The 43,577-nt window shown below is 72.6% G+C and carries 44 protein-coding genes; 21 read left to right on the top strand and 23 right to left on the bottom strand.

Going from position 1 to position 43,577, the window contains the following annotated elements:
• The 7 genes from merA to RB146_10525 form a co-directional block, all read right to left on the bottom strand.
• Positions 1 to 1,434 (bottom strand): mercury(II) reductase (merA, locus tag RB146_10555; GenBank protein ID MDQ7829416.1); only part of this gene is annotated, 1,434 nt, incomplete at its 3' end.
• On the bottom strand, positions 1,320 to 1,898 hold the full coding sequence (locus RB146_10550) for a heavy metal-responsive transcriptional regulator (GenBank protein MDQ7829415.1): 579 nt from the start codon (positions 1,896 to 1,898) through the stop codon (positions 1,320 to 1,322). The genes merA and RB146_10550, both read right to left, overlap by 115 nt.
• 9 nt (positions 1,899 to 1,907) lie before the next feature.
• Positions 1,908 to 2,570 carry an organomercurial lyase gene (gene merB / locus RB146_10545; protein ID MDQ7829414.1) on the bottom strand — a complete coding sequence of 221 codons (663 nt, stop codon included), beginning with the start codon at positions 2,568 to 2,570 and terminating at the stop codon, positions 1,908 to 1,910.
• A 760-nt stretch (positions 2,571 to 3,330) separates the two neighbouring features.
• On the bottom strand, positions 3,331 to 3,696 hold the full coding sequence (locus RB146_10540; GenBank protein MDQ7829413.1) for a VOC family protein: 366 nt from the start codon (positions 3,694 to 3,696) through the stop codon (positions 3,331 to 3,333).
• Positions 3,697 to 3,811: 115 nt separating this feature from the next.
• Positions 3,812 to 5,563, bottom strand: coding sequence for a signal peptide peptidase SppA (gene sppA, locus RB146_10535; protein ID MDQ7829412.1), 1,752 nt, complete (start codon positions 5,561 to 5,563; stop codon positions 3,812 to 3,814).
• A gap of 169 nt (positions 5,564 to 5,732) precedes the next feature.
• Positions 5,733 to 6,683, bottom strand: a complete 951-nt coding sequence (locus tag RB146_10530; GenBank protein MDQ7829411.1) for an alcohol dehydrogenase catalytic domain-containing protein — start codon at positions 6,681 to 6,683, stop codon at positions 5,733 to 5,735.
• 5 nt (positions 6,684 to 6,688) lie between these two features.
• Positions 6,689 to 6,925, bottom strand: coding sequence for a hypothetical protein (locus RB146_10525; GenBank protein ID MDQ7829410.1), 237 nt, complete (start codon positions 6,923 to 6,925; stop codon positions 6,689 to 6,691).
• A 123-nt stretch (positions 6,926 to 7,048) separates the two neighbouring features.
• Between RB146_10525 and RB146_10520 the strand changes: the two genes are divergently transcribed.
• The 6 genes from RB146_10520 (at position 7,049) to RB146_10495 (ending at position 11,451) form a co-directional block, all read left to right on the top strand.
• The gene (locus tag RB146_10520) at positions 7,049 to 8,029 is read left to right on the top strand and encodes a DinB family protein (GenBank protein ID MDQ7829409.1); all 981 of its coding nucleotides are present in this window, start codon (positions 7,049 to 7,051) and stop codon (positions 8,027 to 8,029) included.
• A gap of 286 nt (positions 8,030 to 8,315) precedes the next feature.
• A complete protein-coding gene (locus RB146_10515) occupies positions 8,316 to 8,654 on the top strand; it encodes a hypothetical protein (protein ID MDQ7829408.1) in 339 nt (112 codons plus the stop codon).
• 78 nt (positions 8,655 to 8,732) lie between these two features.
• Positions 8,733 to 9,818, top strand: a complete 1,086-nt coding sequence (locus RB146_10510) for a diguanylate cyclase (protein MDQ7829407.1) — start codon at positions 8,733 to 8,735, stop codon at positions 9,816 to 9,818.
• Positions 9,819 to 9,894: 76 nt separating this feature from the next.
• Positions 9,895 to 10,128, top strand: a complete 234-nt coding sequence (locus RB146_10505) for a DUF6496 domain-containing protein (GenBank protein MDQ7829406.1) — start codon at positions 9,895 to 9,897, stop codon at positions 10,126 to 10,128.
• A gap of 523 nt (positions 10,129 to 10,651) precedes the next feature.
• A complete protein-coding gene (locus RB146_10500) occupies positions 10,652 to 11,263 on the top strand; it encodes an ATP-binding cassette domain-containing protein (GenBank protein ID MDQ7829405.1) in 612 nt (203 codons plus the stop codon).
• Positions 11,260 to 11,451, top strand: a complete 192-nt coding sequence (locus RB146_10495) for a hypothetical protein (GenBank protein MDQ7829404.1) — start codon at positions 11,260 to 11,262, stop codon at positions 11,449 to 11,451. The genes RB146_10500 and RB146_10495 overlap by 4 nt, the downstream gene beginning before the upstream one ends.
• Before the next feature lie 46 nt (positions 11,452 to 11,497).
• Here the strand turns inward: RB146_10495 and RB146_10490 are convergent, their stop codons facing one another.
• Positions 11,498 to 11,860 (bottom strand): 4a-hydroxytetrahydrobiopterin dehydratase, encoded by a 363-nt coding sequence (locus tag RB146_10490; GenBank protein MDQ7829403.1) that lies wholly within the window; start codon positions 11,858 to 11,860, stop codon positions 11,498 to 11,500.
• Between the two features lie 151 nt (positions 11,861 to 12,011).
• Here RB146_10490 and RB146_10485 point away from each other — a divergent pair, with 151 nt between their 5' ends.
• The 8 genes from RB146_10485 (at position 12,012) to RB146_10450 (ending at position 19,352) form a co-directional block, all read left to right on the top strand.
• Positions 12,012 to 12,728, top strand: a complete 717-nt coding sequence (locus RB146_10485) for a type II toxin-antitoxin system prevent-host-death family antitoxin (protein MDQ7829402.1) — start codon at positions 12,012 to 12,014, stop codon at positions 12,726 to 12,728.
• 163 nt (positions 12,729 to 12,891) lie between these two features.
• On the top strand, positions 12,892 to 13,038 hold the full coding sequence (locus tag RB146_10480; GenBank protein ID MDQ7829401.1) for a hypothetical protein: 147 nt from the start codon (positions 12,892 to 12,894) through the stop codon (positions 13,036 to 13,038).
• A gap of 103 nt (positions 13,039 to 13,141) precedes the next feature.
• The gene (locus tag RB146_10475; GenBank protein MDQ7829400.1) at positions 13,142 to 14,479 is read left to right on the top strand and encodes a tetratricopeptide repeat protein; all 1,338 of its coding nucleotides are present in this window, start codon (positions 13,142 to 13,144) and stop codon (positions 14,477 to 14,479) included.
• A 121-nt stretch (positions 14,480 to 14,600) separates the two neighbouring features.
• The gene (locus RB146_10470) at positions 14,601 to 16,073 is read left to right on the top strand and encodes an aldehyde dehydrogenase family protein (GenBank protein MDQ7829399.1); all 1,473 of its coding nucleotides are present in this window, start codon (positions 14,601 to 14,603) and stop codon (positions 16,071 to 16,073) included.
• Positions 16,066 to 16,503, top strand: coding sequence for a cupin domain-containing protein (locus RB146_10465; GenBank protein MDQ7829398.1), 438 nt, complete (start codon positions 16,066 to 16,068; stop codon positions 16,501 to 16,503). Before RB146_10470 ends, RB146_10465 begins: the two co-directional genes overlap by 8 nt.
• A 368-nt stretch (positions 16,504 to 16,871) precedes the next feature.
• Positions 16,872 to 17,639 carry an ABC transporter ATP-binding protein gene (locus RB146_10460; protein MDQ7829397.1) on the top strand — a complete coding sequence of 256 codons (768 nt, stop codon included), beginning with the start codon at positions 16,872 to 16,874 and terminating at the stop codon, positions 17,637 to 17,639.
• Entirely contained in the window at positions 17,636 to 18,424 is a 789-nt protein-coding gene (locus tag RB146_10455; GenBank protein ID MDQ7829396.1) for an ABC transporter permease, read from the top strand. Before RB146_10460 ends, RB146_10455 begins: the two co-directional genes overlap by 4 nt.
• Positions 18,425 to 18,476: 52 nt before the next feature.
• Complete coding sequence (locus tag RB146_10450) at positions 18,477 to 19,352, top strand: alpha/beta hydrolase (protein MDQ7829395.1); 876 nt, start codon at positions 18,477 to 18,479, stop codon at positions 19,350 to 19,352.
• 39 nt (positions 19,353 to 19,391) lie between these two features.
• On the opposite strand, the gene RB146_10445 is transcribed toward RB146_10450, so the two are convergent.
• A complete protein-coding gene (locus RB146_10445; GenBank protein ID MDQ7829394.1) occupies positions 19,392 to 19,850 on the bottom strand; it encodes a hypothetical protein in 459 nt (152 codons plus the stop codon).
• Positions 19,851 to 20,031: 181 nt separating this feature from the next.
• On the opposite strand from RB146_10445, the gene RB146_10440 reads away from it, so the two are divergent.
• The gene (locus RB146_10440) at positions 20,032 to 20,748 is read left to right on the top strand and encodes a class I SAM-dependent methyltransferase (protein MDQ7829393.1); all 717 of its coding nucleotides are present in this window, start codon (positions 20,032 to 20,034) and stop codon (positions 20,746 to 20,748) included.
• A 20-nt stretch (positions 20,749 to 20,768) separates the two neighbouring features.
• Positions 20,769 to 22,208 (top strand): S41 family peptidase, encoded by a 1,440-nt coding sequence (locus RB146_10435; GenBank protein ID MDQ7829392.1) that lies wholly within the window; start codon positions 20,769 to 20,771, stop codon positions 22,206 to 22,208.
• Positions 22,209 to 22,222: 14 nt separating this feature from the next.
• On the opposite strand, the gene RB146_10430 is transcribed toward RB146_10435, so the two are convergent.
• Positions 22,223 to 22,807 (bottom strand): DUF3105 domain-containing protein, encoded by a 585-nt coding sequence (locus tag RB146_10430; protein MDQ7829391.1) that lies wholly within the window; start codon positions 22,805 to 22,807, stop codon positions 22,223 to 22,225.
• A 25-nt stretch (positions 22,808 to 22,832) separates the two neighbouring features.
• Here RB146_10430 and fdrA point away from each other — a divergent pair, with 25 nt between their 5' ends.
• The 5 genes from fdrA (at position 22,833) to RB146_10405 (ending at position 31,289) form a co-directional block, all read left to right on the top strand.
• Complete coding sequence (gene fdrA / locus RB146_10425; protein MDQ7829390.1) at positions 22,833 to 24,629, top strand: acyl-CoA synthetase FdrA; 1,797 nt, start codon at positions 22,833 to 22,835, stop codon at positions 24,627 to 24,629.
• 113 nt (positions 24,630 to 24,742) lie between these two features.
• A complete protein-coding gene (locus RB146_10420; GenBank protein MDQ7829389.1) occupies positions 24,743 to 26,353 on the top strand; it encodes an ABC transporter substrate-binding protein in 1,611 nt (536 codons plus the stop codon).
• 57 nt (positions 26,354 to 26,410) lie between these two features.
• Positions 26,411 to 27,364 carry an ABC transporter permease gene (locus RB146_10415; GenBank protein ID MDQ7829388.1) on the top strand — a complete coding sequence of 318 codons (954 nt, stop codon included), beginning with the start codon at positions 26,411 to 26,413 and terminating at the stop codon, positions 27,362 to 27,364.
• Between the two features lie 4 nt (positions 27,365 to 27,368).
• Positions 27,369 to 28,265 carry an ABC transporter permease gene (locus RB146_10410; GenBank protein ID MDQ7829387.1) on the top strand — a complete coding sequence of 299 codons (897 nt, stop codon included), beginning with the start codon at positions 27,369 to 27,371 and terminating at the stop codon, positions 28,263 to 28,265.
• Between the two features lie 123 nt (positions 28,266 to 28,388).
• Positions 28,389 to 31,289: a tetratricopeptide repeat protein gene (locus RB146_10405; protein ID MDQ7829386.1), complete on the top strand. Its 2,901-nt coding sequence runs from the start codon at positions 28,389 to 28,391 to the stop codon at positions 31,287 to 31,289.
• Positions 31,290 to 31,319: 30 nt separating this feature from the next.
• Here RB146_10405 and RB146_10400 read toward each other — a convergent pair whose 3' ends face one another.
• The 13 genes from RB146_10400 to RB146_10340 all read right to left on the bottom strand — a co-directional run bounded on the left by RB146_10400 (position 31,320) and on the right by RB146_10340 (position 43,410).
• A complete protein-coding gene (locus RB146_10400) occupies positions 31,320 to 32,216 on the bottom strand; it encodes a PrsW family glutamic-type intramembrane protease (GenBank protein ID MDQ7829385.1) in 897 nt (298 codons plus the stop codon).
• A gap of 40 nt (positions 32,217 to 32,256) precedes the next feature.
• Positions 32,257 to 33,111 (bottom strand): hypothetical protein, encoded by an 855-nt coding sequence (locus RB146_10395; protein ID MDQ7829384.1) that lies wholly within the window; start codon positions 33,109 to 33,111, stop codon positions 32,257 to 32,259.
• 24 nt (positions 33,112 to 33,135) lie between these two features.
• Positions 33,136 to 33,429, bottom strand: a complete 294-nt coding sequence (locus RB146_10390; protein MDQ7829383.1) for a DUF350 domain-containing protein — start codon at positions 33,427 to 33,429, stop codon at positions 33,136 to 33,138.
• A 128-nt stretch (positions 33,430 to 33,557) separates the two neighbouring features.
• Positions 33,558 to 34,124, bottom strand: a complete 567-nt coding sequence (locus RB146_10385; protein ID MDQ7829382.1) for a hypothetical protein — start codon at positions 34,122 to 34,124, stop codon at positions 33,558 to 33,560.
• 118 nt (positions 34,125 to 34,242) lie between these two features.
• The gene (locus tag RB146_10380) at positions 34,243 to 34,449 is read right to left on the bottom strand and encodes a hypothetical protein (protein MDQ7829381.1); all 207 of its coding nucleotides are present in this window, start codon (positions 34,447 to 34,449) and stop codon (positions 34,243 to 34,245) included.
• Positions 34,450 to 34,621: 172 nt separating this feature from the next.
• Entirely contained in the window at positions 34,622 to 36,199 is a 1,578-nt protein-coding gene (locus RB146_10375) for a hypothetical protein (GenBank protein MDQ7829380.1), read from the bottom strand.
• 630 nt (positions 36,200 to 36,829) lie between these two features.
• Positions 36,830 to 37,732 (bottom strand): hypothetical protein, encoded by a 903-nt coding sequence (locus tag RB146_10370; GenBank protein ID MDQ7829379.1) that lies wholly within the window; start codon positions 37,730 to 37,732, stop codon positions 36,830 to 36,832.
• A gap of 35 nt (positions 37,733 to 37,767) precedes the next feature.
• Entirely contained in the window at positions 37,768 to 40,974 is a 3,207-nt protein-coding gene (locus RB146_10365) for a VWA domain-containing protein (GenBank protein ID MDQ7829378.1), read from the bottom strand.
• Between the two features lie 356 nt (positions 40,975 to 41,330).
• Positions 41,331 to 41,804, bottom strand: a complete 474-nt coding sequence (locus tag RB146_10360; GenBank protein MDQ7829377.1) for a hypothetical protein — start codon at positions 41,802 to 41,804, stop codon at positions 41,331 to 41,333.
• Between the two features lie 20 nt (positions 41,805 to 41,824).
• The gene (locus RB146_10355) at positions 41,825 to 42,184 is read right to left on the bottom strand and encodes a DUF4870 domain-containing protein (GenBank protein ID MDQ7829376.1); all 360 of its coding nucleotides are present in this window, start codon (positions 42,182 to 42,184) and stop codon (positions 41,825 to 41,827) included.
• A gap of 53 nt (positions 42,185 to 42,237) precedes the next feature.
• The gene (locus RB146_10350) at positions 42,238 to 42,468 is read right to left on the bottom strand and encodes an Os1348 family NHLP clan protein (GenBank protein ID MDQ7829375.1); all 231 of its coding nucleotides are present in this window, start codon (positions 42,466 to 42,468) and stop codon (positions 42,238 to 42,240) included.
• Between the two features lie 10 nt (positions 42,469 to 42,478).
• Positions 42,479 to 43,141, bottom strand: a complete 663-nt coding sequence (locus tag RB146_10345; GenBank protein ID MDQ7829374.1) for an RDD family protein — start codon at positions 43,139 to 43,141, stop codon at positions 42,479 to 42,481.
• Positions 43,142 to 43,278: 137 nt separating this feature from the next.
• Complete coding sequence (locus tag RB146_10340; protein MDQ7829373.1) at positions 43,279 to 43,410, bottom strand: hypothetical protein; 132 nt, start codon at positions 43,408 to 43,410, stop codon at positions 43,279 to 43,281.
• Positions 43,411 to 43,577 lie beyond the last annotated feature (167 nt).

The raw sequence follows: 43,577 nt of genomic DNA, 5'->3' as shown, positions 1-43,577 counted from the left end.
TGAGAGTTTCTCGACGTCCTTAAAGCAGGAGAGGGCGGCGATCTTAAGTGCTTCCGCCATCGTCGGGTAGACGTGGATCATGTCAATAAAGTCGTAGACCGTTGCCCTGAACCGTAAGGCCATCGCCGCCTCATGGATCACCTCACCCGCATCCCGGCCGACGATAGAGACTCCCAGTACCTGCTTCGTGTCCCAGTCGAGGACCATCTTGATCAGACCGCGGGTGTCGCGGATCGCGCCGGCACGGGGGACGACCCGCATGGGCACGGTCCCGCAGTTGCATCGGTGGCCGCGCCGGTTAGCTTCCTCGTCCGTCAGCCCGACCGTCGCGACCTGGGGGTCGGTGAAGATCGTCCGCGGGATGACCGTGTGGTCCACTCTGTGCCTTTCCCCATTGAGCGCGTTCACGGCAGCGATGACACCGTCGTGGGCGCCGACCGGCGTGGCGAGCTGGCTGCCGGTGTGCGGGCCGATCACGTCGCCGGCGGCCCAGATATTCGGGACGTTTGTCCGGAGGTATTCGTCGACGAGGATGAAGCCGTGCTCGTCCGCCTTCACCCCGACGTGCTCAAGCCCGATCGCGTCCGTGTTCGGCTGCCGGCCAGTCGCCACAAGCAGGCGGTCCGCCTCGTACCTGGCCTGTGTTCCGGCGGTCTCACCGATCGCCGCGATACGGCTCCCGACGCGTTCGACCCGGCCCACCGTAAGGTTCGTCACGATGTTGACGCCTTCGGCCCGCAAGATCTCCGTCAGAGCAACTGAGACCTCCGGCTCATACGCAGGCAGGATCCGAGGACTGCGTTCGAGGACGGTGACTGCGCTCCCCAGCCGCTGAAAGAGCTGGCCGAGTTCCAGGGCGATATATCCCCCGCCGATGATGAGCAGGGAGCGAGGCAGTTCCCAGAGCTCCACCGCTTCATCCGCAGCAAGCAGGTCAGAGGTCAGGTAGGGCACCTGGTCGAGCCCGGCGATGGCCGGGATGATCGGCCGGGATCCGGTGGCAATGAGGTAGTGGTGACCGCGGAGTTTCCGGCCGTCGACTTCGACGGTGCCGTCCGGAGCGAAGCCCGCCTGTCCCGTGTGGACCGCAATCCGACCCGCGTCGGCGACGACGGACTGGTACTTCTTGTCGCGAAAGTCATCGATGATCTCGTCCTTCTGGCGGATGAGTGCCGGGAAGTCGATGTCCATGCCTCGCGACAGCAGGCCAGGGAAACGCGGCCGGGTCGCCTCCCAGTAGACCCGCGCCGCCTCAATGAGGTTCTTGCTGGGAAGGCATCCCCGGTTGACGCACGTTCCGCCCAGAACGCGTGACTCCGTCATGACCGCGGTCTTCCCCAGTTCGGCCGCCCGGATGGCCGCGGCGAAGGCCGTCGTTCCGGAGCCGAGGATGACGAGGTCGTAGGTCTCTTCGGCTGCGCTGTCTCTACCCATCCCGATATCCCCCGGACTCTCGTCCGTCCACTGTTTAGTGAGCGGACGGGTTTCTGGAAGCTCTGAATGATCGCGAAGCAGGGGCACTCCTCGACCGTCCGGACGCCTGGTGATACCTCCGCTTTCAGCAGGCGCCGCAGCCGCCGGAGGTCTCCCCGGATCCGCTCGAGCTGGGCAATTTGACCCTCTACCTTGGTGAGGTTGTCAGTCACCAGGGCGAGCACGTGCTCGCAGGGGGCCGCGCCCTCGTCCCGAACGGCCAGGATGCGGCGGATGTCTGCGAGGGACATGCCGAGGGCCTTGGCCCGGCGGATGAAGTGCAGACGATTGACGGTGTCCTCTTCATACATCCGGTAGCCGGCAGCGGTGCGCCCACTCGGGCGGACGAGCCCGACCCGGTCGTAGTACCGGAGGGTCTTGGCCTCGAGGCCGGCGAGATTTCCCAAACGTCCGATCGTGAGCATGGGATCCTCCTAGCGACGGTCCCCCAAACCGAGGGCGTGGCCGAAATTCCGCGCATTCGTGACCTGCCCGAGTGTGAATGCTTCGTCCAGAGAAAGCAGAAAAGTTCCGGGATGGCGCGAGAGCCAGGCCTCTGCAGCCTCGGTGTCGCGGAAGAAATAGACAAAGTGGCAGAAGTTCACAATGACGTTCCGGTCGAAGGTCCGGTCGGGCGCGAGGAAGGAAACGACGACGGTGGGCGGCGCGACGTTCCGGATGCCCTCCGGACCGACCTCCAAGGAGATCCGCGCTTTCGTCACGGGGCAGACCGATTCCACGGCCGCCGTCTTACCCAGGATGCCGGGGATGAACAGGCTATCCCAGGCACACCAGGTGTAGAGCGTTCTTCCGTCAATCGTAAAGTGGTGGGGTGGCATCTCGGCCACCGTGAGGCCGCCGAAGCCGATGACCGCGCCGTGGTCGTCCCGGAAGAGGGGCCACTTCGGGATGGTAGCCTCTACTGTGGCTTCGGGCAGGCTGACGGCATCCGCGACGCGCTTGAGGGGAACCGGGGTCCCTTTGCTCAGCAACCGGTATAGGGCGACCGCCACCTCCTGGCCCCTGGCGTCAAACCGGGGGACGGTCCCGACGATCTTGTCCGCCAGGTCCGCGGTTTTGGATGTCGTTTGGTGCATTTCATGAACCCCCTACGGGGCTGCCATGATGCGCTCAGCTAGCCCATTCTAAACCTTAAACCCAGGTTCAAGGTCAACAAACTCTTAGCACTCGTGTGGCGCCGTTAGATCAGCACCCGTTTTCTGATGCGGTCGCCCCAGCTCTGGAGAAGGAGTTCGAGTCCAGACTCGAAGACATCCGGATCGCAGTCAGCCGAAAGACCGATCGCAACCCCTCGTGGCAGGGGGCAGCCGAGGACGTGCGCGGGGTCGGAGTTTCGGCCGCGACAGGTTGATCTGCTCCATGCTTCACTGATGAAGTGGACATCGACGTAGGGTGGCGGGTAGCAGACGGTGGGCCACTTACGCCGCGCCTGATTCTTCGGCTGGAGCGGTCATGACAAATGCGGTGGTGGGTCAATTTGACCCACTGCCCGGAGGCGCCCATGCGGGTTTCTCGGTTGGTCGCGGGCACACGTTCGGGGGGCAGGGCATCAAGCCACCCTCCCCGTCCGGATGAAGTCAGCCACAATATAAGACGCCCTCCCGGCACCACGAACTCCCCTGTTATCGGCTGTTCACTTCCTCGGTTTGGCGTGTGCCACCTCCCCCCGTGGGAGGCCCCCTCGGTCATAACGACGCGCACCTCGCGGTCCTGCAGTTGCTGCACCTCGCGGCGGAAGCCGCACCGGACCAGCGCCATCCACACCACCCCCGGGCATGATGCTGCAGCCTGTGCGCCCGGCCCGGGCAAGAATACCCAAGCTGTGGCGCGGTGGGCTCAACCTTCCGGCTCCAGCAGTTCCAGCCGGTTGCCGAAAGGGTCCGCCGTGTACAGACGCCGGAAACCGGGCAGGGGCGCGTCCTCGACCACCGCGGCACCATGCTCCTGCAGGCGTCGGCGCCACGCCTCGAGGTCGGTCACCTCGAGGGCCACGTGCGCCTTGCGTGCCGGGCGGAAGTCCTGCTCCATCCCGATGTGGAGCTCCAGCCCCCCGCAACGGAACCAGACGCCTCCGCGAGCCGCGAGGTGAGGCGGCTTGGGAATCTCCTCCAACCCCAGCAGGTCACCGTAGAAGCGGCGGGCGGCCTCCTCGCACTTCGGCGGGGCCGCGATCTGGACGTGGTGGATGGCGCGCGCCCGCATGCCCCTCCCCCAAGTCGGTTTCACGGACACTGACTGGACGTCGACCCGTCCATCACCCTTCGCTACATCCCTCCTGACTGCTCGCGGCGCGCGCCGGGCAGTCGCCTCAACCACCTCATCCGTCCACCCCCCGGAACGTGCCTTGGGTGGGCATGAGCAGCCATGCCGGCTCCGCCAGCAGCCGCCCTACCGCCGCCAACGCCTCACCCCACGCCTCCGGGCCGACGGGCAGGCCGACAGTGCGGGGGGGAAGGACCGTCACCACCGGGACGTCGACCTCGGGCGGGATCCCGGCCAGCTCGCGCGCCGTGCGCACCGCCGCCTCGAAGTCGCCCAGCTCGTCCACCAGGCCGTGGCTCAGCGCCTGCGCGCCCGTCCACATCCGCCCGCGGGCCACCGCCTCCATCGCCTCGGGCGTCAAGCGCCGCCCCGCCGCCACCCGGGCCTTGAAGCGCGCGTAGACCTCGTCCATCCACCGGCGCAGGGCCGCCCACTCCCGGTCGGTGTACGGCACGGTTGCCGACGGCATGGTGGCCGTCGCGCCCAGCGCGATCACCTCGGGGCGCACGCCCGCCTTCGCCGCCAGCTCCCGCACGCTGAACTTCCCGGCGACGACGCCGATCGACCCGGTGAGCGTGGTGCGCGCGGCGACGATCCGGCGCGCTGCGCAGCTGACGTAGTACCCGCCCGATCCGGCAACGCTGCCCATGTGCACCACCACGGGCTTGCGCCGGTTCACCCGCTCCACCTCGCGCCAGATGAGGTCGCTGGCCACCGCCGACCCACCCGGCGAGTCCACGTGGAAGACGACCGCTGCCACCCGGTCCATGCGCTCGGCCGCCCGGAAGGCCCGGGCCACCGTCTCGTGTCCCGCCAGGCGTCGGCCGAGCAGCGGCAGGGGGATGGGGAGCTCGCGGCTCTCCCCCGGCACGATCGCCCCGACCAGCTGGACGACCGCGATGGCGCGCCCCTGGCGGTCCCGCCGGCGCACCGGCACGGGGAGGCGTCGGGCGACCTGCTCCCACGGTTGCAGGCGCGCCGAGCGGCCGTTCCGGCCGAGCAGGCGGGGGAGGTCGTCCTCGAAGGCGACGAGGTCGACCAGGCCGCGCGAGCGCGCCGCCTCCGCCGACAGCAGGCCCTCGTCCACGGCCTCGCGCACCCGCTCCGGCGCGAGGCCCCGCGAGCTGGCCACTGCCGTGACGATGTGGTCGAAGACGTCGGTGAGGAGGGCAGTGAGCATCTCGCGCTGCGGCGCCGGCATCTCCGGGTAGAGCCAGCGGTTGGCGGCGGTCTTGTACTCGGCGATGTGGTGGAACTGCGGCAGCACCCCCAGCCGGTCGAGGGCGGCGCGCAGGAAGGGCACCTCGGTGCGCGGGCCGAGGAGGGCGAGTTCAGCGCTCTCCGGCACGACCAGCCGGTGGGCGGCGCTGGCGACGTAGTACGCGGGGAGGTCGGCCATGGGCAGGTAGGCCGCGAGGTGCTTCTCTGAGGCGCGGAAGGCTTCGAGGGCCGCACGCAGGGCCTCCAGGGCGCCGAAGCCGGCCTGCAGGTCGTGCACCTTCAGCACGACGCCGTCCACCCGCGGGTCCGCGGCCACCCGGCGCAGGCGCGCCCGCACCTCCTCCAGGCTGAGCGCCGGTTTGCGGCCCAGCCACCGGTGGAGCCGGGGCACGCGCTCGTGGCGCTCGGGCAACGGCCCGCTCACGTCCAGGACGACGAAGTCCGGGGCGGGCAGCAGGCCGACCAGCAGGTTCCGCACCGCCTGCAGCGCCTGACCCGCGGCCTGGGCGAGGATACCGGCCAGGGAGGGGACGTGCGCTCGTCGACGTCCGGCTCGTCCAGGCTCTGGCGTGTGACGATCAGCCACCGACCGGCCTCCCTCGGGTCACAGGCGCCACATGCCCCGCTGCCTGCAGTCATCCTCCTCCCTTCCGTGAGTCTTGCCCGGCCTCCTGCGCAGGACCGTTGCGACACTGCCGAGCTCGTGCTGCGTCAGGATTCCGCACGCCGGGGGCGGCGGCCGCCGCCTGCGGCACTCACGGCACCAGGACGAGACGGCCCAGCACCCTGCCCTGACGGACGCGACGGAGCGCCTGGTTGGCCTCCGCCAGCGGCATCGGCTCTACGTGCCAGGTCACGGCCCCCCGCCGGGCCAGGTCGACGACCGTACGCAGCTCCTCCAGGGACCCCCAGACCGACGTCGTGGCGTGGACCTCGGGCGGGAGCGTGTCGAAGCCGACGGTGATGCGCCCGCCGCCTGCGCCCACCTGGACGATGATCCCGCCCGGCTGGACCGCTGCGGCCGCCAGGGCCAGGGTGCGGCGCGTCCCGACGAAGTCGAAGACCGCACGCGCCTGCGGCATCGAGGCCGCCTCATCGGGCCGCCGCGCCTCGTCGGCGCCCAGCTCCGCGGCCCGCCGGAGCTTGGCAGGGTCGCGGTCGACGGCCACGACCCGCACCCGCGCCATCACCCTCAGGTACTGCAGGGCGAACTGGCCGAGGCCGCCGATGCCGATCACCAGGGCCGTGTCGTGCTCGGTGAGCCAGGGCAGGGCGCGCCGTACGGCGCGGTAGGGGGTGAGGCCGGCGTCGGCCAGCGGTGCGGCGCGTACCGGGTCGAGGTTGCCCAGCGGAATCAGGTACCGTCGGGACGGCACCACCATCCACTCGGCGTAACCGCCGTCGGCGCCCCAGCCCGCCTCGACCGCGTCGGGGCACAGCTGCTCCTCGCCCCGCCGGCACCAGGCGCACGTGCCGCACCCCCAGGCGGCGTAGACCAGGACAGGGCCCATCTCCGGGGCCTCTCCGGCCACCTCGTGCCCCAGGACGAGGGGCAGCCGGATGCCGCCGAAGGCGCCATCGGCGATGTGCACGTCGCTGTGGCACACGCCGGTGGCGAGCACCCGGACCAGGACCTGCTCGCCCCGCGGGACCGGCCGGCGCCGCTGCACGAGCCGGAGAGGCTGGCGGAAGCGGACAAGCACCATCGCCCTCATCGGGGTGAGGGCCGGTCGAGGCCGTGAAAGCGCGTTTGGAAGAGTACTCCCGCGCCGATGGCGAAGGCGACCCAGGGGCCGACGTAGAGCGCCGTGGCCCGTCCGCCGATGATCCGCCGCGCCATGAGCATCGTCGGGACGCAGGTGCCGCCCGCGCCCCGCAGGCAGGTGAAGGCCGGCCCGGGGGCGAGCCCCAGCTCCAGCGTGGCATAGGTCAGGGGGACTATGCACACTCCTGCATATGTGTTCCCGCCCGGTGACGGGCAGGTCAAGGTTCAGCGGAGGGGGTAGGATAGAGCCATCGCCTGGATGGGCAGCCACGCCACCGACCGGACGGGTCGGGAAGGGAGAGCCCCATGCTCACGGTCCGCGGACTCCTGCGGGTGCAGCTCGACGAGACCTTCGCCCGCGAGGGCTGGCACCCGCCGCTTGCCACCGCCGTGCACGGCCTCACCGCGGCCCAGGCCGCCTGGAAGCCGGCGCCGGAGCGTCACTCCATCTGGCAGATCGTGCGCCACGTCATCCACTGGAAGCGCGGCGTGCTGCGGGCGCTGGAGGGGGACCCGCCCGACTACGAGCGGATGACGGCCGAGGACTGGGCGGAGGTCTCAGGCGACCAGGCAGCCTGGGAGGCGGACGTGCGCGCCCTCCAGGAGCTCTACGAGGCGTTCGGCCGGCTCCTGGAGGCACTGGGGGAGGACGGGGTGCAGCGGGCCGTCCAGGCCTACCGCCAGTCTTCAGGCCCCACCCCGGTGGCCCGCCGCTTGCTGAACGCGTTCACCCACGATGCCTACCACACCGGGCAGATCCAGTACCTGCGAGCCCTCCAGGGCATCCCGCTCGACCGGCTGATGACCGCGGCCTGGGACGGCCTCGGCGACCGTCTGGCGCAGGTCCTCGACCAGGCCCCCGCTCTCGTCCACGCCTACAACGGCGACGGGTGGAGCGCTCTGCACATCGCGGCGCACGCCGGACAGGCCGAGGCGGTGGCGATGCTGCTGGACCGCGGAGCGGACCTGGACGCCCGCTCGCGGAACGCCCAGGCCAACACGGCCCTCCATGCGGCGATCGCCGGGTGGCGGAGCGACCGCCGGACCGCCGTGGTCGACCTCCTGCTCGGGCGCAGCGCCGACCCGAACGCCCGAGATGCCCGGGGCAACACGCCCCTGCACCTGGCGGCGCACGAGGGTGACGCGGCGGTGGCCGGTCGGCTCCTGTCCGCCGGCGCGGATGTGCACGTGCGGCGCGCCGATGGCGCCACCCCCGTGGAGGTCGCGGACGCCCGGGGACACACGGCGGTCGCCGACCTGCTGCGCGCCCGCGCCGCAGCCGACTAGGCCCGACCCGCGTCCCCGGCCGGTGCCGCCCGCCGGTGTGATCCGGCGCACAGCGCTCGGTGGGTGTGGACAGCGTCACACCGCGGCCGTAGCCTGCGGCAACGCCTCCCCGGCGGCCTCCGGGGTACAGTGCCTCCAACGGCAGACCCGGAGGCATGGCGATGCGGCTGGCAACCATGGCGCTCCTGACGTTGGTCCTGGTGGCGGGCGCCGCCCGCCCGGGTGAGGGCGGGGGCTCGCCGAGGCCGCCCGCAACCTGGCCGAGAACATCCTGGGCCCGGGCACCGTGACCCACGTCGCTGCCGCCTACGGCGGTGCGCTGATCACCCTCCGCTGGGAGTCGCCGACCTACCGGGCCACGCACGAGCTAGCCTTCAACCAGGAACTGCTGTACACCGAGGCGGCATTCGCCACGGCGGCCATCATGCGCTACCTCCAGGAGGTGCGGCAGGTCCGCTTCGTCATCCTCCACCGCAACCGGGTGCTGGCCACCGGCCAGGGCAGCCGCAGCGGGGTCCGGGTGCGGTTTGCCCCGGAGCTCGGGGGCGGAGAGTACGTGCCGCCGGCCCAGCCGGAGCAGCCGGCAAGGTCCGGAGGTGGGGGATCGGCCAACGCCGTCCGCTAGCGCTTCCCGGTCTGCACCATCCCCCCGGTGGGCATATCTCGTAGGCTGCCCCTGAGGGGCGCCGGGAGGATGGAACCGGTGCCGCCCGCGTTGCACCAGTCTACGGCCGGTCCCCGGGAGACGGTCCCGACGCGCCGGGCCCCGCTCCAGATGGGGATGCGCCCCGCCCGCGTGCTGGTGATCGACGACGACCCCTGGGTGCGGACGGCGGCCAGGCGCGCGCTGGAGCCGTTGGGCGCCGTCGTCGAGGCCGCTCCGTCGGCGGCCGAGGGGCTGGCGGCGGCGCGCGCCGCTCCTCCCGACCTCGTGATCCTGGACAGCACTCTCCCCGACGGGGAGGGATTCGCGGTGCTGGAACGGCTGCGCGAGGAGGCCGCCACCCACGCCGCCCCCGTCCTCTTCCTGGGCGCCGACGACGACCCCAACACCGAAGTCCAGGCCCTGGAGCACGGCGCCGCCCACTACCTGGTGAAGCCGTTCATCCTGCCCCGCCTGGTGGCCCGGGTGCACGCCATGGTGCGGCAGCGCAGCCGGGAGGAGGGGCTGCGCCAGCGCGTGCGCTTCCTGGAGGAGATCGCCGTCTCCGACCCGCTCACGACGCTGCGCAACCGCCGCGCCCTCGAGGAGGGGCTCTACCTGGAGGCGGAGCGGGCCCGTCAGCGCCACCACCCGCTCTCCTGCGTGGTCCTGGACATCGACGGGTTCAAGGGGATCAACGACCGGTATGGCCACCGCGTCGGCGACGAGGTGCTGGCCCAGGTGGCCAAGACCATCCTCGAGCGCCGCCGCGAGCGGGACGTGGTGGGCCGTTACGGGGGCGAGGAGTTCGTGTGGCTCATGCCCGAGGTGGGGCGGGAGATGGCCCTGGAGCTGGCGGAGTGGCTGCGCCGGACCATCGAGGAGATGGAGATCCCCACCGGCGAGGAGAGCTTCACCTTCACCGTCAGCCTGGGCGTCTCCACCTACTGCTGGAGAGAGCACGGCGTCGTCGCGGCGGACCTGCTCTTCGAGGCGGCGGACAGGGCGCTGCTGCGGGCCAAAGCCGCGGAGAAGAACCAGGTGGTGTTCATGGACCTCCTCCAGGCCGCGGCCGAGAAGGACGGACCGCGCCAGCGCCCTGGATTTGACGGTGCGCTACCTGTCGAGTCTGCTCCGGGATCGTAGTCATGCGCCTACGTGCCTGCTGAAGGCGACGCCTCGCAGTCAGGGGGAAAACGTCCTCGGGAGTCACGACGGAACAATGGAGGATGCCATGGCACGGTACGGGCCGAAAGCCCAGCAGGCTGTGGAAGAGACAATGCGCAAATACAAGCGCGGACGGCTCCGCAGCGGGAGCGGCCGGAAGGTGAAGAGCCGCCGGCAGGCCATCGCCATCGGTTTGGCTGAGGCCAGGGAGAAAGGAGCAAAGGTCCCACGCCCGCCGAAGCGGTCGAGCAGGCGGCGGGCGGCGGGCAGGAGCCGGAGGAGGCGCTAGCGGGTTCCGCCCTGGAAAACGGGAGGAGGCAACCCGCGTCACTTCAGGGTCTCGGCCGCCCGTGCTGGGGAGAATGACGGGGACTCCCGCCCGCGGCGAATCGACCTGATGAGACCAATCGCCGTGCACAGGGAACCACGAGGAGGTGAGCGCAGGCTGTCGAAGGTGTCCATCTGAGGGTCGTTGCTCATCGTGGAGCGGTGACAGGAGGCTGCCGACCGCGGCTGGGGCATGGTGGAGATCTCTGAGCTCTCCGCGGGCTACGATGGTCCGTCGGTGCTGCACGAGATCACGCTGGCCATCCCCGCCGGCTTTCACGTCATCCCGGGACCGAACGGGGCAGGGAAGACGACGCTCTTCCGCGTGGTGGCGGGGATCCTGCCTCCACGTGCCGGGCGAGTGGTGGTGTTGGGCGAGGACGTGCAGGCCCAGCCGGCGATCAAGCGGCGCGTGGCGTATCTCCCCCATCGCGCTGGTCTTCATCCCGCCCTGACAGTGTCGGAGAATCTCGAGTTCTGGGCTCGTGTCCTCGGCCTCGCCCCGCGGGACCGCCACATCCGGATCGAGGGCGCGCTGGACCGCATGGGGATCAGGTCGCTCCGGGCGCACGCCGGCCGGCCGGTTGAGCCGCGGACAGGCCCAGCGGGTCGCCATTGCACGTGCCATGCTGGCAGACCCTCAGGTCTTCCTGCTGGACGAGCCCACCATGGGTCTCGATCCGGAGTCGGCGCGCGCGGTGCGCGACCTCCTCAAGCAGTTCGCCCGCGACCAGCGCATCGTCGTGTACTCCACGCACAACCTCTACGAGGCCTCGGAGCTGGCCGAAGAGGTCATCGTGCTGGCCGCAGGGCGCGTGGCCGCGCGCGGGACGGTCGAGGCGTTGCGCCGGCAGTTCGCGACCCGATGGCGAGTGGCCCTGCGCGTCGGCGGCGATCCCCGACCGGTGTTCGCCGCACTCGGATACTCCCCGGTCCAGGAGGGACCGCGGTGGATCGTCGAGATCACGCGTAGCCATCACGTGGGCCGGATCGTGCAGGCGATGGTGGAGGCGGGATTGGAGGTGCAGGAGGTCACGGAGGTCGGCAGTCCCCTGGAAGCCGTCTACTTCGGAGCACGAGACGCGCCGCCGCCGTGACCGACCGCCCCGCCGCCTTCCATCTCGCGAGCGTCCTGATCTGGCGGAGTTACCGGGAGCAGCGCGCGAAGCTGGTCCTCCTCCCGCTGGCGTTTGCCAGCCTCATCGCCCTGGTCCTGGCGAGCGTCGCCACCGGCCTGACGGTCCTGGGCCGCTGGTTCAGGCTGGCCGCGCTCCTCGAGTCTTAGGCCCAGCGCCGGCGGACCTCTTCCCGGATCCAGCTCGAGGCGGCTCTCATCCCTGTGCGCCCTGGGCCTCCTGGGTTTCCGCCCACAGCCGGTCGATCTTGGCCGCCATGATGAAGTCGTTTTCCGACAGTCCGCCGATGGCGTGGGTCGTCAGGGTGAAGGTCACGCGGCGGTAGCGGATGGTGATGTCCGGGTGGTGGTTCTCCTCCTCGGCCAGCGCCGCCACCCGGTTCACGAAGGCGATCCCGTCGAGGAAGCGTCGGAACCGGAAGGTGCGGCTCAGGGTGCGGGCGTCGTCGCTGAGGGCCCACGCGGGGACCTGAGGGGCGAGGGCTTCCGCTTGGGCGCGCTCCAGCGGTGGGACCCCGCCCTCGCAGGGAACACAGCGGCGGTCGGCCAGTGTCGTCATCCGGACCCCTCCTTCCGGTAGCCTCGACCGGGCCCCGGTGGGGAAGGCAGCAGGAACGAGGCAGCCGGCGGCGTAGTACAAGACTATAATCATGGTCTTTTTTCTGTCTATATCCTGACCAGGGGCGCTCGGGGCGGGAGGGACGGCGACGATGCGCGTGGTGAACACGGTGGAGCTGAAGGCCCGGACGAACGCGCTGCTGCGCGAGGTGGCGCGGGGCGAGGCGGTGATCATCACCCTGCGGGGGAAGCCGGTGGCCGCGCTAACCCGGCTCACCGACGCAGACCTGGAGGAGTTCGTCCTGCGCCACCGACAGGACGCGACACGCGTCCCGGCCGCAGAGACCGTCCGCTACCGCTACTTCACGGTGGAGGCCCCCTTCGGCCCGGTCTACGTGGCCTACGGGCCCGCCGGGCCGGTCCTGGTCTCCCGGGCCGCCTCCCCGGCCGCCTTCGAGCAGGACGCTGAACGGTACCTGGGCGCCCGGCCGGTCCTCGACGCCGCCCCGCCCGCGGAGCTGCGGGCGGAGGTGACGCGGGCCATCCGCGACCGCGTCCCCTACCGCGGCCGCGTCGACCTGTCGCGGGTGCCGCGCTTCGAGCGCGCGGTCCTCCAGGCGCTGCGGCGCATCCCGCCGGGACAGGTGCGGACCTACGGGCAGCTGGCGCGGGCGCTCGGCAAACCGGGCGCGGCGCGGGCGGTGGGGATGGCGTGCGCCCGCAACCCGCTGCCGCTGCTCATCCCCTGTCACCGCGTCATCCGCAGTGACGGGGCGCTGGGCGGTTACTCGCTGGACGGGGGCGTGGCCCTGAAGCGACAGCTCCTCGAAGCGGAGGGCGCCCTGCCAGCGCTCCTGGCGGTGCGGTAGCCCAGGCCGCGCGGCGCGCGGCGCCCGCGGCCCCCCCTGGGCGCGGAGGCCGCGAGCTCTCAAAAAGCCATCATCACTAAGCAATTAAAGGAAGCGGCCACTCGGTCGTGGAAGCGCCCTCCCGGGGCGGGTCCCAATTCTGCCAATCGGGGGGGAACGATCCATGGCCGATCTACGCAGGCTGTGCGTTGCCGTTGCTGTCGCGCTGCTCTTCGCCGTTACGACACTGGCCGCCGCGCCGGTGGCCGCTGCGCCCGAACTGCCGGGCGAGAACGCCATCCAGGCCCCGGAACTGCCGGGGGAGAACTAGCCAGGCGTGCGCGGGGACCCGCCCCGCCCGATCCGCCAGAGTTCCCAGCAGTGCAGCGAGCCCGGCAGGGTTCCCCAGCGGTGCAGCGAACCACTGTAGGGTCATGGTCAAGCAGCAGAAGACTTCCACCGAACCGGCTCCATCTTCGGCCCCGGCGTGGCTCCTGGCCTTCGGCGAGCGCCTGGAGCGCGCCCGCGGCCACGCCGGCCTGACGCAGGCGGGCCTGGCGCAGGGAGAGCTCTCCAAGAGCTTCGTCAGCCTGCTCGAGACCGGACGCTCCTACCCGTCGGTGGAGACGTTGCTGCTCCTGGCCGGGCGCCTGTGCACCTCCGTCGCGGGACTGGTGCTCGACGGGCCGGCGCTGCGCCTGGACACCGCACTCAGCCTGGCCCTCCTCGCCCGTTCGGCGGTCGACGCCGACCCGAAGCTGGCTCGGGCCCTGCTCGAGACTGTGGACCGCCTGGTACCGGACCTGCCGGTCCCGGTTCGGCTCGACGTGGCCGTCATCACGGCTCGGGCGGCGCTGGCCGAGGAGCGCCTGGACGAGGCCGAGCGGGCGCTCACGCAGGTGGTGCAGCAGGCCGAGACGGCCCAGGCCCTGGCCCCGCAGGCGCGGGCGCTGGCCCTGCTGGGACGCATCGCCCTGATCCGCCGCCGCTTCGACCAGGCTGCGGGCCACCTCACCCGGGCCGTGGCGCTGTTTCGGAAGGCCGACGCGCTGCGCAGCGAGGGCGGCATCGAGGCGTTGATCTGGCTGGGGTCGGCGGCCGTGAAAGTGGGGCGCCCCCGCTTCGCCCGGCGCACCTATGAGCACGCGCTGCGGCTGGCCCGCCGGCTAAAGCTCGTCGGGTTGCAGGGACAGGCGCTGCTCGGCCTGGGCTACCTGGCCTGGGCGGCCGGCGACCTGGCCGAGGCCACGCGCCTGATGCAGGCGTCCCGTGATGCCTTTCAGACCAGCGAGGACCGGCTCCACCTCTCCAGCAGCCTGCTCACCCTCACCACGCTCTACCTGGAGCAGGGGCGGCTCGACGAGGCGCTGGCCAGCGGCCGCCAGGTGGTGCGGTTGCGCCAGCAGCTGGGCAATCTCCGGCAGCTCAGCAGCGCGCTGGAGACCCTGGCCCAGGTGCACCTGGCCCGCGGCGACCTGGGCTCGGCGGAGCAGACCGCGCGCGAGGCCCTGGCGGAAGCGCGCCGCGCGGAGGACCCGCAGCAGGAGGCGCGGGCCCGGGCGGCGCTCGGCCGGGTCGAGGCGGCGCAGGGGCGGCGCGCGCCCGCGCTGCGCCACCTGCGCGAGGCGCTGGCCACGTTCGAACGGCTGGGGCTGGCCGAGGATGCCGCCGAGGCGGCGCGCCACCTCTCGCAGGTGTTGCAGGCCGCGGGTCGGCACGACGAGGCGGCCCGCTACCTCCACCGAGCTTTCCGCCCGCGCAGCCTTCCCTGAGCCCGCCCGCCGCCAGCCGCGGCCCTGCACGCTCCCGGGTAGGGCCGTGCTGTCGTTCAGGGGCCGGGCGTGGGATAATCTCTCCCGCCGCAGCCAGGCGGCCTCGAGGAGGCGGATCAGGATGCCGGAGCGGTTCTCCATGATCATCGGCGGACGGTCGGTCGACGGGCAGAGCGGCGAGGTGATGGAGGTGCGCAACCCGGCCCGCATCGACGAAGTGGTCGGCCTCGTCCCCCGCGGCGGGCGCGAGGATGTCCGGGCGGCCGTGGAGGCCGCCGTGGAGGCGCTGCGCACCTCCTGGTGGCCGCGCCTTCACGAGTCCCGCCAGCGCGGCCGGGTCCTGCAGCGCTACGTGGCCCTGGTGGAGGCGCACAAGGACGAGCTGGCGCGCACGCTCACCCGGGAGCAGGGGAAAGTCTACCGCGAGTCGGTGGCCGAGCTGGACAGCCTGATCAACACCTTCGACTACTATGCGGGCTACGCCGGGAAGATCGCCGGCGAGGTGAAGTACGTCCGGGACGGGGACAGCGTCATCAAGGTGGAGACCCGCAAGCAGCCGGTAGGGCTGTGCGCGGCCATCCTTCCCTTCAACTTCCCCGTCTCCCTCTACGCTTGGAAGGTCGCTCCCGCGCTCATCGCCGGGAACGCGGTGCTGATCAAGCCGGCCAGCACCACCCCGATCACCGACATCCTGCTCACGCAGCTCCTCCAGGAGGCGGGGGTCCCGCCGGGGATCGCCAGCATCGTCACCGGGCCGGCAGCCACCGTGGGCGACGAGATCCTGCGCGCCCCCGAGGTGAAGCGCATCGCCTTCACCGGTTCCACCGAGGTGGGGCGGCAGGTGGCGGCCACGGCGACGCCCCTGCTCAAGCACGTGACCCTGGAGCTGGGCGGCAGCGACCCGACGGTGGTGGCCGAGGACGCCGACCTGGCACTGGCCGCAGAGACCATCGTCCGCTCGGGACGCTTCCGCAACGCCGGGCAGTCCTGCACCTCGGTGAAGCGGGTCTACGTGGTAGCCTCGGTCTTCGAGCGCTTCATGGACCTGCTGACGGCCGCGACGCGGGCGCTGCGCGTGGGGGACGGGCTGCTGCCCGAGACCGACATGGGCCCACTCAACAACGAGCAGCAGCGCGAGGACGTGGAGCGGCTGCTTGCCGACGCGCTCGCGCGTGGGGCGGAGGCCGTGGTGGGCGGCCGGCGCCTGACCGAGGGGGCGTATGCGCGCGGGTACTTCTTCGCGCCCACCGTGCTGGTGAACGTCCCCCCCGATGCGGCCATCTGGCGGGAGGAGTGCTTCGGTCCCGTGCTCCCGGTGATGGCGGTGCGCGACCTGGAGGAGGGGATCGCCCGCGCCAACGAGACCGCCTACGGCCTGGGCGCGGGGCTCTGGTCGGAGAGCGACCGGACCATCGAGCGGTTCATCGCCGGCATCGAGTCGGGGATCGTCTGGGTGAACTACAAGCCGCTGAGCGTCCCGGAGACGCCCTTCGGCGGGGTGAAGGACAGCGGGGTCGGGCGGGAGCTGGGCGCGGAGGGGCTGGCGGAGTACCTGGAGACGAAGTCCATTCGCAAGTACATCGGCCGTGCCTGAGCGGCGCCACAACGCCCCGACCCGCCGGCCCACCCACCCGGGGCGGTCTGCCAGCCGGCGGCGTGCCATCCGCGGGCGCCGGGGCGGGGTACGGGTCATCGACGTGCTGAGCCGGGCTCGCCGCGCCACCCGTGACCTCTTCGAGGTGCTCGAGACGGGCGGGCGGCTGCAGGTCGCCTTCATGAGCCTGGCACCGGGCCAGACCTCGGGAGAGCCGTCTGCGCACGTCGATGCGGATCAGCTCATCTACGTCCTCAGCGGCACCGGCAAGGCGGAGGTGGCGGGCCGCACCTACCGGCTGCCGACGGGGAGCCTGGCCGTCATCCCGGCGGGCGCGGTCCACCAGATTCGCAACACCGGCACGGAGCCGATGACCTCCCTCAACGTCTACGCCCCTCCCGAATACGCGCCGCGCTACCGGGAGCGCTGAGGCCGGGGAGGGGGGGCCAGGCGTTGGGCGCCTGGCCCTTGCGTCTCCACCCGGCCTCTCGTATAGTCGCCTCGCGTCCTCCCATGTCCAGCTGCGGAGGTGGTCTCTCATGACCGGACGCGACCGCCAGGGCTGACAACCTAGCCGGCGTTCTCTCCTTCCGCTCCGACCCCGCTCGGGGTCGGGAACTCCGTCTTCAACCTGCCACAGTGGATGCTGGCGCCGGTCGAGCCGACCGCGGCCCGTGCCTGCCGTCGGGCTCCGGTCCTGCACCCGTGTGCGCCCATAGGTCGGGGAGCGCCGCGCGGGGAGAGTCACAACGAAGATATGTCGTTGTCATTCAGTACAGAAGGAGGCGGACCCCACCCATGGAGACGGTGATCGAGGTGGCAAATCTGACGAAGCGCTTCAACGGCCAGGTGGCCGTGGACGGGATCTCGCTGCGGGTCCGGCGGGGGGAGTTCCTGGGGTTCCTGGGACCCAACGGGGCCGGCAAGACGACGACCATCGGCATGCTGCTCGGGATCGTGGCGCCGACGGCGGGGACGGTGCGCATCCTGGGGCGGCCGATGCCGCGGGAGCGGCAGGCCATCCTCATGCGGGTGAACTTCTCCTCCCCCTACGTGACCATGCCCCACGCGCTCTCCGCCTGGGAGAACCTGCTCGTCTTCGCCCACCTCTACCTGGTCCCGCAGCCGCGGGCGCGCATCCACACGCTGGCGGAGCGGTTCGGCGTCGCCCATCTGCTCCACCGGCCGGTGCGGGCCCTCTCCTCGGGGGAGGCCGCCCGGGTGAACCTGGTGAAGGCTTTCCTGAACGACCCCGAGGTGCTCTTCCTGGACGAACCCACCGCCTCGCTGGACCCCGAGGCGGCGGACACGGTGCGGACCCACCTGCGGACGCTGCAGCGGGAACGGGAGCTCACCGTCTTCTACACCTCGCACAACATGGGCGAGGTCGAGCGCCTGAGCACCCGCATCGTCTTCCTGCACCGGGGGCGCATCATCGCCGACGGGCCGCCGGCCGAGGTCCTGCGCGCCACCCGCCACGCCACGCTGGAGGAGTTCTTCCTGGCGCTGGCCCGCTCCGGCGAGCCGGCCGGTGCGGCGGACGCGGTGCGGAGGACCGCGTCGTGAGCGCGCGGCGCATCGGCGCCCTGCTGCTGCGCCACCTCTTCGTCTGGCGGCGGAACTGGCAGTCCCTGACCGAGCTGTTCTACTGGCCGCTGGTGGACGTCCTGGTCTTCGGCTTCCTCTCCACCTACCTGACGCAGCGGGCGCCGGTGCCGTTCATCGTCGGGCTGCTGCTCGGGGCGCTCATCCTGTGGGACGTCTTCTTCCGGGTGCAGATGGGGATCACCGTCTCCTTCCTCACCGAGATGTGGAGCCGCAACCTGCTCAACCTCTTCACCAGCCCGCTGAGCCTGAGCGAGTTCCTGGTGGCGCTGATGCTCTTCGGGCTGGTGAAGATCGCCGTCAGCGCCTCCCTCATGGTGGCGGTGGCCTGGGTGCTGTACCGCTTCAACCTCTTCACGCTGGGGTTCCCGCTGGTGCCGCTCGTCGTGGCCGTGGTCCTGTTCGCCTGGGCGGTGGGCACGCTGGTGATGGGGATCCTGCTGCGCTACGGGCTGGCGGCGGAGACCCTGGCCTGGAGTCTCGCCTTCCTCTTCCAGCCCTTCGGGGCGGTCTTCTTCCCGATGAGCGTCTACGCCCCCTGGCTGCAGCGGGTGCTCTGGGCCCTGCCGCTCCCCCACGTCTTCGAGGGGATGCGGGCGGTGCTGCGCAGCGGCCAGCTCCCCACACACCACGTCGTCTGGGCGTTCGGGTTGGACCTGCTCTACCTGGCCCTGGCTTTCGCCTTCTTCGGGCTGATGTTCCAGTCGGCGTTGCGGCAGGGCTCCCTGCTGAAGGCGCACGACTGACCCGGTCCAATGAACGCGGCCGGGGGTTGGAGCGTCTGTACCAGTGAAGGCGATGTGGCTGCTCACTGCCATCCTCATCCTGCTAGCCCTGCTGGCGGCGGGCCCGGTCCACCCCGCGCCGGCCCCGTCACCCGCGCGGCCGCCTGGGCCGGACCTCCAGGTGGAACGCGACCTGCCCTACGGGCCCGACCCGGCCCACCGGCTCGACGCCTACCTGCAGCGGGGGGCCGGGCCGCACCCGGTGGTGGTCTTCGTCCACGGCGGCGGGTGGGTCGCGGGGGACAAGGCGTCGGGCGGTCTGCAGCTGCTGCTCCCGGCGCTGGCTGCGGCCGGGTACAGCGTGCTCTCCATCAACTACCGGCTGGCGCCGCAGCACCGCCACCCCGCCCAGGTGGAGGATGCGCGCCTGGCCGTGCGCTGGGTGCGCGCGCAGGCGACCGCCCTGCGCGTCGACGCCGAGCGGGTGGCGGTGGCGGGCGCCTCCGCCGGCGGGCACATCGCCACGCTGCTGGCCTATACGCCCTGCCCGGGGCGGGACGGCCTCGACCTTGTGCTGCGGCAGCCCTGCCGGCCGCAGACCGTGGTGAACGTCTTCGGGCCCACCGACCTGCGCAGCCTGCCGCAGCCGATCGCCTCGCTCCTGCTCCCGCCGCCGGCCGACCTGGCCGCGCGGGCGGAGGCCTCACCGATCGTCCACGTGTCTCCGGACGATCCCCCGACCGTGACCCTGCACGGCACGCTCGACCCGCTCGTCCCCTACCGGCAGAGCGTGGCGCTCCACGACGCCCTCACCCGCGCGGGCGTCCCCAACCGGCTGGTGACGGTCGAGGGCGGGACGCACGGGACGAACTGGTTCAGCCTGGGCCCGGTGACGGAGGCCTGGCAGCGGGCACTCGTGGACTGGCTCCGCGCCACGCTGGGGCCCTAGCCGACGTTGCGGCGGCCCGGCGCGCTGGTGCCCGGGCGTTCAGAGGCGGACCGAAAAGCTCACCACCACGTTGGGCGCGGCCACGCCGACCAGAGTCAGGGTCAGGCGCGAGCCCAGGTCCTCGGCCCGCACGGCGACGAGCGTCGCGGTGCCCACGGCCACGAGGGCGACCGGGGCGGATACCGGCACCAGGTACAGGAACCGCCCGCGCAGCTTGGCCCCTGCCGGGGTTGTCAGCCGGACGAGTTGCCCGGGGGGAATCTTCACGCCGGCCGGTGCGAAGGCCAGGAAGGTGCCACCCCTCTCACCGACGAGGAAGAGCGTGTAGCACGTCCCCGGGCTGATGACGATGGTGCCGTACACCAGCGCCGCGGTAGGGCAGAACGCCTCCCCCGCCACATAGGTCTTCACCTTGACCTTGGGTCCCTTCGGACCGGCCAGGGCCGGGGTGGGGGCGAGGGCGATGACCAGAGCGACCGCGGCCGCGAGAACGCGCATGGGCGACCACCTCCATCGATCTTCCTGCCCGCCACGGGGGAGGGTATAGACGGCGCCCCCAGGAGTATACTGCTGCCATGAGGCCGTTCGGCTGACGGTGAGCACCTGACACTCCTGCGGCGCGCGCCCGCGCTCCGCCCGGCCTCCCTGCCGATCGACGAGATCGCAGGGAGGTGGAGCGATGGTCCCAGATGTCGTGGATGTTGTGTGCGGGCGTCGCCTCGAGCGGGTGCCCGCCGCTGCATTGCGGGTGTGGGCCCAGACCTACCAGCGCGTGGTGGTGGATCTCGGTGCGGGCGACGGTCGGGCGGCCTACCGTCTTGCCCGAACACATCCGACTTGGGCGGCCCTGGCGGTGGACCCCGATGTCCGCGCCCTCCGCGAGGTCTCGTGGAGGGCCGCACGTCCCGTCCCCCGCGGAGGGGCGCCCAACGCCTGCTTCATTCGGGCTGCGCTGGAGATGCTGCCAGCCGGGTTGGATGCGCTGGCCGACGAGATCCGCATCGCCTACCCATGGGGGTCGCTGCTGCGGACGGTCTTGGGGCAGGATGCGATGGAGTTGCGCCGGATGGTTAGGTTGGGCGCACCCGGTGCGCAGGTCCGGGCCGAGGTGAACCGTTCGGCGCTGGCTGTGGTGCCAGGCGGGCCGGAGGCGGCGGGCCCCGACTTGGCCGCCGCCTGGGAGGCCGCGGGGCTGCGCGTGGTGTCCGTGGTCTGGGGCGCCCCGGCGCTCGAGACGTCCTGGGGACGGCGACTCAACCCGCGTGGCCGTGTCCGGGTCCTGCAGGTGGAGGGGCGGGTGCTCCGGGCTGAAGGGGAGTGCCTGCGGAGGAACCGGGCCGCCGGTGAGGCCGTCCAAGCGGCTGTAGAGACAGGATCGGGACAGCGGAAGGCCTGAAGGGGACAAAGGTGCAGGCGATGCGGATAGCCCTGGTTGCCCTGATGGTCATCCTGGTGGCGGGGTGGGCGGTCCCGCCCGGCACCGTCTCCACGGCGGCCCTGACCGCGGCGGCTGCCCTCCAGGCCCAGGGCCCCCCGGATGCCGTCGCGCAGCCCGCTGGGCAGCTCCCGCCTCCCTCGGCGCTCCTGGTTCAGGTCTTCCAGCTCATCACCGAAGAGGCGCTGGCTCCGCCGCCCTACCCCGCTCTCCTGCAGGCCGCCGTGGAAGGAATGCGCGCGGCGCTGCGGGCCGCGGGCGTGGCCACCCCGCTCGCCGACATCCCCATCACCGGCTACCCCGACCAGGACCTCCAGGCGGTGCTGGCGCGCCTGCAGCGGGCCACCGCACTGCTCTCGGGCGGGCCGGCGGGATCGGCCGGATCGATGGAGGTGGCCTACGCCGCCGTCAAGGCCATGGTGGCGGCGGTGCGCGAGGCCAACTCCGTCTTCCTCACCCCAGACGAGCAGGCGCGCTTCAGCCGCAGCGAGAGCGGCGAGTTCGTGGGGATCGGCGTGGTGCTGGAGGAGCGGGACGGCCGCGTTGTCATCGCCCGCGTCCTGGAGGAGTCGCCCGCCGCGCAGGCCGGTGTGCTGCCCGAGGACGTCATCGAGGCGGTGAACGGCCAGCCCACCGCCGGGCTGGGGCTGGAGCAGGTCCGGGCGCTCATCGCCGGGGAGGAAGGCGGGGTGGTGACGCTGCAGCTGCTGCGGCCCGCCACCGGCACCCAGGTCGTGGTCTCGATCACGCGCGCCCGCATCCGGCAGCGGACGCTCACGGCCCGGCTGGTCGCCCCGGCGGTCGGGTACGTGCGCCTGACGCAGTTCCGGCGGGGGGTGGCGCAGGAACTGGGGCAGGCCCTGACGGCGCTGCGAGCCGAGGGGGCGCGGGGGATCGTCCTCGACCTGCGCGACAACCCCGGCGGGCTGCTGAACGAATCGGTGGACGTGGCCAGCTACTTCCTCGACGACGGCATCGTGATCACCGTCCAGGAGCGCACGAGCTCGCGCACCTATACCGTCCGCCCGCGCCAGCCCAAGTTCACCCGCGCCGTGGCCGTGCTGGTGAACCGGGGCAGCGCCAGCGCCTCGGAGGTCGTGGCGGGGGCGCTGCAGGACGCGGGGATCCGCCTGGTCGGGGAGACGACGTTCGGGAAGGCCACGATCCAGCTCGTCTACGAGTTTCCCGACGGCAGCGCCCTGCGGCTGACCGTGGCCCGCTACCTGACCCGCAGCGGGCGCGACATCAGCGGGCGCGGGCTGGTACCCGACCTGGTCGTGCCCTTGGGGATGGCGGTGGCGGGCACCCCCAATGACGCCCAGCTGCAGCGCGCGGTCATGCTGGTGAGCGACCTGGTGCGCGGCGTGGCCCACAGCCGCCGCTCCCCGCCCGCCGCCCTGGCCTGGGCGTCGGGCTTCTGACCTCCGTCGCACCGCTAGGGGGCGTTGCGCTCGGGGCCCACCCGGCCCCGGTGGGCGTCGATGAACCGCACGATGGTCGCCTCGTCGAAGGCCTGCAGCTTCAGGAGCCGCCCCCAGGCAGCCAGGGCGATGGGGACGTCGTTTGCCGGCCGCGGCGTCACGATGACCTTCGTGCGGTAGCGGCCGGCGATGGCCGTCAGCCGGTCGGCGAGCGCCCGGTCGTCGCGGTTGCGGTAGGAGATCCACACCCCGCCGTGCTCCAGGTTGTGGACCAGCAACTCGTCCGGCAGGACCTCGGTGTGGACTCCCCAGGGCGCAGTGGTGGGCCAGTGAGGGCCGGAGGTCGGCGGGTTCGTCGCATACCCGGTCGCCCGCGTCCCTGGGGCGATGTGGGAGGGCGGCACCGTGGGGACGCGGTAGGGCGTGCGCAGCGAGCCGGTGGCCACCCAGGCCAGCAGGGCGATGAGGAGGACGGTGCCGCCGCCCCAGGTCAGCGCCTGCACACGTCGCCGGCGCGCCGCCGCGGCCCGTTCCGCCGCCCGGCGTTCCTCCCGTCGTCGGCGCCGCTCCTCTGCCTTGCGCGCATCCTTCTTCGCCATCGCTCCTCCCGGTAGTATAACCTCCGTGGTCGTCCGCAGCGTCGTCCGGCACAGCGCCTACGCCGACTCGGTCACCCTCATGCGGGTCCAGCAGGAGGTCCGCCGGCAGGCCGGCGTCGAGGAGGCCGGGCTCGTGCTGGCCACCGAGGCCAACAAGGCGTTGTTGCAGCAGGCCGGCCTGCTCACCCCCGAGGCCTCGACGGCCGGGCCCGACGACCTGGTGATCGCCGTGCGGGCGGTCTCCGAGGAGGCGGCCGCCCGGGCACTGGCGGAGGCGCAGACGCTGCTGAGCCGCCCGCGCGCGTCGGCAGGCGGGGACGCCTACCGTCCCCGCACCCTGGCCGCGGCCCGGCGGCTGCTGCCGCAGGCCACGGTGGCGGCCGTCTCCGTGCCGGGGCGCTTCGCCGCCGGCGTGGCGCGCGAGGCGCTGCGCGAAGGGCTGCACGTCTTCCTCTTCAGTGACAACGTCCCCCTCGAGGAGGAAGTGGCGCTCAAGCGCGAGGCGGCGGAGCGGGGACTGCTGGTCATGGGCCCCGACTGCGGCACCGCCCTCCTCGGGGGCGTGGGCCTGGGGTTCGCCAACCGGGTGCGGCGGGGACCGGTGGGGATCGTGGCCGCATCCGGCACGGGCCTGCAGGAAGTGGCCAGCCTGGTGCACCGCTGGGGCAGCGGCGTGAGCCAGGCTATCGGCACCGGCGGGCGCGACGTGAGCGGTGCCGTGGGCGGGGCCACGATGGTCCGGGCGCTGGGCCTCCTGGCTGACGACCCGGCCACCCGGGTCATCGTCCTCGTGAGCAAGCCTCCCGACCCGACGGTGGCGGAGCGGGTCCTGGCAGCGGCGCGGGGGACCGGCAAGCCGGTGGTCGCGGTGTTCGTGGGGGCGGAAGTGGCCGACAGCGGCACCGTCTCCGGCGCGCGCACGCTGGCCGGGGCCGCCCGGCGCGCCGTGCTCCTCGCCGAGGGCGCGGGGGTGCGGGAGGCGCCCCCCGCCGACGCGGAGGCAGAGGCCGGGTCGCTCCCCGAGCCGCTCCGGGCCGAGGCCGCACGGCTGGCGTCAGGGCAGCGCTTCGTGCGCGGCCTCTACAGCGGCGGGACGCTGTGCGCCGAGGCGCAGGCGGTCCTGCGCACCTACGTCGGCCGCGTGCGCTCCAACGCCCCCCTGGACCCGGCGGATGCCCTCCCCGGCACCGGCCCGGCCGTCGAGCACACCCTCCTCGACCTGGGGGCGGACGAGTTCACCCAGGGCCGGCTGCACCCTCTGCTCGACCCTACGCTACGCCTGCAGCGCCTGGCCGCGGAGGCCGCCGACCCCGCCGTCGCGGTGCTCCTCCTCGACGTGGTCCTCGGGGATGCGGTCGAGCCCGATCCCGCCGCCCGGCTGGGCCCCGCGATAGCTCAGGCCCGGGAGGAGGCCCGCCGCAGCGGGCGGACCCTGTGCGTGCTCGGGAGCGTGTGCGGGACCGAGCTGGACCCGCAGGATGCGGAAGCCCAGACGGCGGCCCTGCGGGAGGCAGGGATGCACGTGCTGGACGCCGCCGCCCTGGCGGCCCACGCGGCGGGCCAGCTCCTCCGGCAGCGCGGCGTCCGGGACGGGACGCGCGAGGTCACCCGCCTGGCCGTGCCCGAGGGGGCGGTCCCTCCGCCCGACCCGGGTCCGCTGCGCACGCTGCTCCAGGGCCCGCCGGCCGTGGTGAACGTGGGCCTCGGCCTCTTTGCGGAGAGCCTGGCGCGTCAGGGGGCCCGTGTCATCGACCTGGACTGGCGCCCGCCCGCCGGCGGCCGGGAGCGCTGGCTCGAGCTGCTCGACCGTCTGGAGGCGTAACCGCGCGCCCGGCCCGTCCCTGAAGGCCGGCGGCGCGGTCGGACGGGCAAGGAAGGCCCACGGTCGAAGGCGAATTGTATTATACTTCTCGCCCACGGGAGGTGGAGGAGCGCGTGTCGACCGGTCGGCTCTGGAGAGTGGTCCGGTCTGTGGGTCTGGTGTGGCTCATCGGGGCGCTGGTGCTGCTCCCGGCACTGGCCACCGCCCAGCAGCCGCGGCGCGGCGGTACGCTCGTCTACATCGTGTCGGCAGAACCTCCATCCTTTGACGGCCACCGGGAGACGACCTTCGCTATGCTCCACCCGGTGAAGCCCCACTACAACTACCTGGTGAAGTTCGACACCCAGAACTTCCCCAAGGTCGTCGGCGACCTGGCCGAGTCGTGGACCGTCTCCCGCGACGGACGCACGTACACCTTCAAGATCCGTCAGGGCGTGCGCTGGCACGACGGGTCGCCGCTGACGGCCCGCGACATCCAGGCCACCTACGACAAGATCATCTTCCCGAAGGAAGGGGTCATCAGCGCGCGCCAGGCCATGTACCACATGGTCCAGCGCGTCGAGGCCCCCGACGCCCAGACGGTGGTCTTCCGGCTGAAGTTCGCCTCCCCGGGGTTCGTGGAGAAGCTGGCGTCGCCGTTCAACTTCGTCTACAAGGCGGAGATCCTCGAGCGCGACCCGCGCTGGTACGAGCGCAACATCATGGGCACCGGGCCGTTCCGCTTCGTCGAGTACGTGCGCGGCTCCCACTGGGTCGGGCGGCGCAACGACGAGTACTTCAAGCCCGGCCTGCCCTACCTGGACGGCTTCCGCGCGCTGTTCATCGGCAGCCGCTCGGCGATGATGGCGGCCCTGAAGAGCGGCCAGGCCCTGATCGAGTTCCGCGGCGTCTCGCCGGCGGAGCGGGACGACCTGGTGCGGACCCTGGGGGACCGCATCGCCGTGCAGGAGCAGCCCTGGAACTGCAACCTCATCGTGGTCTTCAACACGCGGCGCAAGCCCTTCGACGACGCGCGGGTGCGCCGGGCCCTCACCCTGGCGGTGGACCGCTGGGGCGGCTCGCAGGCGCTGTCCCAGATCGCCCTGGTCCGCCCGGTGGGCGCGGTGATGCGCCCGGGCTCGGAGTACGCCATGTCCCAGGCCGAGCTGATGCGGCTGGCCGGCTACGGGCGGAACATCACCGCAGCCCGGCAGCAGGCCCGCCAGCTCCTCCGCGAAGCCGGCGTGCCCGAGGGCTTCAGCTTCACCCTGAAGAACCGCAGCATCCAGATGCCGTACGAGCCCGTGGGGGTCTACCTGGTGGACCAGTGGCGGCAGATCGGGCTGAACGTGCGCCACGAGCAGCAGGAGACGGCGCGCTACCTGGCCGACCAGCGCGCCGGGAACTACGAGGCCACGGTGGACTTCGCCTGCGACTTCATCGACGACCCCGACGTGCAGCTGGTGAAGTTCCTCTCCGCCGACGTGAGCCCGCTCAACTACGGCGGGTACATCGACCGGCAGCTCGACGCCTGGTACTTCCGCCAGAGCCGGACGACGGACCGGGCGGAGCGGACCCGCATCATCCGGCAGTTCGAGCGGCGGCTGCTGGACGAGCAGGCCTACGTGATGTACGTCCTGTGGTGGTGGCGCATCATCCCGTACTGGCGGACGCTGCAAGGGTACAAGACCACCACGAACCACTACGTCGAGCCGGACCTGGAGGTCTACTGGCTCTCGCCGTAACGTGCGCGTGCCGTCCCCGGGGGTGGCGGGGCGCCGCCCGCCGGCGGCGCTGACGACGTGACGCGCTACATCCTCACGCGGCTGCTGCTCATCGTCCCCACCCTCGTCACGGTGGCGGTGCTCATCTTCGTCATCATGCGCGTGGTCCCGGGGGACATCGTGGCCCTGCGACTGGTGCTGGGCGGCTCGTACATCACCCCGGGCGTGCTGGAGGCGGAGCGGGCCCGGCTGGGCCTGGACAAGCCCATGTGGGCGCAGTTCGTCGACTACCTGATGGGGCTGGTCCGCTTCGACCTGGGGACCTCGATGTGGTCGGGGGCGCCGGTGGCACGGGAGATCGCCATCCGGCTGCCGCTCACCCTGCAGCTCGCCGTCATGGCCACGGTGGTGGCCGTGGCCGTGGCCATCCCCCTGGGGACGCTGGCCGCCGTCTACCGCGGGCGCTGGATCGACCACGCCGTCCAGGTCTTCAGCGTGGCCGGCCTGGCCGTCCCGTCCTTCTGGCTGGGGATCCTGCTCATCCTCTTCCTGCTCACCGTCTTCCACTACCTCCCCCCGCTCACCTACACCCCGCCCTGGGTGGACCTGCGGGCCAACCTGGCCCAGCTGATCTGGCCAGCGCTGGCGGTGGGCTACCGCTACTCCGCGGTGGCCACGCGCATGACGCGCTCGGCACTGCTGGACGTGCTGCGGGAGGACTACGTGCGCACGGCCTGGGCCAAGGGGCTGGAGCGGCGGGTGATCCTGCGCCGCCACGCCCTGCGCAACGCGTTGCTACCGGTGGTGACGGTCATCGGGCTGGAGTTCGCCTTCCTCATCGGCGGCCTGGTCGTCACCGAGCAGGTCTTCAACCTCAACGGGGTGGGCAAGCTCATCGTCGACGCCATCAGCCAGCGCGACTACACGCTCATCCAGGGGCTGATGCTGCTGGTCGCCTCCGCCTACATCCTGGTGAACTTCCTCACCGACCTGCTCTACGCCTGGCTGGACCCCCGCATCACGTTCGGGTAGGGGCATGGCGCGCGAGACGGTCTTGGAGCGCGTGGTGGCGGTCGGCGGGGTCGCCGCCCGCCGGCCGGCCCACCCCGTCGGGCGTTTCCTGCGACGCTACCCCCTGGGGGCGGCGGGCGGAGCGGTGATCCTCGGCATGCTCCTCATGGGGATTGGCGCCGCCTGGGTGGCCCCCTACAACCCCGTGGCCAACGACTTCGCCAACATGTTCCAGCCGCCCGGCCCGGCCCACTGGTTCGGCACCGACGCCTTCGGCCGGGACGTGCTCAGCCGCATCATCTACGGCGCGCGCACGGCGATGATCGTGGGCTTCGGTGCCTCCGTCCTCGGCGCCACCGTGGGTGCCGTGATCGGCGTGGCCAGCGCCTACTTCGGCGGGTGGACCGACCTGGCGGTGCAGCGGCTGGTGGACATCATGATCTCCTTCCCCATCATCATCCTGGCGCTGGCCATCGTGGCCATCATCGGGGTGGGGACCGACAAGCTCATCCTGGCCATCGCCCTCTCCTTCATCCCGCGGGCGGAGCGGGTGGTCCGCGCCAGCGCCCTCAGCGTCCGGGAGACGGTGTACGTCGAAGCGGCGCGAGCCATCGGCGCGGGCCACCTGCGGATCATCTTCCGCCACATGGCCCCCAACGTCGTCGCCCCCTACCTCGTCATGCTCACCTCCTTCCTCGGCCAGGCCATCCTGCTGGAGGCTTCTCTCTCCTTCCTGGGGCTGGGCGTCTCGGAGCCCACGCCCGCCTGGGGGCTGATGCTGCGCGGGGCGGCGGTGGACTTCGCCACCCGCGCCCCCTGGATGGCGATCTTCCCCGGGCTGGCCATCAGCGTCGCCGTACTGGCCTTCAACATCTTCGGCGACGCGCTGCGGGACGCGCTGGACCCCCGGCTGCGGACCTGACTCGTCCGGGGCGGGAACCCGCCCCGGATGTGCCGAACTACAGGGCCCATGGACAGGCGCGGACGGGCCATCCCGCCGGCGCAGCGCGCGGAGGCGACGAGGCGAGGGGGACCCGCGCGCCCGATGCGCCGCCTGCCCGCGCCGCGGACCTCCTTCATCGGCCGCACCGAGGAGGTCGAGGCGCTGGCCGCCCTCCTCACCACGCCCGGTGTCCGGCTCGTCACCCTCACCGGAGCGCCGGGGATCGGCAAGACCCGTCTGGCCCTGGAGGTGGCCCGCCAGCTGGCCCCGCATCTTCCCGGCGGTGTGGCCTTCGTCGACCTGGCGCCGCTCACCGACCCGGCGCAGGTGCTCCCGGCGGTGGCGCAGGCCCTGGGCGTCCGGGACCTCCCGGGACAGGACCTCCTGGAGACGGTGGCTGCGGCCCTGGGCGAGGGCGAGACGCTGCTGCTCCTGGACAACTTCGAGCAGGTGCTGCCGGCGGGGGCCACGGTGGCGCGACTCCTCGACGGCAGCGCCGCGCTCACCGTGCTGGTCACCAGCCGCGCCCCGCTGCACCTGGCCGGGGAGCGCGAGTTCCCGGTGCCGCCGCTCGGCCTCCCCCGGGCCGGGTCGCCGGCGGAGCGCCTGGCGGCGCCGGCCGCAGCTCTCTTCCTCGACCGCGGGCGGGCTGTGCAGCCGACCTTCGCGCCCTCGGGGAGGGCCGCCGAGGCGGTGGCCGACCTGTGCCTCCGGCTGGACGGCCTGCCGCTGGCGATCGAGTTGGCCGCGGCGCGCGTGCGACATCTGACGCCGACGATGATCCTGCGTCGCCTGGGCTCGCGCCTCGACCTGCTGGTCGGCGGCCGGGACGCCCCGCCCCGCCACGCCACCCTGCGGCACGCCATCGGGTGGAGCTACGAATTGCTCGCTCCGGACCACCGGGCCCTCTTCCGCCGTCTGGCCGTCTTCGCGGGGGGGTGCGCGCTGGAGGCGATCCAGGCCGTGGCGCTCGGGGAGGGAGAGGAGTCGGCGCTGCTGGACGACCTCGCTGCGCTCGTCGACAACAGCCTGGTGCAGCAGGAGCCGCTGGAGGACGGCGAGGCGCGGTTCCGCATGCTGGAGACGGTGCGGGAGTTCGCCCTGGAGCAGCTGCAGGCCACGGGCGAGGCCCACGCCATCGCCCGGCGGCACGCCCGCTACTATGGACGCGTGGCGGAGGCGGCGGAGCCTGCGCTGACCGGCCCGGAGCAGGCGGTCTGGCTCGAGCGTCTGGAGCGGGAGCACGACAACCTCCGGGCGGCGCTGGCCCACCTCCTGGCCACGGGGGACGGTGAGGCCGGGCTGAGCCTCGCGGCCGCGCTCGGGCGTTTCTGGGAGCGCCATGGGTACGCCCGCGAGGGGCTGGAGTGGCTGCAGCGCTTCATCGACGCGGCTCCCGCTGCCCCGCCGGCCCTGCGGGCAAAAGCCCTCAACGCGGCAGGGAACCTGAGCCGCAGTCGTGGAGACTACCCGGCGGCGCTCGCCTGCTACGAGCGCGCCCTGGCGCTGCGCCGGGAGGTGGGGGACGAGCGCGGCGTGGCCATGGCCCTCAACAACCTGGGGGTCGTCGCCAAGGACCAGGGTGACTACGCTCGCGCCCGCGCCTACCTGGAGGAGAGCCTGGCGGTGAAGCGCCGGCTGGGGGAGGAGCGCGGTATTGCCGTCACCCTCAACAACCTGGGGCTCGTGGCGAAGTCCCAGGGGGACGCGGCCGGCGCCGAGGCCTTCTTCGCCGAGAGCCTGGACCACTTCCGCGACCTGGGGGACGTCTGGGGGCAGGCGCTCACCCTCAACAACATGGGGGCGTTGGCCGCATCGGTGGGCGACTACGAGCGCGCGCTGGCGCTCCACAAGACCAGCCTGGCCAGTCGGCGGGCGATGCAGGAGAAGTGGGGGGTGGCCGAGTCCCTGGAGGGGCTGGCCCGTGCGGCCGCGGGCCTGGCGCAGCCCGCTGCCGCTGTGCGCCTGCTGGCCGCCGCCCACCGCGTGCGGCAGGCCACCGGCTTCCCGCTGCCGCCGGACGAGCAACCGGGGCTCGCGCAGACGACCGAGGCGCTGCGCGGCACCCTGGGTGAGCCAGGCTACCACGAGGCGTGGGCCATCGGCGAGGGCTGGACCTACGAGCAGGCGCTCGACGTCGCGCTGGCCCTCTTGCCGGAGGCGGGGGCCCGGCCCGAGGCGGCGTCGCAGGGTGCGGTGCGGGTGTACCTCTTCGGTCGGTTTCGCCTGGTGGTGGGCGAAGAGGGGGTGTCGGAGAGCGTCTGGGGACGGCCGCAGGCGCTGGCGCTCTTCCAGTACCTGATGCTGCACCGCCACCGCTACGTCTCCGCAGAGGAGCTGGTCGAGACCTTCTGGCCGAAGGCTCCGTCGGTGGAGTCCACCGCCCTGTACACCACGCTCTCGCGGGTGCGCCGGGCCTTGCGGGTGACCGGGGCAGCCCCCCGGATCGCCCTGGTGCGGGAGCACGCAGGCTACCGCCTGCGCCTCGACCCGACGGTCTGGGTCGACGTCGACGCCTTTGCCCGGCACCTGACCGCGTCCCTCTGGCGCAGGGAGGGTGGAGAGGGCGACGGCGCCGTGACAGTTGCAGCCTTGCGGGAGGCGCTGGCGCTGTACGAGGACGACCTGCTGACGACCGTCCCGGATCCCTGGTGCGTAGAGGAGCGCGAGGCGCTGCGCCGCCGCTACGTCGAGGGCGCGCTGCGGCTGGGCGGCCTGCTGGAGGAGCAGGGCGAGGCGGAAGCCGCCCTCGAGGTCTACGCCGGGGTCGCCGGGCGTGAGCCCCTGTTGGAGGCGGCCCACCGCGGTGCGATGCGCTGCTACGCCCGCCTGGGACGGCGGGATCTGGCGCTGCGGCAGTATCGGACCTGCGTGGAGGCGCTCGCCCGCGACCTGGGCGTGGCCCCCGAGCCCGAGACGGAGGACCTCTACCGGTCGATCGCCGGCGAGGCGCCGGTCAGTCCAGACCGACGTCCCGACCGTCTCAGTGCGGCCAGCCCCTGACGGTCCGCGTCCCTGCCGCGACCTGTGGGGTCACGCCCCGCTCGATCCGGTGCCCTGCCCCGGCGGCGCGGGCTCGGGTGCCGAAGGGACAGGGGTCGGAGCAGCCGGCCGCGCGCTGAGCTGCCGGCTGCGGAAGGGTGACTGCGCCAGCGCGCGCCGCAGCAGCAGGACGTAGAGGCCGATGCCGACGAGCCAGACGAGCACGGTGAGGCCGAAGGCGGGGGAGAGGAACCCGGTGGGGGCCTCGAGCTTCTGGGCCAGGCTGGGGGGGAAGTTGAAGGCGGCGTGGAGCAAGGCGGCGAGCAGCAGCCCGGCGAGCACCCACCGTCCATTGCGCCGGCCGACGACGGCCTGACCGAGGAAGTACCCGACGATCCCCGACATGGCCACGTGCCCGGTGGCGCTGAGCAGCGAGCGCAGCGGAGCGACGATGCCGAAGGCCTGCAGGGCCGCAACGGGGGCCGCCTCCGTGGCGGCCACCCCCGCCTCGGCGGCCCCGGCGAGGATCCCGGTGTAGGTGCCGAAGATGTAGAGGAAGTTCTCCGCGGCCGCGAAGCCCAGCGCCGCGGTGGTCATGTAGATCATGCCGTCGACCGGCTCGTTGAAGTTCGGATCGGTGCGGGTGCTGTTGGCCGTGACCAGGTACTTCATGACCTCTTCGTTGAGCGCCTTGACGAAGACGAAACCGAAGAGCAGGGCGATGGCCGCCGGGATGGCGCCCGCCTGGCCCACGGCGTCGACGTACCGTTCCAGCCGCGCGAGGAAGAGCGCCAGGCCCAGCGCCCAGGGCGCGGAGAAGACGCCCCAGACGAAGAGCTTGCCGATCAGGCGTCGGGGCTCGCGCTCATACCGGTCCCGGGTCCAGAAGAACCACAGCCAGGCGACGGCCGGGATGAACGCGGCCAGGATGGCGGCGATCTGTGCCATGTAGGCCTCCCTCCTCCGCCTTGCGTCAACTCGTTTCGCCTCACGCCAACCCCGTCTTGCTGCGCTGCCGGTCCATGATGGCCTTGCCGATCTTGAGCGGGATGGCGCCCCCGGGCACGACGAGGTTCACCGTCTCGGCGCCCAGGTCGAAGAGCACCTCGCGGTTGAAGATGCGCCGCACCTGCTGCTGGAAGGCCCCGGTGCCGACGGTGGCCTCGCCGGTGACGCCGTCCAGCTCGACCACGCCCCGCTTGCCGCGGGCCTGCCAGACGTACTCGAAGGCGAAGACCGGCCGGTAGAGCAGGTGCAGGAACTCGACCTGGATCCCCTCCTCGAAGACCTGATCCGCCTCGTACGGGGTCAGCAGCCGCTGCACCAGCCGCTGCACGACCTGGGAGGCCTTGACCTCGGGCGGGACGACGACGGCGTCCGCCGGCGCCAGGGCCGCCAGGTCCTCCACCTCCTCGCGCGCCGCGGTGAGCAGCTGCGGCGCCTGCAGCTCCGCTCCGCTGCGGGCATCCACGAGCTGCTCCACCCGTACGTCGTCCGTGCAGTGCTCGACCCCACGCACGATGAAGTGCCGCGGGGGCCCGTCGGCCACCGGGTAGTCGGTGCCGGCCACGGTGACGGCGCGCACCGTGGCGTCGCCCACCGGCACGCGGTACTCGCGTCCGCGCTCGAAGACGAGGCGCTTGCGCGCCGCCAGGTGCCACACCGGCTCGTAGCGCTTCTCGATGGCCGCCACGGTGATCTCGTCGCCCTTCGGACGGTGCAGCAGCCGGGAGAGGGAGCCGAAGGCCACCATCTTGTGGTCCCAGGCCCGCTCGCGCGCCTGCTCGGGGGTGAGCCGGGCGGCGACGAGGAAGACCTTCTGCTCGCTGACCGTGATCTCCATGCGCCGGGCGGCCGGTGCTGCGGGCTACTTCAGGATCACCGCGACGACGAGCAGGGCCATGGCCACGATGGTGGCCCCCTGGACCACCGCCACCGCCATGTTGCCGTTGCGCAGCTCCGCCATCTCGTCGATGCCCGGGGTGACCCGGTTGAAGACGCGCATGGCGATGGGGGCCATGATGGCGAAGGCCACGCCGGCGACGACCACCCAGAAGAGCAGGAAGAGGGCGTTCAGCAGGATCTGACCGTAGTCGGGCCCGGCGCCCACGGGGAAGCCAAACGGCGGAGCCTGCTGGGCGAGGCGGATGAGGAGCAGCATCTCAGCGTTCCCTCCTTTGAGCCGCCCGGTCCCCTCGGGGGGAGGCGGTGGTGGTGCATGGTCATGACAACGACAGATCTTCGGTGTCGACACGGCCCGGGGGGCGCGTGCCCTCAGGCGTGTCGGCGTCAATCCGCGAAGTGCTTGTTCACGAAGTCCTTGCGGTCGGCCCAGCGGCGGTTCTCGATGTCCCAGACGGAGAAGCTCATGGTCTTGATCAGCCGCTCGGCGGCCGCCTTCTTCTGGTCATCGTTCCTGGCCGCGTTCCAGGCCTGCAGGAAGTCGGCCCACTCCTGCTTGGTGACGGCGAAGTTCAGGATGTACCTGGTCCAGACCTGGGCAGCGATGAGCACCGTGGCCGCAGGCTCCTGGGTGAGCACCGAGTGCATGACGTCCCAGGTGTTGGCCGCCTGGTTCATGGCGTCCGCAGTCGTGGGGGCCCCGTAGAGGGCGGCGGTCACGGCGCCCCAGATGGCGGGATCCCGGCCCTGGGCGCGCCTGATGACGACGTCGTAGACCTTCATGCCGCGCCGCTCCAGGCCGGCTTTGATCTGCCTGGCCTGCGGGTCGGTCGGTTCCTTGCTCTGGATGGTGACCTGCGCGTGCACCAGCGCGGGCAGGGCGGCCACGAGCAGGCCCACCACGAGCAGGGCCACCACCCCGACCAGGCCGAGCCGGCTCCGTCCCGGTGTCACAGGCCCACCTCCCCGGCCGGCGGGCGGCCCGGACACCGCCGCTGGCCTCGTGTGGAGCGACTCTAGCAGGCAGACCTGAACAAAACCTGGACGGCCCTCGGTCGTCGGGCATCGACCATCAGGTCTCAGCCCGCACCCGGGCGATCTCGGCCTCCTTCGCGGCAATCTGGCCGGCGAGCGCGTCGGCCTGGCGGCAGAGGGTCTCCACCTCCGGCGGGAAGGCCGTGCCGGCCTCGTGCAGGTCGTAGACCCTGGCGCCGATGGCCTCCAGGGCGTCCTCCATCCGGGCGTTGAGCGTGTGGATCTCCACTTTGAGCCTGGCCACCGCCGCCGCGTCCCCGGCGCCCTCCGCCGCCCGTCCCTGCCGCCTCCTTGACCTCCTCGGCGGCGCGCTGCGCGGTCTGCTTCACCTTCTCCAGCCAGCCCATCCCCGTTCCCTCCTCCCGCTGCTCGTGGCGTTTCGTGCCTGGATCAGCCCCGCGGCGACGCGGCGGCCGTCAAGGGGGGCCAAGGAGCGTCGTCTCCCGGTAGATCAACCGCTGGCGGGGGTCGGCCGAGATTCGCTGGACGATCGACGAGACCGACCGCGTCCCCTGACGCAGGCCCGCGGTGAAGCTGTGGGTCACCGCCTCACCCGTCTCGAAGGACTGCTGGCGAATCAGCACGCTCACGTGCGGGTTGGGGCCGCGCAGGTCCTTGGTCACGATGACGCGGGTCTGGTAACGGGCCGCCCCCTTCGTCCCCTGCTGCTCCGTACCGGTCTGGTGGAGCCCCTCGTCCGTGACGCCCGTGGTGAGCCCGCTGGCCGGCTCCACCCGCCACCAGGCCAGGCGCGGCCGTCCCGCCACGGTCAGCGGCCGCACGGGAGCGACGACCAGGAAGCCCCGGCGAAGGTCGTCACGCACCCGCTCCCGCGCGTCGGCGGGCACCTCCCCGCTCAGCGCCCGCGCCTCCGGGTCGACACGGACGATCGGCGCCTGTTCGCGACGGGCCTGGTCGAGGAGGGTGCTGGTGCTCACCCATGGCCCCGCGCCCCCGGTGAGCGTCTCCATGACGACCCGCTCGAGGGTGCCTTCGACCACCCCGCGGAAGACCTGCGCCGCCAGGGCCTGTCCGGTGGCCCCTTCCGTGCCCACGAGCCGACGGGCGTGGCGGCGCAGGTCGATGGCCACCCGGGCCACGCCGTCCCAGCCGCTCACCTCGGCGATGACGAGGCGCGGGGACGCCGGGTAGAAGGCCAGCCCCGCGCCCCGCCCGTGCAGGCGGTCGACCAGGGCGTCCGCGGCCGCCACCTGCCAGAGGCTGATGCGGTGCAGCACGGCGCGCAGGTCTACCGCGTCCTCCGGCAGTGTGGGCGGGTCCGCCGCGACCTCGCGCAGGTGCCCCGGTGCCAGGCGTCCCGTGGTCACGAAGGTCGAGTAGACGTTCCCGGTCAGGTCGGCGCCCCGGCGGCCGGCCGCCAGGGCCTGCAGGTCCTCCGGGGAGAGCGTGCCGCCCGCGGCGCGGCGCGCGGGACCGAGCGCGTCCCACAGCTCGCGCACGACCGTCTCCCGCTCTCCGTCGGGGCCGGCCACCTCGAAGACGAGCCACTCGGCGGTGACCACCGACGCGGTCCGGCGCAGCCCTTCGCCGCTGAGCAGGGAACGGACGCGCCCGCCCCCGTCGGGCTGCCAGCGGAAGCTCTCGCCCACCAGGATCTCACCGCCCACGATGAGGACAGGCTTCACCCCGCCTTCGGGTCCGAGCGGCAGTGGAGCGGCGCCGCCCCCTTCGGGAGTCCACGCCTTTGGCATGTGGAGGAGGACCAGGTCCGCCGCGGAGAGGTCGGCGGCCCGGGCGGTGAACCGCAGCAGGTCGCGCGTCACCGCCGGGCCCTCACCGCGCTCCTCGACGCGCACGACGACCGTGAGCGTGTGGAAGAGGGTGTCCGGCAGGGCGGTCAGGGTCTCCTCCACCCGTGTCCAGGCGCGACCGGGGACCGCGTCCGCAAACGAGGGGTCGAGGTCGATCCAGCGGCCGTCCCGCTCCACCTGGACCCAGTAGTGGGGACGGGCCTCCGCGATCAGGCTCTCCACCGTCGGCAGGACCGTCGTCGCCGCCCTTGAGGTGCTCCCGGAGCAGGGCGAAGTCCCGCCGCGCGGCCGCATCCAGGAGCGCGAACGTCCCATCCGCCGCGGGTCCGGCCGGCGTGGCCGCTGGCGTCGTCGCCGAGGGGGGGTCCGGGCGCGGGGCCCAGGCGGACGTGACCAGGGCGCGCGCCCGGGCCTCGTCGAGCGTGCCGCGGACGAAGCGCACCCGTCGTCCCCCGGCTTGGAGCATCGCTGCCAGCAGCAGGGCCCGGTCCGGGCTGTTGCCGGCCATGGCCAGGAGCGTGCCCCGCGCCCCGCGCAGCACGCCGGGGTAGGGCTCGTACGCCACCGCGTCGCGCAGGAAGGCGAACAGGCGGTCGGAATCGTGGTTGAGCGCCGCGGCGACCGCCTGCGGGTCGATGTGGGTCAGCCAGGGGGTACGCGGCCCGGAGAGGTCGACGGTGACCGAAGCCGGTGAGAGGCCCGGGCCTCGGGCCCCTTCTTGCTCGGGACCGCGCCCAGGGTCGCGCCCTCCCCCGGCGCAGGCCGCGAGGGTCAGGACGGCCAGCGTCGCCAGGAGCCGGGAGGCGGGGCGGGTCGTCGCCCGGGTGGACCGTGGGGCGTGGTCGCTCCTCCTCACGGGGTGACCTCGAACGTCCCCTCGCCGGCCGGGTGGCCATTCAGTTTCAGCTCGAAACGGAAGCGGCCCGGCGGAGCCCCCTGCCTCCACCCCACCCAGAACCACAGGTTGCCGCTGGGTCCTCCCGTTCCGACAGCCTCGCGGACCGTGGCGCTGCGCCTGGTGAGCTCCTGGCCGTCCTTGAACCAGATGCCCTCCAGCCGGTCGTCCGGGCGCAGCCCGCGGAAGGGGAAGAAGGCGTAGATGCGGCGGGTCCCTTCGGGGAAGCGTGTGGCGGCGCCCACCGGCCGGCCCTGTTCCACGGCCGTGGCGAAGGTGATGGGGCCGAGGGTGGCTTCGCCGGGGGCCGAGGTGGCGCCCGGAGCGGGTGCGCCCGTCGCCTCCGGCGCAGGCGATTCGGGTGCGGGAGCGGGCGGTGGCGGTGCGGCGGCTGGCGGGGGTGGTGCGCCGCCCTCCGCCTCGATCTGGAAGGCCGCGGTGTGGGCGAGGCGCTCGGCGATGTAGAGGTCGACGCGGTATGCGCCCGGCGGCCACCCGCGCGTGGGACGGGAGAGGGAGAAGATGCCGCGCGTCGTCTGCGCGCCGGTGGTCAGCGTGGCTTCGTCGATGGTGTCGTCGGCGGGCGCCGCTGCGGTCTTCACGGCGACCCACACCGAGCGGATGGCCACACCCGGCGGGACGTCGGCCAGCGTGAAGACGGCGTAGATCTTGGGCGTGTCGGGCGTGAAGGTGGTCCTGGGGGATGGGTTGTCCGGGTCGTCCGTGAGCACCACGCTCGTGAAGCGGGGCTGGCCCGGTGTGGCCTGTCCCTGCGGAACGCCCCCGCCGTCCCCGCGACAGGCCACCAGCGCCCCCATCGTGAGCCCCAGGATCAGTGCTCGTCCAATCGCGCGCCGCATGGGCTTCCTCCTCTTGGCACCACCGTGCCTTGCGCTCACGGCCCCACCACCTGGACGCCCACCCGGGCGCCTTCCTTGTGCAGCAGCACCTTGGTGAATGCCCGGGCGCTGACCCGCACGTGCCGCACGGTGATCGGCTCGGCCGCCTGGACCGCGACGGTGTAGATCCCCTCCGGGACCCGCACCGGCTGCCCCGTCGTCCCGCGGGCCACGACCGTGCCGGCGGCGTCCCGGACCTGGTAGGGGAGGGCCAGCGACTGGCGGATGGCCTGGGTGAGCGCGCGGGCGTTCCGGGCGTCGAAGAAGCGGCCGCCAGTGAGGCGGGCCACGCGCGCCATTTCCTCCCGGGTGGTCGGGTCGGCCAGGGCAAAGCCGACGATGTTCAACCGGACCTGGACGCCGCGGGCGACCAGGTCGGCGACGACGGCGGAGGGGCTGCCGCCGCACTCCTCCTTGCCGTCGGTGACGAGGATGACGAGCTTCTCGCCGGGCACGCCGCGGAGGTCCTGGGCGACCTGGCGGAGGGTGTAGGCGATGGGCGTGGTGCCGAGGGCCTGGATGGCGCGGACGCGCGCGATCATGCGCGGCCCATCGAGGCGCTGGAAGGGGACGAGGAGCTGGCTGTCCTGGCAGTCGCCGGGGCGCCCTTCCCGGATGCGGTGGCCGTAGACGCGCAGCGCCACCCGGGCATCGGGCGGCAGGTCCTTGATGATCTGGACCGTCACGTCCTTGGCGATGTCCATCATCGGGCGGCCCTCGATGCGCCGTTTCATCGACCCGGACGCATCCAGGATCAGCTCGATGGCGCCGGGGGCGGCGACCGCGGCGAGGCGCTCCCCCGTGGCGCTCACGGCCAGCGTCCCGGTGCCCCGGCTGAGCGTCGCCCGCAGGTAGTAGGGACCCGGGCGCCGCAGCTCCTCGGCGATCTGCCGGTAGATCTGCGTGAGCTGCTCGGGGTCGCTGGTGAAGAACGACCGCGCCGCCGTGGCCAGGGCGGCGTGGGCCAGCAGGCGCCGGCCGCTCGAGCCCAGGACCGGGTCGAAGACCGGCAAGTCGCGGCCCAGCCCGACCGTGTACAGGCGAATGCGGTGCCGTTCCAGCAGCCGCCAGAAGTCGGGGTAGGAAAGGCGGCTCGTCGTGTCGGCGCCGTCGGTCATCAGGACGATGGCCCGGTTCCCCTCGGCCTGCTGGAGGAGGACCACGGCCTGCCGGACGGCGTCGTACAGCGGCGTCCCGCCCTTGGCGAAGAACCGGTCGCGGACGGCCGCGCGGAGGCGGGCGGGGTCGCTCGTGAAGGCAGGCAGCAGCGTCTCCACATAGGGCGGGTCCTTGACGCCGGGGCGGCCCGAGAAGCGGATGAGGTTGAGGCGCTCGCTGGGCTGCACCCCCTCCAGGTAGGCTTCCACCGCGGCCTTGAGGTTGGCCACGCTGGCGGCGTCCATGCTCCCGCTGGTGTCCCAGACGAGGACGATGGAGGCCGGTGGCTCGGTGACGCGGACCAGGTGGTCGCCGGGACGGACCGCCCAGGAGAATGCGGCGCGGCGCCCCGGGAGGGCGCGCGGGGTGAGGGAGGCGAGCGTCCGGCCGGCCGGATCCTGGAGCGTGACGGAGGAGCGGATGGCCGGCTGGCCGGCCACCTCGAAGGTGAGCACCGTGTCCGCGGGGGCGGGCACGGTCAGCCTGAAGAAGTCCTCTTCGCCCAGCGGCTCGATCGTCCCCCGGATGCGCCGGCCCGGCACGAGCGGGTTGGCCTGGGCGGGCGTGTTGTTGGCCTCCTGCTCGACGGCGGCCGCCGCGGCATCCTCCACCGGCGGCGGGACAGCAGCGGTTTGCCGTTCGAGCTCGTGCGCCGTCGTGAGGAGGATCGAGGTGTAGCCGGGCGCGGTCCCCTCCAGCACGCGGACCTCGCCGATGGCGACCCGGCGGTCCTCGGCCGCCTCGGTGACCCGGAGCCGGAGGAAGCGGGCGCGCCGGTTGATTGGGATGGTCTGGTCGCCCGCGGCCTGCGGGACCGCGAAGCGCCCCACCTCCTCGAAGCCATCGAAAGGCGTCTCGGTCGTGGCTTCGACCACGACGGTCCTGGGCCAGGCCTCGTCGTGGCCGAGCGTCCGCTCGTCCGGCAGCGTCAGGACCAGACGGTCCACGAGGGCGACCTGGTCGCCGTGGAAGGCGAAGACGAGCTCCACGGGGACAGGGTCGTGCGAGACCCAGACGGTGGCGGGGTCGCCGTCGATCAGGTGGGCCGCCTGCCGGTGTCCCCGCCGCGAGCTCCACCGGGAGACGACGCCGCCCAGCGCCTGGTGGGCGATGTTCTTCGGCAGGTCGGCCAGGATCGAGGGGCCGTCCGGCACCTCCAGGACCTTCACCTCGGCCAGGTGGATGGCGCGGGCACCGTAGTTCGAGAGGACCCGCAGGCGGACGAAGGCCGCGGGGGTGGGGGCGAAGGCGATGAGGTGCTCGCCCAGCCGGGCGGGCAACCAGGCGGCCGCCACGCGGGTGAAGCCGTCGGTGGGGCCGGTCGTCGAGACCCACACCTCGACCTGCCGCGGTTTGTAGGCCAGCGGGTACCAGTGCTGGAAGGAGGTCGTGTCGATGACGACCGCGTGCACGGTGGCGCGCCGGCCCTGGTGGAAGCCGAAGACGATGTCCTGGGGGAAGTTCGCCCGGTGGGCCTCGACGCTGTTTGTCGCGCGCTCCCGGGAGAGCCAGCCGCAGGAGGGCTCGCAGTCGGCGGGGTCGTCGATGATGACCGGGAAGCCGTCGATCAGGGTGCGGCCGCTGCGGGAGGCGTCGTTCTTCTCGGAGGTGACCGAGACGATCCGTCCGCCCAGCGCGGCCGCGGCGACGTTCAGGCCCCGGACCGCCGCAGCCGCCTCGGCGCCGCCCGCCTGGGGAGCCGCCGGGGTGACGGTGAAGGCGATGGCGCGCCGGACCGGCCCGCGCAGCTCCACCGTGTAGGCTCCCGGGGCGAACCCGCTGTAGGGACCGTCGAACCAGAGCACCCACCCGCGGGGCGAGCGCCGGGCCTGTCGGCTTCCCGGGCGTGCGTACACGTAGCCCAGGTCGGCGTTGGCCTCGTGCCCTTCGACCTGCACCGCCCTCCAGTGCGCGAAGAGGTTCGGGTCCTCGACGGCCACCGGCGCACCGTCGACCACGACGTAGATCCGCTCGGTGGTGTCCGGGAACTCCAGGCCCGGCTCCACCGCCTCGCCGCCGTCCGTCACGCCGCGGGCGAGCTGCACGCGGACCTGGTCAGTGGCGGCGGAGGTGGGACCGGCGGTCGGGGGCACGGTGGGGCCCGTGGCGGGTGTTGCGGCCGCGGGCGTGGGGACGGCTTCAGGTGCGGGCGTCGCCGTGGGGCGGGTTTCGGATGTGGGCGTCGCCGTGGGCCGGGTCTCGGCGGGCGGGCTGGCAGCGGGGGGCGCCGGCGCGGGCGCGGGGACGGCTTCAGGCGCTGGCGTGGAGACGGCTTCGGGGGATGGCACGGGGACGCCCCGACCCTCGGTTCCCCGCCATCCACCGCTGCGTGGTCCCGTGCACCCGGCCACCACCAGCAGGGCGGCGAGGAGCAGGGCCCTCCCCGATCGCCCCGGGGACCTCACGGGGGCGTCACCGTGAAGGTGCCGGTGCGGGCGTGCTGTCCGTTGAGACGCAGCTCGAAGCGGTACGTCCCCGGCGTGGCCCCGCCCTCCCACTGGATCCAGAACCAGAGCCGGCCCTTCCCGGGGAAGCGCGATCCGAAGATCTCACCGAGGGTGGTGCTCTGTGTGAGGAGGCGCTGACCCTCCCGCAGCCACCGGCCCTCCAGCCGGTCGGCGGCCCGCAGCTCCGCAAACCGGAAGACCGCGTAGATGCGTCGCGTACCCGCAGCGAAGCTCTGGGCCGCGCCGACGGGACGGCCGTTCCGGGTGGTCGCCGTGAAGGTGATCGGGGAGATCGTGCCACCCGGTGCGCCGGCGGCGTGCCGGACGAAGGGGGCCGCCAGGACGGCCACGACGAAGGCCGTGACGACGGCGATGACGGTGATGACCCGAGTGCGGGCCGGGGTGGGCATATTGGGGCACCTGGTCATGATTGGCCCGACCTCCCGGGCTACGAGCCGCCGGCGTAGCGGGCGGCGAGACGGCCGACGATGGGGATCTCGAAGCGCTCGCCCTGGTAGGCCCGGTAGGCGTAGAGGAGGGTGAGGACGATCCAGCCCAGGGCGAGGATGGGCGTGAGGAAGACGAGCGGCAGGAGGAACGGCATCGTGGCTGCCAGGACGCCCATCACGATCGACCAGCCGGCCATCACCACGATGCCGGCCACGATGAAGCCCAGGGCCTGCACGGCGTGGTAGCGCAGGAAGCCGTGGCGCTTCAGGTCCGTGAGGAGCACCACCAGCGCGATGATGCCGATGGGGTACCCCAGGGCGGCCAGCAGGCGGTTCTCGTTCGTCCTCGTCTCTTGCATGACGATCTCCTCCTCGTCTGCCCCAGCAGGGGTGGTCGCCGGCGTGATCTGCGTCAACGTCCGCCCTGCGATCCGCTCCCCGCGGCAGGGTCCTTCGGATCCCCCCCCGCCCGGCCCACGGTGAGGAGCAGGTCACGCAGGTTGCCGGCGATCAACGCCTCCCGCTCCTCCGTCGAGAGGTCGTAGCCGTGGAGGGCGCGGTGGGGGTCGTCCAGGAGACGGTGCCGGAACCGCTCGTCCTCCAGGGCCCGGGCCAGGATCTCCTGGAGGACCTCCTGGCTCACCGGCGCGGCCTCATGCGCCGGCCTCCGGCCCGCTCACCCGCGCGGCGGCCACAAACCGGCCGGGGGCCTGGGCCCGCGGGCCCTCACCCCCACCCGTGCGGGCGCTCAGGACCACGCTGCCCACGGCGAGCGCCAGGGCGGCGATCACCGCCAGCACCTGCACCGCGCGTGGGGTGGGCCGGCGGACCACGACCGCCCGCGCGGCCAGGTCCCCCAGCCGCTGGCGTCCGGGCGTGACCATGATCACCACCATGCCCACCAGGTAGAGCGCCAGCCCGTCGACCAGCCGCAGCACGTTGCGGATGACCGCCCGGGCCAGGCTCAGGCGCCCGCCCTCCTGCCGGCGTACGCGGATCCCTGCCGCCACCTTGCCGAGGGTGGCGCCGACGAGGGCCTCGCCCAGGGCGAAGTAGGCGAGCAGCACGAGACCGACCAGCCCTATGGTCAGGAACGCCGGCCCGCCTTCCAGCTGGAACCCGCCGCCGGTCAGGCCGCCGTACCGGGCCGCCACACGCATGCCAACGAGGAAGAAGACGGCAAAGGCGACCAGCCCGTCGACGACCTGCCCGGCTGCGCGCAGCAACAGCGTCGCCGGGGCGTCGTCGGGCCGCGGTACGGCCTCGGCAGCCGTCGGGCCGGCGACCGGGGCCTCAGGGGCAAGGGGTGTCGCCATCGCAGGGCCACCCTAGCAGGGGCACCTGAACAAAACCTGGACGGGCCCCCGGCCCTTGGGGGCGTCGGGCCTGCCGACGACGAGGAGGGGCGACCCGGGAGCCAGGCCGCCCCTCCGTTGCTCGAGAGACCGATGTGCTACTGGACGACGATGCGCCGGTAGGCGACGAGGAGCCAGATGATGAGGATGAGCACGAGCAGCCAGACCAGTTCGCTGTTGCCGCGCTCGCTGCGAAGCCGTGCCAGCAGGTGCTGCAGCCAGATCTCCATCGGAATCATCGCCTCACCTCCCGCTCGGAAAGATTCCGCCATCGGCCTCCCGCTTCCTGTCGGCCAGGCGAGGCGCGGGCACGCGCTTTGAGAGCGCGCGCTGGCGCGCTCCCCCGGGCACATCAGGAGGGACGGCGGGATCTGCTCAGGGAAGGGGCGGGCTGATC

Source organism: Armatimonadota bacterium (assembly GCA_031081585.1).
GTDB lineage: Bacteria > Sysuimicrobiota > Sysuimicrobiia > Sysuimicrobiales > Humicultoraceae > Geohabitans > Geohabitans tengchongensis.
Note: the sequence above shows the minus strand (reverse complement) of the source record. Positions and strands in the feature narration are given on the sequence as shown.

Coding starts and splice junctions, on each gene's coding strand:
- RB146_10540 (MDQ7829413.1), bottom strand. CDS start 3,696: ATGCGGGCGCGCGCCATCCACCACGTCCAGATCGCGGCCCCGCCGAAG.
- RB146_10345 (MDQ7829374.1), bottom strand. CDS start 43,141: ATGGCGACACCCCTTGCCCCTGAGGCCCCGGTCGCCGGCCCGACGGCT.
- RB146_10360 (MDQ7829377.1), bottom strand. CDS start 41,804: ATGACCAGGTGCCCCAATATGCCCACCCCGGCCCGCACTCGGGTCATC.
- RB146_10485 (MDQ7829402.1), top strand. CDS start 12,012: ATGCGCGTGGTGAACACGGTGGAGCTGAAGGCCCGGACGAACGCGCTG.
- RB146_10530 (MDQ7829411.1), bottom strand. CDS start 6,683: ATGGTGCTTGTCCGCTTCCGCCAGCCTCTCCGGCTCGTGCAGCGGCGC.
- RB146_10445 (MDQ7829394.1), bottom strand. CDS start 19,850: ATGCGCGTTCTCGCGGCCGCGGTCGCTCTGGTCATCGCCCTCGCCCCC.
- RB146_10460 (MDQ7829397.1), top strand. CDS start 16,872: ATGGAGACGGTGATCGAGGTGGCAAATCTGACGAAGCGCTTCAACGGC.
- RB146_10435 (MDQ7829392.1), top strand. CDS start 20,769: ATGCGGATAGCCCTGGTTGCCCTGATGGTCATCCTGGTGGCGGGGTGG.
- RB146_10450 (MDQ7829395.1), top strand. CDS start 18,477: ATGTGGCTGCTCACTGCCATCCTCATCCTGCTAGCCCTGCTGGCGGCG.
- RB146_10470 (MDQ7829399.1), top strand. CDS start 14,601: ATGCCGGAGCGGTTCTCCATGATCATCGGCGGACGGTCGGTCGACGGG.
- RB146_10395 (MDQ7829384.1), bottom strand. CDS start 33,111: ATGGAGATCACGGTCAGCGAGCAGAAGGTCTTCCTCGTCGCCGCCCGG.
- RB146_10390 (MDQ7829383.1), bottom strand. CDS start 33,429: ATGCTGCTCCTCATCCGCCTCGCCCAGCAGGCTCCGCCGTTTGGCTTC.
- RB146_10340 (MDQ7829373.1), bottom strand. CDS start 43,410: ATGGAGATCTGGCTGCAGCACCTGCTGGCACGGCTTCGCAGCGAGCGC.
- RB146_10405 (MDQ7829386.1), top strand. CDS start 28,389: ATGCGCCGCCTGCCCGCGCCGCGGACCTCCTTCATCGGCCGCACCGAG.
- RB146_10430 (MDQ7829391.1), bottom strand. CDS start 22,807: ATGGCGAAGAAGGATGCGCGCAAGGCAGAGGAGCGGCGCCGACGACGG.
- merB (MDQ7829414.1), bottom strand. CDS start 2,570: ATGCACCAAACGACATCCAAAACCGCGGACCTGGCGGACAAGATCGTC.
- RB146_10490 (MDQ7829403.1), bottom strand. CDS start 11,860: ATGACGACACTGGCCGACCGCCGCTGTGTTCCCTGCGAGGGCGGGGTC.
- RB146_10410 (MDQ7829387.1), top strand. CDS start 27,369: ATGGCGCGCGAGACGGTCTTGGAGCGCGTGGTGGCGGTCGGCGGGGTC.
- RB146_10480 (MDQ7829401.1), top strand. CDS start 12,892: ATGGCCGATCTACGCAGGCTGTGCGTTGCCGTTGCTGTCGCGCTGCTC.
- RB146_10440 (MDQ7829393.1), top strand. CDS start 20,032: ATGGTCCCAGATGTCGTGGATGTTGTGTGCGGGCGTCGCCTCGAGCGG.
- RB146_10370 (MDQ7829379.1), bottom strand. CDS start 37,732: ATGCGGCGCGCGATTGGACGAGCACTGATCCTGGGGCTCACGATGGGG.
- RB146_10355 (MDQ7829376.1), bottom strand. CDS start 42,184: ATGCAAGAGACGAGGACGAACGAGAACCGCCTGCTGGCCGCCCTGGGG.
- RB146_10400 (MDQ7829385.1), bottom strand. CDS start 32,216: ATGGCACAGATCGCCGCCATCCTGGCCGCGTTCATCCCGGCCGTCGCC.
- RB146_10550 (MDQ7829415.1), bottom strand. CDS start 1,898: ATGCTCACGATCGGACGTTTGGGAAATCTCGCCGGCCTCGAGGCCAAG.
- RB146_10520 (MDQ7829409.1), top strand. CDS start 7,049: ATGCTCACGGTCCGCGGACTCCTGCGGGTGCAGCTCGACGAGACCTTC.
- RB146_10475 (MDQ7829400.1), top strand. CDS start 13,142: ATGGTCAAGCAGCAGAAGACTTCCACCGAACCGGCTCCATCTTCGGCC.
- RB146_10505 (MDQ7829406.1), top strand. CDS start 9,895: ATGGAGGATGCCATGGCACGGTACGGGCCGAAAGCCCAGCAGGCTGTG.